Here is a 57,671-nt window from a genome sequence, read left to right as displayed (position 1 = left end):
TCCTAATTGTATTTTATCTACTAGGTCTTGCCCCATACAAGATAGTATACCACTCAATCCATGCTTAGAGCAACTAATCATTCCCATATATTCTAATTTTAAACATAACACACTACCTAAACACAATAGATAGCTTCAAATCAAAAAGAGCAAAAATAAAACAAATAAAACTTTATTTTAACAAAATAAAAAACACATTATTTACGAAATTAACAATTCAAACTCATGTATCTTTCTACTGAATTCGTGTTGCTTTCGTTCTACCTAAGTCCGTAGTGAGTCCGTTATGAGTCCGTAGTGAGTCCGTTTTTGGGGCTAAAATAACGGACTCACTATATACTCAAATAGTTTCTATCATTCACATATACCTAACATACCACTACAAACCTTCGAGCTACTCAAGAGCTGTATTCTAAATAATCACATCCTATTTAGACATCATTCTAACCTTAAGAATTTCTACATTATAAGAAATAATTCTAAATAATAAACAACACATAAAAAGCAATAAACCTAATCTCAAAAAGAAAACAAACACCTAATAAACAGTAAAATAAGTAAACAAAAAACCTATAGTATAACTAAGCTTACCTTGTAAAAAACTCGCTTATTGTAGTTTTTTAATACATAACTAATCTAAATAAAGTCATTATTCATTTTGAAAAGTAAAAAAACTCTTTACTTTTGCACTTTAATTTAGAATTAGTCTTAATTATAACACACCATTATGCTACTTACTCCACTACGAACTATTACTACTCTCGTAATCAGTTTATTTTGTGCAATTGGAGTCTATGCACAAGAGCCTGTATTCACAGGTAAGATTTTAGATCTAGAAACTAAAAAAGGATTAGATACAGCTATAATCACTGTACTAGCCTCAGGAGATACCTTTTTCACTAATGAAAAAGGAGAGTTCCAAATTCCTGAGCTCTATCACTCTTCTGTTATCATCAGCCATGAAGGCTATGAAAATCTAGAAATGAAATTAAAAAAGGGAAGTCAAACAATCTATCTACTACCCACTACAAAACAATTAGATGAACTGATCATCCGAAAATCGACTAATATCAATGATATCGACATTCGTAATAGTACAGGTTCTGTAATCACAGTAGACATGACACAACTGAGTCAACGCTCAGAGTTGAATATAGCTAAGTTATTAGAAGGACAAGTAGCAGGTCTTACTGTTACTTACTCTGGAGAACTGGGCAAAAAACCAGAGATAAGATTACGAGGTAATTCTTCTTTTAACTATCAAGGAAATGCCAATGAACCACTGTTTATAATGGACGGAATTGTGATTTCGACAGAGACTTTTATGACTCTTAATCCTAATGACTTCTCCACTATTAAGGTATTAAAAGATGCCCCTGCTACCGCTCTATATGGTATTAAGGCTGCTAATGGAGTTATCGAATTAACCTCTAAAAGGGGATTTGATGGTAAACCGATTATTAGCTATGCTATGAAACAAGGAGTAACAATGAGAGGGGAAAGAACAGCTAATATGATGAAGACTGATGAAAAACTAGCATTCGAACGCAGAATGCAAAATCCTGCTACTCCTGGATATCTATACTCATCAGAATATATCAATAGTACATATCAGAACAGTCCTCTTCTAAGGCAGAAACTACAAGAAGGAGAACACAAATTAGACTCCTTAAGAAGAATTAATACAGATTGGTTTAAAGAATTAGTAAAGCCTAATTATTTCCAATCTCATAACCTTAGTGTAAGAGGTGGTACCGAAAAAAACTCTTATTTCTACTCGCTGAATTACAGTAAACAAGGTGGTCGTATACCTGGTAATGATATCAATCAAATAACCGCACGTGCTAATTTAGATTATATATTAGCTCCTAATCTAACCTTATCTCTTAACAATAGTTTTGGGCTTTCGACTACCAATACTGAAAATGGAATGGATAATGATCCTACTTCATTAGCCTTTATGCTTAATCCTTATGAAACAAAGCATTCGACAAAACTAACGAGTTATTCAGATCGCTCTTATGCTGACTTAATCAATCAATACAAACAAAAACAGACTAGTAAAAGATTTAGCAGTTCCATGGTAATGCAATGGGATATATTGCCCGAATTAAACATAGCAGGGGTAATAGGTGCAGACTATTCATTAAGCGAAACTTATAAAAGGATCCTTAGTACTGCCTATAGTCAAAAGCAAAAGCCTAACAATGCCAAAGGCTTTATATCTGACTCTGATAGCAAGAACTTCGATTTTACATATAATCTACGTGCTAATTACCAAAAACAATTAGGCGACCATGATATTTTCTTAGGAGTAAATATGGATTACTATACTACGAATACAAAAGTTATTGGGGGTGAAGGTCATGGAATAGATGATGAAATCAGTAGTCTATCGGGTATCAACAACTCTTTAACAGGTGATTATGCTCCTAAAAACTCAGGAAGCAAAATAAAGAATACACAACTTGGTTTTGGAGCTGCGTTGGGATATACTTATAAAGGAACTTATGATGTATATGGAAGTTTCAAAAGAGATGGTTCTTCCCTTTTACCTTCAAGTAAACGATGGAATGATGCATGGTCTACAGGAATAGGATGGTCTCCTATTCACTATGGTTTTTTCAAGAATCAAAATATACTAACTGATTTGAAATTTAAAGCCTCATTAGGATATACAGCAAGTATGACAGGAATCTCAATAAGAGATATAGAGTCTACTTTTAGCAATCCTAATACATTCTATGGAGACTATAGATTATTAGTGCTACAAGGAATACCTAATAAAGATTTAAAACCTCAACAAACTCACTCTATAAACTACTCCGTAGATTTCGGCTTCTTTGAAAGACTAAGTCTATTAGTTAACTTCTATCAAAACACAACAAAAGATGCTATACTATCTATGCCTATAGCTATGAGTAATGGGTTTAATACATTTACTAAAAATATAGGAGAACTAGAAAATAGAGGGATAGAATTTATGTTAAGTGGAGATGCTATCAGGCTAAAAGATTTTAGATGGAATACTTCTCTTTCCTTATCCTATAACGCCAATAAGGTAAAATCACTTTATGGTACAGATAGAATATATCTAACAGAAGAATCTGTAATACCAGAATACGAAGTAGGCAAACCTCTAGGTATCATCTATGGGCTGCAAACTAATGGTATACATCCATTAACAGGAGTACCAGAATACATAGATAATGATGGTCATGTAATAGATCTAAATCAGCCAAAAAATGCAAATCACTTCAGACGTATTGGCTACAGTATAGCTCCTTATAACGGCTTTTTCAACAACTACTTCACTTATAGAAATTGGGCATTAAATATAAATATCAACTATAATTTCGGTGGTAAGAAAATGTATGATCAGTCTTATGTGAGAGACTATAGCAAATCTCATTTAAATGCCATAGAGGGACAGTTACAAGATAGCTGGTTTGAAGTAGGAGATGAAGATAAGGTTTATCCTATCAAAAAACTACCAAGCAATGCAGAAGATTATTCTCAAAGCTTTGCTAATAATAGAACAATATATAAAACAGACTTTATCAAGCTAAATTACATACAACTTAGTTACAACTTAGGCAATAATAACTTTATCAATAAGTATTTTAAATCCCTACAGCTAAGTGTACAAGCAGATAATATCTACACATACCGTTTTCAGACAGATAGAGGTTCTCTAAATGATGTATTACAGCCAATATTAACTTTCTCTCTTAATGCTACTTTCTAATGATTAAAAAAATATTCTACTTATTTGTATTTAGTTCTCTATGGGGATGCAGTCTAGAAAATAAATCTGAGAACGAAATTTCTGGAAATGATATTATCAATTCACCTATCAAAGCTTATGGAGTACTATCACAGGCATATAAAGCTACACCTATACAACCTAAAGATTATACTTTATATACAGAAGATCTACAGCCATCCTATCTAATTAATTATCTAAAAGGAAGTAGCCTCACTTATAAATGGGATGAAACAACCTTATCGATTAATAGTAGTTCGATATGGAATAATCACTATGATGCCATCGTCCACCTAAACGTACTATTAGAATCAGATCACAACTTCAATAGTCAGGACCCTGTTTGGCAGTACATTAAAGGTTCTGCTTTAGTCTTAAAAGCTTATAATTACTTCGATTTATTACAACTATTCTCTGAACGTTATAACCCTACAGCTTTAGGTATTATCGCTAAAGATAAATTAATCGTAGAAGAAAAAGCTAGACTAACTCAAGAAGAGTCTCTTAAACTAATCAAAACATACTTATCTGAAGGTCTAGATTTAATACAGCAATCTGGTAAACATCAAAACTACTTTATCAAAGAGAAAGGGATCAGGATACTACAGGCAAGGGTCGCTATGTATGAGAAAGAGTATGCAAAAGCAGAAGCTATTGCACAAAAACTTGTAAATGATGGAGCTAAACTTCCAACCTCAACAGAGGATTATCGCAATATTTGGGCTTCAGATAATACTAATATCTACTGGTTATACAACAACCTAGATAATCCTAATCACTACTTATATTACGAAGATAACCAAGGGGATCTACTTTACATCAATGAAGATTATAATTTTGACTTGGACGATATTAGATATGCCATATCTCAATATAAACACAGTATGAAAGCGACTGCTGAGGACAAAATAGAGCGTTCTCTTCTAGGTAAATACAAAAGGTCACAACTAGATAAAGACCCTAGAGATGTGGTGATGATACGCAGTACAGAGGCATATTTCATCTTAGCAGAGAGTCTTTTAGAACAAAATAAATTAGCACAAGCAAAAGAAGTTCTCAATACATTCTTATCTGCTATTAATCAGCCTAACATAGAAGATACGCCTAGTCAACAAGAACTACGTCATAAACTTCACTTCGAAAAACAAAAAGAGTTCATTGGAGAAAAGAACAACTTCTTTGATCTAAAACGATGGAATACACCCATAGAACGAAAAAAAGAAGATAGCAATACTATCATTATCAAGATAGAACCTAATGACTATCGCTGGACATGGCCAATACCCATGAATGAATTGAGATATAATAACAATGCTCAACAAAACAAAGGCTGGCCTTCATTCAAATAAACAAAGTAAGATGAAAACAAGTTTTAAACATATAGTAAAGTCATTCACTATACTACTCCTAACTACACTATCTTTAAGTAGCTGTAGTAAAGATGATGGGGTTACTAAAGAATACTTAGGTGAAAATAAAGTTCATCTATCTACCCAAAACACGGTGCTAAAAAACAATGGGGAAGATGAGATCTCCATAGAAGTATTACTAGTTAAAAAAACACATCAGACCATCACTTTAACTTTTGGTCTGGAAGATAATCAAGAGCAAGGCAAAGATATTTTAGAATTAAAGAATCAAACTATAACCTTTGCTCCAGGTGAGAAGAAAGCAGTAATTACACTTAAAAGTAAAACAGCTCGTACTATCACTGAAGCAAAAAGAATAAAACTAAATTTAGTAGAAAACAATACAACTATTCCTTTAGAAAAACCTCTTGTTTTTACAGTATTACCCTTGAGTGTTATAGATGAGCTAACGAAAGAACAGATTGCTTTATTAGACGGTTATAAAGAAAAAGGATTGGATTTATACCCTCTACTAGGAGAAATAAATGTCACTACAGAGGTTAAATATCCTGGAGGGGGCGTACAAGAAGTATTTAACCTACCTTATACTACTATTCTAACAGGTAAGACGATAATAACACTAAGCGAATTAGCCACAACAGATAAACCTGTTCTTAAAATGACCTCTAATGCTATGGGACTGGAGGCTTATTTCTACAAAATGTTTAGAGACTTAACTATTGATGATTTAGAGTTTTGGAATAACCCTGGACCTGATGCTCCTCCACAAAACAAAGAAGTAATGAAATCTGTAGGATTAACACGTACTTCTACAGAGTCATTTGAGGTGACACTTAACCATATCGCCATAGATATTAATACTAAAGAAGTATCTTTTATATCAACACTAAAGAACTTATATAATGATGAATATCTAGCTGTACCTTTTGAGTTTAAATATTCTGCTTGGGATAGGTTTAAAAAACTACTAGATGCAGGAGATTTAATGGCTACTGAAAACTATGAAATGGGAGGTTCTATTAACCCTGCACATCATATCAATGTAGATCAAATAATAGAAGACGATTATGACAATTATACTTGGAAAGAATCAAAAGCTAAACTGACAGATAGTAAGTTTACTTTTGAGTTTATATTCATTCATAACAATGCTGATGGATATATCCAAGTTAAAACAGAATACAAATTAAAATAATGAAACGTACTCAAATACTATATTTCTTTGCTTTAGTACTTTGCCCTCTGCTTGTAGTAGGGCAAGGTACTTTTTCTCCATTGCCTAAAGCAGAAAAAGCAATTTATGGAACATTAGACAATGGGCTAAACTATATCATCCATCCTATACCTCAACAGAAGACAGAATATCGTCTAGTCTTAAATGTAGGATCACTACAAGAACGCGATGATGAGAAAGGATTTGCTCATTTCTTAGAACACATGATCTTTAATGGTAGTGATGACTTCCCAGGTAGACAAGCTATTGATACATTACAGCGTTTAGGCTATCAGTTTGGGAGAGATATCAATGCTTATACTACTTATGAGCGCACCGTATATGATCTGTCTCTCTTAGATATCAAACAACAGGATTTAGCAATAAATATACTAGCTAACTTCTTAGGGAAGTCACATCTCCATAATGAGGGAATAGAAAAAGAACGAAGAATCGTTATCCAAGAGATTAAAGACTTTGGTACAGAGCCTTTATTTAACCGCAAAAAACTAGAAGGTACTCCTCACTTAGATAGATTGCCTATCGCTACTGAAAAAGAGATTCTAAATCTAGATCCTGTAAAGCTTAGAGCATTCTATAAACGATGGTATAATCCTGCTCTAGCTACTATAATCATCGTAGGTAAGGTGAATACTAAAGATGCTATAGAGCAAATAAACAAATACTTCAGTTCTTTTAAAGGGCAGTCGAATCTAGATAGAAAACAAAGCGAAAACACTTTTAGCCCTGTCTATACTAACTTATTAGAAAAGCAGAGCAATGCGACTATAAATTCTAATAAATTAGAAATAGTTCGCTTTACAGAAGCGCCTTTCTTAGCTTCTAAAGAAGATTACAGACAACAACTTATAGAACAAATCTATAAACAATGGATCAATAAGAAACTGTCTATGAGCAAAAGCACTGCTACTGCTCACAGTCTATGGTATCTACCTAATAAAAATGAAAATGCCATAGAAATACAGGCTAAGACAGTAGAAGAATTACAGAACCGCATAAGTTTAGTAGCTAGTACAGTAAACACAATGTCTGTAAAAGGTATTCACAAAAAAGAGCTTGAACATTATAAGCAACATCTACTGAACCATTCTGTTCCTTCTGAAGACGAAGACATTGCTTATATCACCAATGCTTATGTTGATCAGGTCGTAGTGAATAGCCACTACTTATCTTCGATAGATAGACATGCTTTACTAACTGAATTACTTCCTACTATCACCACAAAGGATATAGAAAGCAAACACAGTAACACATGGTCTACTGATCAAGAGAACCTATATCTACTTACATATAATGATAGTTTGTTCTCCATAGACTCTGCTGATGAACTAAACAAGTATTGGAATGAAGGAAGTACAAAAACATTAGTATTCAAATCTACTAAACAAAAGAAGACGCACGAAAGACCACGTGGTTCTTTCCACTGGAGAACAATGCCTCCTATACAAAAAGCAACAACTGATATAGCTGTAAAAGAACAGCTATATGCGGATATCAACCTTACAGAACTAACATTAGCGAATGGGCTACGCATAGGTATTAAACCAACAAAGGCAACAGATGATAATTATATCATGACTTTGTTCACAAGAAATGGGCTAAATCAAATACCTACATCTGAACAAAAATATTATCAAGATGCTGGATATTTTATAGACTCTTCTTGGATACACGGCTTTACTAATGACGGATATATGCAAGCGGGATCTGATAGAGAGATATCTACACTCGTGAGTATAAATAAGGATGCTAGCATTATCAATACTTCTTCGCGAAAAGGAAATAGCAAAGACCTTTTTGAATGGACGTATAGAAAGTTATATGACTATATCACACCTCAACAGGATTTTAAAGAATATATAGAGGAAAGTGTCTCTTCTATAGATACAACTACTAAGTCTTCTTCTTTATTAGATAATCCTGCTATCAAAATAGGACATCAAATAGAAGAATATAAAAAAGAAGGTAGTTTATTCTCTGAAGAGCTCACAACGATAGAAGACTGGAAGAAAGTTAATCTAGATAGTTTCTTTACTTTATACAATCAATCATTTGCTAATCTAGAAGAAGTGTATGTACTTATCGCAGGGAATTTTGATACAGATGATATCAAGAAGAAGGCGATCGCTTACTTCGGTGCTTTAAATAATACTCCAAAGCAAGTAGATAAAAACGGTGCTAATTCATCTAAGGCATTCGTAAAAGAAGAAATAACACGAGCTACACTAACGAGTAGTGATATCGAAAGACCTGATGTCACAATAGTATTCAATGGAACAATTAAACCTACTCTAAAAGAGAGCATGATGGCTCATATCGTGAGAGAGATGTTTAACAACCAGTTCTTAACACTATCGAGAGAAAAAGAAGGATTAGTATATTCTCCTTATTCCGCTCTAGACGTAGAAGTTTACCCTGAGCCTAGAACTTCTGTTAGTTTATTCTTCTCTACCTCTTTAGATGATATAGATAAATTAGAGACCTTAGCTAAAGAAGTTATTCATTCACTTCAAACACAAAGTATTTCTAAAACAGAACTAGAACAAATGAAATTGACCATTCTAAATAATAAACGCTTACATCTAACAGATACGAGTACATTCCAATGGGTAGAAAAACTTAGAGAAACTCTATTAAACTTTGGTTCTCTTGAAGACTTTAATAATTATGATGCAATACTAAATAGCATCACTCCTGAAGACATTAAAGAGATTTCAAAATCTATATTTAACACCTCTACTTACGGAGTATTTATACTCACTCCTCAGTAAAATAACAAGTGGTTATTGCTCCACTTTATTTTCTCTTTACTAATAATAATTGAATAAGGCTACCTGAATCAGGTAGCCTTATTTTTATTTCTTCTCTAAGGTAACTTGTGCTTTTAACTGTTCTAATAATTGAGTATACACATTTCTCACGCTGTCATAGTCTTTTGAATCAATCACTCCTTTAGCTTTAATAAAAATCAAACTACACAGTACTTGATTGTCTTTTACCTCAAACTTAGTTTGTACTTCTAGACCTGTCTGCTCACTTTTTAAAGTAAAGTTTTGAGGTAGAGTACTTACTTTATACCCTTCTGGAATCACTATGCCCATTAGATAATTGTCTAACTCTGGATACCCTATGTAAATAGGATTGTTTCTATATTCGTTTTTAAATGGATTAGAATACAATGGGTAGAACTGAAATGGATTAATAATATACTTATCATTAAGAAACAATACACCATTCTGCTTACTGAACGAGAATACTGCTCTTACATCCTTCTCATTATTATCACCATTATACACACGTGTACTACTTACATTCATCCCTACGTACTGACTCTCGTACCACTTCCCAAATCTCCATTCACTACCATCATACATATTTCTAAACTCTAGAGCACGATAGTTTTTATAGTTCTCTATAATCTGACCTGAAATACTTCCATTCAAATTAGGAGTGATCTGATACTTCACTTCTTTACTAGAAATGAACTGAGGCATTAGATTCACTTTAATAATAGCCCCAGTGTCGTATAGTATAGTACCTGTACCATTTAAATCATCTAATGATAAGATATTAAGAGTCGTATACTTATTCGTAGCATCTACTAAATAAATACTATTATCAGCTTCTATAGCAGTAATAATATGGTTATAATAGTTGCGTTGCCAAGCGGTTTTCACACCATTACTTCTAGTACTCAATAATACTGGATTAGCTTTTATACCAACATATCTTAGCATGGCTGTCAATAGTAAGTTCACATCAGCACTATTTCCAGTCCCTTTATAGAAAGTAGTTTTGATACCATTCTGTGTGAAAAGTCCATATTCTTGATTCCATGTTACTCGACTCTGTACTACATTTAATAGTTTTGAAATCTGAGCTTCTATACTTAGTCCCTTATATTCTTCTAGGTTAATTTCTTTTTTAAGAAACTTATCTTGTTTTAATTCTTTACCAAACCCTCTATTTTTAAGTAAGTCAGCATAAAACTCTTTCTCCGTTTGCATTACTTTTTCCGCAGAATTACCTGGGAACTGTACTTGTTGTAAATCAAAGCGCACTGTTGAAATATAGTTCGCAGGATTATCTAGATAAGGCTCTACAATAAAAGAAGGTACTAATTGTGCTTTATACGTTTTTTCTATAGCATTGATTTCAGACTTAATCATAAAGCCATTCACCCCACGAAAAGAGACTCTTCTATTATACTCTTGTTCTGTTAGTTTTATATCTCCTTTTTTTATGATGCTATATAAAAAGTACTCTGGTACTACTACTTTATAACTGGCGCTTTCTTTAGGCATATCACTCTGTATATACCACTCTGGTAACTCATCTATATAGTTTGTAGATTTAATATACGAATACTCTATAATATCTCCTGCTTTCGCATCATTATAACTCACTCCCTTCTCTCTCCAATTACCTTTATCTTCATCAATTAGATTTTGTTTTGGAGATTTCTGTTTTACCACTTGACCATCTACCAATCGATATATATTAGATACATTAATAGTCATATCCTCTCTTGCGTATCCTTTAGGTGCATAAGGAACCACGAACTTCAACTTTTCCTTAGCTACCTCATCATATAATTTGATTTTACGTGATACAGTCTCATTCACTCTAAAACCATATTCATCAGAATATTCAAAATCTACTCTAACTTCTTCTTGTAGTATGACCGCTTTATCCTTAACGAAAGAGGTATTACTTAGCTCTGCTAATTCAGCTGGCTTTACTTTTCCTAAGAAATCTTGTCCATAAGAAGGTGTCTGTAGACAACATATTAATACAAATAAAAAACAGGCTATTTTATTCATTATCTTATTTTTTGTGGTAGTAATTATAAAGTCAAAATTTACCACAATTATACAACATAGCAAGAGGACTTACACCAAAAAGATTCTTAATTAATCAGACTACTACTTTAAATACATAAAAAAAACCAAGACTACTCGTCTTGGTTTTAATTTACTTCTTTTTAAATATTATTTGGTCTTCTAACTTTTCAAACATCTTTGTGTAGAATGTTTGCACTTTAGAATAGTTCTTTGCTTCTATAAAACTTCCTCTTGTAAATTGTATAATGAAAGTAACGTTATTGTTTTCTTTCTGTATTTTATAATCTAACCCCAACTCTATTTCATCATCTTTTAAATCTAATGCTTCTGGTAAATATTCTATCTCATATCCTTGTGGTATAATTACTGAGAATTTATAGATATAAATTAAAGGATAAATAAAATTAATAGGAAGTTTTCTCTCTTTTGCAGTAAAAGGATTCGTTCTATAATTATAAAATATGCTCGGCTTGACATATAGCTCATTTCCTATTACTGTACATCCATCTTTCTTAGACATACCAAATCTTACAGATAAGGGCATTAATGAATTCTCTTTCTCTTGTACATTTATATTTCCCACCTCAACATTGTCAAAACTTTCTTCAAAAATCTTAGTTATCGCATCATCACCTTTACCTTCCATATCTTTTCGAAGCCATAATGCAGAATAATCTCTATATTGCTCTGTTCCTCTTCCTATAGTTACTCCATTTTCATTAATACTTAATGTATAATTCTCCGAAGTAACAGAATAAAAATTAGGTATCATATCGATTTCCTTAAATTTATCCTTGTCCTGTATCATTAGTCCCTTCCAATTTAGATTATTTACTCTAATCACATTTAAGCTACCGTACTTCTCTGTAGCATCTAATAGAATAACCTGTCCATCTAACATGGCTCCTACAATCACTCTGTTATAAGAAGTTTTCTGTAGTGATATACTAATACCATTCTCTATAGAACTAACTAAGATAGGATATGCTTCTATCCCTACGTAACGCAACATCGTAAGTAGAGTAAAGTTAACATCAGCATAGTTACCCGTCTTTTGTTCTAAAGCTTTCTTTAAATCTTCTGAATAATAACCATTCTTCTTATTCCATGAGATTATGTCTTTAGTTTTTGCTAATACTTTCTCTATTTTCGCTTTATTATCTAGATTCTTATACTCTTCTAAGTTGATTAATTTACTCAGTGGTTTATCCATCTTAAACTGCCCTGAAAAAGAAGAATTCTCATAGATAGACTTCACTAAATCACCTTCATTAAGCGATATATTCTTCGGTTTCTCGTTAGGAAAACGAATAATTGACAAATCGTGTTTAAGACTAGATCGATAATTGTCTATATTAGATACAAAAGGTTCCTCTTTTAATGAACTTACGTTGCTTGTACTATAAATACCTGTAGATTCTGTATACTCAAAATATGGTGCTTGTGGTCCTCTATCATTAGAAAGATAAAGTCTCTTCTTCTCCGATGTTTTCTTTGAATCGATTTTAGCTTCACCCATTATTCTAGAAGTATAAATAAAATATTCAGGTATCTTAATCTCATATACAGTACTATGAATAGGGATACTTCTCTGAAAATCCCATGAGGGAATGTAACTAAAATAGTCACTAGTCACAGTATAACTATACTCTACTATAGAGCCTTCACGTACGTCTGGTACAACGACTTTCTTTGTTTTCCAATTCTCGTCTTGTTTTTCGTCAAAGATAGCGCTTGACTTTATCTTAGTTCGTTGTACTTTTCCATCAACCAAGTTATAAGTATATACATCGTTTATACGCACAGACTCAAGCACTTTATTCCCAATATAATAAGAAACTTGAAAATCTGCCAAAGACAGTCCTTCTTTCTTATATATCTTAAGTTTACGACTTACTTCTCTAACCAACTTAAATCCAACATTAGGAATATAATCAAAATATACACGTCCATACTCATTAAGAACAGCAGCTTCAGCCTCTGGATCAATTTTATCTACTGTCTCTTGTAATTCTTCAACAGTGACTTTTCCTAAAAAGTTCTGCGCCTGTGTAGTATATGTACACACACAAATTAAACAACTGATGGTAAACTGTAATACTTTTCTCATAACCCTTATTGGTTTAATTTCAACACTATTTTTGCTTGGTCATTTTTTTGAATCTCTTCTTTATACTTGCGATATAAATCATAATCTTCTACAGTAAATAATCCTTCATTTGCACTGCTTAAACGAGTGTAATATATCTTCTGGTCTCGCACCTGATAAGTCACTTTATAGTCACCATACTTAGTATTTAGATTGACATTTTCGGGAAGATTGTCCACTACATATCCTTCAGGAATCTCTAGTTCTACTACATCCTCATCCTTCCAAGAAGAACTGATATACAATGGTTGTTTTCTATTCTTACTATTACTTAAATTACTATTACTTACATTCCATCCGTTAATAGAAAACACTAATCTATTTCCTAATTTAGTTGCATACTTAGCACCTGTAAAGGAGAACTTCTCATCAAACGATGTTGTATTATTATCAATACTTAGATTAATCTCCTTAAACTCATTAATATTAAAAGAAGAGAATCTTTGCTTATAATACTTTTCCCTATCTCTGGAATTGGCATAATACATCTCTACTCTATTATCAAACTGCCCTCCTTTAGATGTAATATCTAAAGCAACTTCTATATCTCCATTAACTTTAAGAGAATAAATTCCTTTACTGATCTGTGTGCTTTCGTCTCTAGTATACGCCTTAGTTTTCACGATTTCACTATCGTTCTCCTTCACTACTAATACCTGACGATCATCTGTGAAGCCAGCTATATACCCAAAAGGCAGTTGATTATTAGTACACTCCACCCATTGATAACCGCCTTGCTTAAGAGGAATAGCTATAATCATATGATTGCCTTGAAGGCAAACTGACTCTTCTCTTATATCTATTGAACTAGATGAACCATAGACCACCACTGGATAACTCTCTATTCCTACTACTTTTAATAAGGCACGATAATAGTTACTAAGCCCTTTACAGTCTCCATAATTTAATCTCTTAACATCATTAGCTAACATAGGTTTCCAACCTCCTACTCCTAACTGTACACTGATATAACGTGTATGGCTCTGCATATATTCATAAAGTACCTTAGCTTTAGCCATATCATCTGTGAAATTTGCTGTCAGTTCATTTACCTTCTTAATTGTCTCCGGAGTTAAAGCTTCTGTTCCTTTAATAAAATTGTGATAATACCAATTACCCAATTGTTCCCAATTAGTAAACTCTCCTTTTATTCCCTCTAGTGAGACCTGTCCTAAAGTAACAACTACACTTGGCAAAAGCTTATTAGAACTTGGCATATTACTCTCACTTGTCACTGCCTTAAAATCTTTGAGAGTATAGGTAACTTTATTTCCTTGATCAACTTTAGTAATCTTCGTAAAGTCAGGATTGTATAGCAAGGGAGTACTGACAATACCACTACTGTTCTCTATAGAAAAAGTAGAAAGTAAAATCGACTCAGAAAAATATTGTATAGGTTGCCACTTTGGCAAAAAAGCAGTGTTACGAGATTCTATTTCACTCTCATATATAAATATTACAGGATACTGAACTGGTCTAAACTCAAAAGTAAGAACCCTTATATCAGTAATAGCCATTCCTTGACTAAGTGAATAGTCTTTAAAATCTTTTTGTTTGAATACTTTAACTATTTTACCTTGAGCATCTAGTTGAGTAACTTGAATCTGTTTTATCTTATTACTTCTTCCATAAATCTCACTAAAATCAAGGCTACTAAGACCTTTCTCAGAGAAAACAGTTACGACCTTCCTTGTCTTGATTGTATATTTATCAATAGAAAAAATTTGTAAGTCTACAATATTCTCATTTATGACTGTATATGCATTATCTATAAAATCTTGCTCTATCTTAGATACATTGTAGTTATCTTGTGATAAAGCAGAAAAGTATATGAATAAAAATAGCAATAGATACTTAGTTTTCATTCTCTTTTAGTTATTAAATTATACCACGCAATATACGTTAAAAAAAACTTAATAAAATACAAAATAAAAACAAAAAACCAAGACTATTCGTCTTGGTTCTTTCCATCTTTATATATATCTGTTCGATAATGTTCTTCTTCTCCGTCTAGAATCTGAATATAAGTCTTATACCTAGACCAAGCTAATTCATCTCTATCCAATGCGTCCTTTACAGCACAGTATGGCTCCTCTCTATGCAAGCAATTATTAAACTTACACTGATCCTTTAAAGCAAAAAACTCAGGAAAATAGTCACCTACTTCTTGTGGTTCCATATCTACCACACCAAATCCTCTAACACCTGGAGTATCAATAATCTTAGCATCAAATGATAAGTCAAACATCTCTGCGAATGTCGTAGTATGCTGTCCTTGTTGATGTTGTTCTGAGATTTGAGCCGTCTTTAAGTGTAATCCTGGTTCTATAGCATTGATTAAAGTAGACTTCCCTACTCCAGAATGCCCTGTAAATGTAGATACCTTACCTACCATTCTTTCTTTAATAGCATCTATTCCTTTACCTGTGACAGCAGATACTCTTAAACATTCATAACCAATCTGAGAATAAATATACTGCATGTACAACTGCTCATCTAGAGCATCTTCAGAATAAGTATCTATTTTATTAAATACTAATACTGTCTTAATTCCATAAGCCTCAGCAGTCACCAAGAATCTGTCAATAAAACTTGTAGTCGTAACAGGATTATTTATGGTTACAATTAAGAATAGAGTATCAATGTTAGAAGCAAGAATATGTACTTGCTTAGATAAGTTTACAGACTTACGAACGACATAATTCTTACGAGGTTTTATATCATTAATAACCCCCGTAGTAACATCGTTTGTAGTTTCTAGTTCAAAGCGAACATGGTCACCTACAGCAATTGGATTAGTACTTTTAATACCTTTAATCCTAAACTTACCTTTAATTCGACAGTCATAAAATACGCCGTCTTCACCTTTCACTGAGTACCAACTGCCTGTTGATTTGTAAACTATACCATTCATATGGCAAATATACTTCAAAAAATATGTTCCTTAAACAGGATTAAAGACAATTCTTAGTTAACCTGATTCATTACTATACAATACTTTAAACAAAGAAAGGGCCTTTACATCTGTAAAAGCCCTTCTATAATTCACATTACCAACTACTATTTGTTGATAATTTTATCTTGTCTATGAATACTCTCTTGGTGAATAGCAGTATATATAGCAGTGATAAACTCTTCTGTAAATCCGATATGTTTACCTTCTTCTTGCATCTTTTCAAGAATTTTCAACCAACGATCTTGTTGGAATACAGCTACGTTTTTCTCTTTCTTCAATGTTCCGATAGCATCAGAGATAGCCATACGTTTTCTCAATAGATCAAGTAACTTACTATCCATATCATCGATTTGGATACGATGAGCTTGTATTTGTTGTAAGAACTCTTCAGTTTCATCCGTTACGTTTCTCACTTGTAATTTAGAAATAATATCTCCTAGTTGATCAGGTGTTACTTGTTGAGCAGCATCACTCCATGCATTATCAGGATCACAGTGTGTCTCTATCATTAATCCTTCATAGTTAAGATCTAATGCTTGCTGAGATACACCTAATATTTTATCTCTATTACCTGTAATATGTGATGGATCACAGAAAATAGGAATATTAGGTAAATGTAATTTTAGATCAATTGGGATTTGCCACTCAGGGATATTGCGATACTTCGTTTTCTCATAAGTACTAAACCCTCTGTGAATAACTCCTAATTTAGTAATACCTGCTTCTGCAAGTCTCTCTACTCCACCCATCCATAAAGATAAGTCCGGATTCACTGGATTCTTTAACAAAACAACTTTGTCAGTACCTCTAAGTACATCTGCAATTTCTTGAACAGCAAAAGGATTTACGGCAGTACGTGCCCCAATCCATAAGATGTCAATATCGTGCTCTAAGCACAATTGTACGTGTTCTGCGGTTGCAACCTCAGTAGCTAATAACATTCCTGTCTCAGCTTTAACTTGTTGTAACCATTTCAATCCAATGGCACCTACTCCTTCAAATCCACCTGGACGAGTACGAGGTTTCCAAATCCCAGCGCGATAGACTTTAACCTCTTTTGGCAGTGACTTAGCGATTCTCATGACTTGCTCTGGCGTTTCCGCACTACAAGGACCTGCAATTATTGCAGGATTTTGTCCTTGGAATAAAGACAACCAATCCTTGTTAATGTTTAGTTTTTCCATTGGTTAATTATTAATTTGTATTTACATATAATGACGTTTTTACAACTTTGGTTTTGTACTTACCAAAACTGTCAAAAAAAGACTCTAATATATTATTTTAAATTATAAAGTTGGCCTTTTATTCGATATTTATTTGATAAATAATTACTTTTAACCACTTAAGAACAAAATAATATAAAAAATGACCTTATTAACTTTCACGCTGATCATGTTCTTAGGAGCATTTGCAGCAGGCTTCATAGGCTCTTTATCAGGACTAGGAGGCGGTATAATAATCATTCCTTTGTTATCTGTATTCTTAGGTGTTGATATGCATTATGCTATTGGAACTGCCTTAGTTGCTGTAATAGCGACTTCTTCAGGATCAGCTTCAGCCTATGTCAAAGAAGGAATTACCAATATGAGATTAGGAATGTTTCTAGAAATAGCAACTACTGCAGGTGCAGTTATAGGAGCTATCATCTCTACCAATGCAAATACTTCTGTTCTGGCAGTTATTTTTGGATTAACTCTTACTTTTTCCTCTATCAATTCTCTTCGAAAAAAAGAAGACCATTTAGTCACTCCAGAGAACTCTAGCAAACTTGCCCATAACTTAAAACTAGTAAGTTCATACCCTACCCCTAGTGGTACGACTGTAAAATATGGTATGAAGAATATTATTGGAGGGTTTAGCATGATGGGGATTGCAGGAATGATGTCTGGACTATTAGGAATTGGCTCAGGTGCCTTTAAAGTAATTGCTATGGACTCTATTATGAAGATTCCCTTTAAAGTATCTACTACGACAAGTAACTTTATGATGGGAGTAACAGCTATTGCTAGCTCTGTTATCTATATTCAAAAAGGATATATAGAACCCTCTATCTGCATGCCTGTAATAATAGGTGTATTAGTTGGGGCAATGGTAGGAGCCAAAGTACTTCTAAAAGCCAACCCTAAAAAACTAAAAGTATTCTTTGCTTTTCTAATCTTAGCTTTAGCGATTAATATGATTTATAACGGAGTAACAGGTAATATATAAGATTATGGGAACAACTAAATTTTCAGACACAGACTTACAATCTATAATTGGTAATGTACTGCGATATGGAGTATGGACTGCCCTATCTGTTGCTGGTATAGGAGGCATTATTCTTTTTTCTAATAAAGGAAGTGAACAAGTAAACTTCACTAATTTTATAGAAAAAGATGATAATATAATCAACGTGATAAACAATATTTTTTCAGGAGTAGCCCAGGTAGATGGAGAGTCTATTATCTTCTTGGGGATATTACTTTTATTTTTAACACCTGTGCTTAGAATATTTCTATCACTTTTATCGTTTTTCTTAGAGAAAGATTGGCTATATGTATTTATCACATTGATTGTAATAGGTATTATTGTATTCAGTGTTTCTTTCGGATTTTCACATTAAATATATACTTTTGTTACTATCATATAAATCAAAATAATGTCACTACAGGTTAAAAATATAAGCAAGTTTTATGGCGAACAGAAAGCCTTAGACAGTATTAGTTTCTCTATCCCAAAGGGTCAAATAGCTGGCTTTTTAGGCCCTAATGGGGCAGGTAAGTCTACACTAATGAAGATTCTAACGACATACATTCACAGTGATGAAGGTCAAGCTTATGTCAATGACTTTAACGTAGAGACAGAACAGCGAAATGTACAACGTTCTATAGGTTATTTACCAGAGCACAATCCGCTGTACTTAGAGATGTATGTGAGAGAGTATTTACAGTTCAATGCTGATATTTATAAAGTAGCTAAAAGTAGAATTGACGAAGTAATTAACCTAACAGGTCTAACCCCTGAAGCGCATAAGCGAATAGGTGAATTATCTAAAGGATATAGACAGCGTGTAGGATTAGCCACCGCTCTTCTTCACGATCCAGAGGTACTTATCTTAGATGAACCTACAACAGGATTAGACCCTAATCAATTAGTAGAAATTAGAGAATTAATTAAAAACATTGGTAAGGACAAAACTGTGTTTCTTTCTACACATATTATGCAAGAAGTAGAAGCTATTTGTGACCGTGTGATTATTATCAAAAAAGGACAAATAGTAGCAGATCAAATGCTTTCATCTATGTTAGAGAATCAAAATGAACAGATAATAGCTGTTGAATTTGACTTTAAAATAGAGGTTCAGTTTATAGATAGAATCCCTAACCTTATCCGTGCAAATCATATTCATGACACACAGTGGGAATTAGTGTTCCCTATAGATAATGATTATAGACCTACTGTATATGACTTCGCTCAAGAGAATGGACTTAAAACACTATCCATGCAAGTAAAAAACAAAAATCTAGAAAGTCTCTTTAGAGAGATTACACAATAAGCAAAAACACCTCTTAGTAGAGGTGTTTTTTTTATACCTCAACCCACACAAAAAAAGAGGTTGTCACGAATGACAACCTCTTACGCTAACTAAAAACAACAACCAAATACCATTCTAAAATGGATACTTTTTTTAAAAATAAATATTCAATTAATTACGAGCATCTAACTCTTCTTGAGGAATGACTAACTGGAAGCGTTTATCCTGTGCAGGAAGAGATACTACAGTTCTGTGATTACCTGTACGAGTGATTCCTCTTAATAATCGCTTAGCATCGAACCACTCTACTCCGCATTCTCCATATAATTCTTTTCTTCTCTCTAATAAGATTACATCTAGTAACGCTGTACCAGTAGCACTTGTAGCTTTAGCTTTTGCATCTCTATTTAGACGAATAGCATCTAATATCTCTTTTGACTTTCTTTCATTGCCTAAATGATATTCTGCTTCAGCTTCTATTAATACCAATTCAGGATATCTGATAACTGGTAAATCAGCTTCGAATGTGAATTTAAACTTAGAAGTCACATACTCTTGCCAATCTCCTTTAGGCTTTTCGTAAAAATTACTAAACAAGTTTCGCACATCTGTTGGGCTAAAATATTTCACAAACTCATCATTGATAAACGTACCGTGATAAGCTACCGCTATATGATCCATCATAGCGTGTGGATGTGATTTATAATACACAGACTGATCAGCACTCTGAGGCAATGCCCATAACCACTCTGTCGCACTCATCGTATCAAAGCCTTTGTTGTAATCTTCTGCATTCAATACTTTTAGTATATTTCCTCCATAAGCTTCATTCGCATTCTTCTTAGCTAGATCCCATTTACCCATATATTGATATACTTGAGCTAAAAATGCTTGAGCTACTGATTTATTGATATACGATTTATTTATTCTACCTCCTCTTAGTCTAGACGAAGCTTCTTCTAAGTCAGTTACTATTCTAGTAAAGAACTCTTCCTTAGTAGAAAATGGATTAGGTATAGTAGTCGGCTCTGTATATATCGGCGGAAATGTTACGTTTTGATTAGATAAATAAGCATCTCCAAACTCTATTGCCAATTGAAAGTAATAATATCCTCTAAGAGCTAGAGCCTGACCTATTAACTCATCTTTATCTTCTTTACTAATCTTTGTACTCTCTTCTACTCCTTGAATAAAGTTATTTACTTGATCTATGATTCTATAAGGCAATCGCCATGAGAACTTAGATCTAGTCCCTGTACTTAAATACACCTGGTAGTCATAATCTGAGCCAAACCAAATCTGTTTTTGTATCAAATCTGCTCCTTTTACACTTCGAGCAAATAAAATACTATGTAATCCAGACGCTTCATCATTAATCAAAGTGCTTCTCTGTAATCTCAAAATTCCCGATAAGAATGAGGTCGCCCCCTCTTTACTCCCAAAGACTACTTCTGGAGATATACTATCTTTTGGTTTTGGATCATCTAAGAAATCTGATGAACATCCTGTAACTGTGCTAATAAACAATACAGCTACGATACTTTTTATTATTGATTTTATCACGTATTTACTCTTTTAGAAATTAATATTTAATCCAACAGATAGGGTTGCAGATAGAGGCACACGATAGTTAGTCACCCCGTTAATTGCTTGCTCTGGATCGATACCTTTATGTGACTGGAAAGTCAATAAATTCTCTCCTTGCACATATACCCTTGCTTGTTTTAATTTAAACTTACCTAAACTTTCGATAGGTAAAGTATACCCAAGTGTTAATGCTTTTAATCTTAAATAATCATTCTTATACAGGAATCTAGTAGATGTTGCAGCAAAGTTATTTGTAGAGTTAATAAGTACTGGGATATCCGTAATATCACCCGGCTTTTGCCAACGATTAACTATATCAGGTGAACTTTGATATCCTATAGACATACCATTCATTAATCCCGAATAATCATTATCATAAATATAACCACCTAAACTAAAATTAAAGAATGCACTAAAATCAAAGTTTTTATAAGATAAAGCCGTATTAAATCCTCCTACTAGTTTTGGAAGAGCAGACTTATTATAGTAACGCGTTGCCTCGTTATAGTCCTTTGTAGTTTCTCTTCCTATCACTTGACCATCTGTATCCACTACATCCTTATACCACATTCCATATCCATCATTAGAATCTACACCAGCCCAATCTCTCAAATAGAAATCATAAAGAGAGCGACCTTCTGCCCATCTATTTAACCCACTGATAAAACTGTCTTGCGTCAGTGATTTAATCTTATTTCTATCAATAGAGAAATTAAGTGAAGTATCCCATTTCCAATCGCCAGAACGTATATTATGAGAAGTCAAGCTTACCTCTAGTCCATAGTTTTCTATTGTTCCAGCATTAGATAATATCTCTAAGTTACCAGTAGAAGGAGCTTGTGGAATAGCAAATAATAAATCTATAGAACGCTTTTTATAATAATCAACCGATCCTTCTATTCTATTGTTAAACAAACTAAAATCGATACCAGCATTGAATGAAGCTGTTTTCTCCCATGTCAAATATGGATCAGCTAAATCACCTAATACAACCCCTGGATTATCTAACTGATTATAACCTGTATCAAATAACCTTAAGTAAGGAAAATACTTCCCTGTGATATTATTATTTCCTAGCTCACCATAAGAAACTCTTAATTTTAATAAGTCAATAGTATTATTGTCTACTAAGAAATCTTCTGATGACACTATCCAAGATCCTCCTACTGAGTAGAAGTTTCCTTTTCGAACAGATTTATCAAAACGAGTACTTGCATCACGTCTAAACGATCCTTCTATAAAATACTTATTTGCATAATCATAACTCACCCTTCCTAAATAACTAGTCAATCTATCCTCTACATCATATCCATTGATACCCTCTAATGAGGTACCACTCCCTATCTCTGTATTACCAGGTAAGAATCCTGTAGTAGAAGCATTAAAGAAATCTTTCTTAAATTTATAAGCCTCGTAGATACCATCTACTGCAATATGGTGTTCACCTAATGTCTTATCGTAGTGCAATGCATTAATAAAGTTCAATGTCTCTGACGTATCCTTGAATCTAAGTACACGACCATTCACACTAGATGCCTGACCATACTGAGAGTTGTTGTACTCTTTATTGTCATAGTCATACTTTTCATAAGACAGATTAGTTCTGAAATATAACCCCTCAGCCAAATCTAACTTAGCAAAACCATTCCAACTCGTCGTAGATCGTCTAATTACAGTACTATTGTTTTGTAATATCCCTGCTGCATTCTCACCACTCATGATAGGGCGAACACTATTAATATCTTTACTAGAAGCATTACCATAATCATAGATCAGACTTCCTTGAGCATCATATACTACTTGTCCATTTAAGTCTCTTTTATATACAGGATATACACTAGGCATAGCATAGATCCATCCCATTGGGCTATAAAGGTTAGTACCACTCTGTACAGGGAAGTTTTGATTAGAAGCAGAGTACGCAGTATTAGCTCCTAATTGTAACCAGTCTGTCACTTGACTTTCTATATTAAGACGAACAGTCGTACGTTCAAAGTTAGAAGTTTTGATCATTCCATCTTGGTTTAAGTAGTTACCTGAAAGGAAATAAGTCGTACGATCACCTCCACCTGCTACATTAAAATTGTATTCATTTCTAAACGCTTGGTTTCTCTGCAATTCTTTTTTCCAGTCTGTCTCCCATAACAACGGATTCTTAACTGTCCAATTACCATTATAATCCACAGGTTGATCTGTTCCAAATGGATTATAACCAAAATAACTTACTAACCCATCTGAAGCCGTTCTACGTGCTGTCTCTTCATCTTGGCCTAGCACATACTGATAGTTATTCTTTCTGGCTTCCCACAGATACTGTGTATACCCACGAGTATCTAATACCTTGTGTGTTTTCACAGCATCGAATGCTACTCCAGAACTCAACTTGATATTCACGTCTGGTTGGCTATTTAGCTTACCCATTTTTGTTTTAATCAGGATTACACCATTAGCTCCACGAGAACCGTATAAGGCTGTAGAAGACGCATCTTTCAGCACGTTGATACTTTCTATCTGATCTGCACTTATCGAGCTAATATAGCCTGAATACGGAGCTCCATCTAATATAATTAATGGATCTGCTGATGCATTGATAGAACCGATACCACGAATGCGTATTGTAGGGCTCTCTCCAGGTTGAGAGTTAGAGTTTATGATATTCACTCCAGCTACTGTTCCTTGTAGTGCAGACACTACAGAAGTAGACACTTGCTTATCTAGAGCATCACTCTTGATCTGACTAATTGCACCTACTACAGCTTTTTGCTTTTGAGCCCCATAAGCCACGATTACGATATCATCTAAACCTATCACATCCTCTACTAAGCTAATATTCACTACACGCTGTTTAGTCACAGTAATAGACTGAGGTTTAAAACCTACGTACTCGAATTGAAGCACATCACCTTCATTTACATCGATAGCATACTTACCATCTAAGTCTGTTTGTACTCCTTTAGTTGAATTCTTTACGATAACTGAGACTCCAGGTAGAGAGAATCCCCCCTGTTCACTTACCACACCTGTCACAGTTACTTGTTGTGCTAAAGCCACATTACACAGCAGTAGCAAGCTACTTATTAGTAGCCGAAGTTTAATACTTTTCATTTATACTAAAAATTTTATTATTTTTAGCAGCACACACATTACCTATCGTTTTTTTGCTGCTTAAAAAAACGATACAAAAAAAGGAGGCTCTACCAAAGCCTCCTTTTCTGTTATTAAAACAAAAAATCAATAAAGCTTTTCTTCACATAAGGGTACACACATCTTCTCCATACACATAGAGAAGTTTTTAGCAAGAACAGGTGTACTGCATGATTTCGAAATAGGTTTTACTATTTTTTGTATAATCTTCATTTACTTATTTTTTATCTGATATAACAGTGCAAAGATATACACATAAATATTTTTTCTACAACACAACCACAATTAAGGAAAAAACATCTATAATCAATATCTTTCAAAGAAAAAACCATTACTTTTACATATCCTAAACTTCACTAAACAGAAAAATTAACTATGCAACACATAGACGAAATTGATAAAAGACTACTTATCGAACTTCAATTAGACGGAAAACAATCGACAAAACAGCTAGCAGAGAAAGTAAACTTATCACTTACACCAGTACACGAACGAATAAAGAAGCTTGAAGCAACAGGTATTATTCAAGGATACACTGCCCAACTTAACCCAGATTTACTAGGTAAAAAACTAATCGTCTACTGTCAAGTCATACTGATCAGACATCAAGAAAGTCTATTCGAAGAATTTGAGAAATATGTAAAGGGCTTAGACGAAGTATTAGAAGCTTCTTATATAGCAGGGGACTATGACTTCTTTTTAAAGTTATTAGTTGACGACGTACAAGCTTATCAACAATTCGTAGTACACAAAATCTCTAAACTAGAGATTATATCTAATATCAAAAGTTCTTTTGTAATTCAGACGATCAAAAAGACTTCTAATATACCTTTATAAAAAAGCCCTGAAATCAAATGATATCAGGGCTTTCCTTTATTCTATATTAACTCTAAAATAGACCGTTTATTTCAGCATCTATTTTATTAATTACGTTTCCTAAATCTTCTGGGTTTTCTACGAAATCCAAATTATCTACATCGATAATTAGTAACTTCCCTTTGTCATACCCTTTAATCCACTCTTCATATCGTTCATTTAATTTGTTTAAATACTCGATAGAAATAGAGTTTTCATAATCTCTTCCTCTCTTTTGGATTTGCCCTACTAGATTAGGTACAGAGCTTCTTAAGTAGATTAATAAATCTGGAGCTCCTACCAATTCTTGCATCAATTCGAATAAAGAAGAGTAGTTCTGAAAATCACGATTAGACATTAAGCCCATTGCGTGTAAGTTCGGCGCGAAGATATGTGCATCTTCATATATCGTACGATCCTGGATAATCGTCTTACCACTTTGTCTAATTTGTAAAACTTGACGAAAACGGCTATTTAAAAAATACACTTGTAAGTTAAAAGACCATCTGTCCATCTGGTGGTAGAAGTCATCTAGATAAGGATTATCTACTACATCCTCATAATGAGGTTCCCACCCATAGTGTTTGGCTAATAAATTCGTAAGCGTAGTCTTTCCTGCGCCTATATTTCCAGCAATAGCTATATGCATTACGGTAATTTTATAAAGTAATTATTTATTTTCTGTCCGTCAAAAATACTCAATTTTTGATTGCCATAAAAGAAGCCTGAAATGCTTTTTTCTTTTGTATCTAGAACAGAAGTCTTATTCGCTTTTAAATCAACAAAGTATAATTTATCTTTATAAGAATAAAGTAATTTATCTACCTCTAATATTTGCATTAAATTGTATTCCGTCTCTAGATTATACGTAACAACCTCTTTACCGACTAGGTCATTTCCATGTAATACGTTCTCTTCATCTACCCAAAAGAACAGATGAGGCAATGTCAAATATTGTTTAATCTTAGCTCCTTCTGGAAAAGTAAATACACGGTGTAGCTCATAAGTAACACTGTTATATAAATTCACTGATCTGTTGCGCTCATTTACTAACCAATAATTACGCTTCGTACTCACCCCTGCAAAACTAGTCTCCATAGTCGGAAACTTAACTCCTAATTCGATGACATTGCGTTCTGCTAATTCTCTATTGACTAATACAAAAGCCTTCTTTTCTTTATAGAAAAGCATTAGTTCTAGAGGATTAGTAATATCGATTAAGGTAAGAGAGTCAAAATTCTTACTCTTATAAGAAGTACCACTATATTTTGTGTTCTTTCTAAAAACATCTCCTTCTTTTAGATAAGTACTTTCATAGATATCTTTACCTAAGAACTGCTGATCCTTACCTACATTTTCATTACTTTGAAACTTTAGTCTCAAAGTATCCATAATGACAACAGGTTTATCACTCTCTAAAGCTTCTTTTTTTTCAGATATTGTTTTAGAAGGTTTTTGAGCATATCCTAGAGCGACAACTAAAACAACAATTAAACAAAAAAATATCTTTTTCATAACTTACTTTTTTTAACTTTTGATATACGTCAAAAAGGTAAAAGGATATTGATGTTTTGCATCTTTATCATGAAACTCCTCTCTGACTAATTTCCATTCTTTAGGATCGATAACAGGAAAGAAAGCGTCTGCCTCTAATACCGTATGTACACGAGTTAGTTCTATCTTATCTGCAAAAGGAAGTGCTAGATTATAGATTTCTCCTCCGCCTATAATAAAACTCTCTTCTTGCTCTGTTACTAAATCTAAAGCCTTTTCTAAACTATTCACTACAATACACGATGCTGGAGCCTCGTACTCCTCTTGGCGTGTAATGATGATATGCGTACGATTAGGTAAAGGTTTTGGAAAAGACTCAAAAGTCTTTCTCCCCATAATAATAAAATGGTGAGACGTTAAGTCTTTAAAATGTTTAAAATCATCTGGCAAATGCCATAACAAATCATTGTCTTTACCTAAAGCATTATTCTCTGCAGCTGCAGCGATCAGTGTCAGCATATTTTTATTTTTTATCTATTTCTGGTGAGTTAGTAGCAGTTGATTCTTGTATTTGTCCTAAATCTCTCTGTGTATCTACTAATGGAAAATCCTTCTCCACTTTTGCTCTTAATTCTTTGATGCGTTGTTCTTGTAGTTCTACTAAACGTCTTACTTGCTTATCCTCCCATCGCTTACCCATAAAGCGATCTACGATTAACACATTCACTGCGTGTAGAAATACTAATAATGCCCATACCCCAATAGCATACGGCCACCAAATCGTAACTGTAGTCTGATCCTGAACTAAGCCGTTAAAACAAAACATGGCAATACTTCCTAAAACAAATACGACGAAGTGAAAGAATAACATCTTTCTTTGTTTTAATCGTTTGCGTGCATATTCATACATTTCGTAAGATTCATCTCTTTTCATAAGCTATATTTTTATTATTCTGTTTATACAGACACCTGTCCTTTTATAGCAGGATGAGGATCATATCCCTCAAGTGTAAAATCCTCGTATTTAAAACTAAATATATCTTTCACCTCTTTATTGATTACCATTCGAGGCAACGGCTTTGGTTCTCTACTTAGCTGTAACGTTACCTGTTCGATATGGTTATTATAGATATGCACATCCCCGAATGTATGGATAAAATCACCTACTTCTAGATCACATACCTGAGCGACCATCATCGTTAACAAGGCATAAGAAGCAATATTAAAAGGCACTCCCAAGAATACATCTGCACTGCGCTGATATAACTGACAAGACAGCTTCCCATCTGCTACATAGAACTGAAAGAATGAATGACATGGAGGCAATGCCGCCTTTCCATTCGCTACATTCTCTCCAAAAGAAACAGAAGTATCAGGCATCACACTAGGATTCCACGCAGACACCATTATACGTCTACTATTAGGGTTGTTCTTCAGTGTATCTATCACCTCTTTTATCTGGTCTATCCCTTCTCCATTCCAGTTTCTCCATTGATATCCATACACAGGTCCTAGATCACCGTTCTCATCAGCCCACTCATCCCATATACGCACTCCATGCTCACTAAGATACTTAATATTCGTATCTCCGTTTAAGAACCACAACAACTCATATATGATAGACTTTAAATGTACTTTCTTAGTCGTCACTAAAGGGAAACCTTCTGCTAAGTCAAATCGCATCTGGTGTCCGAATATACTCTTGGTTCCTGTACCTGTTCGATCTCCTTTTTGTGTTCCTTTATCAAGTACTTGTTGTACTAAGTCTAAGTATTGTCTCATTGTTGTGTTGTCTATATATAGGGTTATTATCTTTTATTTAACTCATCTCTTAGCAAAGCTGCCTTTTCATAGTCCTCACTTGCTAAAGCATCATCTAACATTTTCTCTAGATCTGATTTAGTATAACTAGAAAAATCATTTGCCTTCGCCTCTTCTTCTAAAAACTGTTCTACCTGAGAAGCAATGTCCTCTCCTGAATGTGGTACTCTACGCTCTTCTTCTGTTTCTTCCTCTTCTTCCACCTCAGCACTAAGGATGATACCTGCTCTATCAAGAATATCTTTATACGTATAAATAGGGGCATAAAAGCGTATCGCTAATGCTATCGCATCTGATGTACGTGCATCTATCGTCTCTTCTACTCCATCTCTTACACAGACTAGACTAGAGTAAAACACTCCATCTAATAGTCTGTTAATGATAACTTCTTTGACTATGATACTGTATCGATCTGCTAATGTCTTAAACAAGTCATGAGTCAGAGGTCTAGGTGGTTTAATATCATCCTCTATCGCTATCGCAATAGACTGAGCCTCAAAAGCTCCTATTACGATAGGTAATTTTCTACTTCCTACCTCTTCTTCTAGTATAAGTGCATATGCACCATTCTGTGTATGACTATAAGAGATCCCACTTACCGTTAATTTTATTAAACTCATAATTATTTTTTATACAAAAAAAGCAACTAAAACAAAGATATAAATATTCTTCGTCTTAGTTGCCTTATATATTTAAAAGCTTATAAAATGCTTATGCATTCTTTGCTTTAAATTCTTTTAATTTCTCTACTAATTGAGGTACTACTTGGAATGCATCTCCTACGATACCATAGTCAGCTACTTTAAAGAATGGTGCTTCCGCATCTGTATTAATAGCTACTTTTACTTTAGAAGAGTTCACCCCTGCGATATGTTGGATAGCTCCAGAGATACCTACAGCGATATATAAGTTCGCAGCTACAGGCTTACCTGTTTGTCCTACGTGCTCTTCATGCGATCTCCATCCTAAGTCAGATACAGGCTTAGAACAAGCTAATGCTCCACCTAATACTTCTGCTAAGTCTTCGATCATCTTCCAGTTCTCTGGTCCTTTTAATCCACGTCCTCCTGATACTACTACATCGGCATCAGCGATAGTTACTTTTCCAGATACTTTTTCTACTCCTTCTACTTTTAGGCTGAAGTCAGCATCGTTTAACGATGGTGCAAAATCCTCAGCTGCTGCAGCTCCAGAAGCCTCTACTAGTCCGTAAGAGTTCTTAGCTAATGCTAATACTTTTACATCTGTAGTTAATTCTGTATGCGTAAATGCTTTAGTAGAGAAAGAGTTTCTCTTCACTACGAAAGGAGAAGTACTCTCTGGCAAAGCTACCACGTTAGAAGCATATCCAGCGTTTAGAGCTACTGCTACATAAGGAGCAGCGTATAAACTGTCTGTTGTAGAAGATAATACTACTACTTTAGCTCCTTCTTTAGCAGCTGCTTGTTTGATTACATCTGCATAAGCTTTAGCATTAAAGTTAGCTAACTTATCGTTAGATACTTTTAATACTTTATCTACACCGTATTTTCCTAATTCGCTTACGTCTGAAGCATTGATCGTTACAGCCGTCACAGTTGTTCCTAATGACTCTGCTACTTTTTTAGCATAAGAAGCTAACTCTAATGCTACTTTTTTAAATTTTCCTTCTGCTGATTCAGCATATATTAAAACTGACATAATTCTTCTTTTTTAAAGGTTTACAAATAAATGAAATTAGATAACTTTTGCCTCGTTGTGTAACAAGTTGATTAACTCATCTAAGTTATCAGGTGAAATCATTTTACAAGCTGATTTTGGAGCTGGTTTTTCGAATTTCACATCTTTAGTAGTTGCCTCTGCTCCTACTGGTTCTACTACAGCTAAAGCCTTTGTTCTAGCTGACATAATACCACGCATATTAGGAATGCGCAAGTCTTTTTCATCTACGATACCTTTTTGTCCTCCGATTACTAATGGCAATTTTCCAGAGATAGTCTCTTTACCACCGTCTATCTGACGAATCGCTTTCACAGAAGTACCATCTACTTCTAACCCTTCACATGAGTTAACGAAATCATATCCTAAGAATGCTGCTAGCATTCCTGGTACCATTCCACCATTATAATCTAAAGATTCCTTACCAGCTAATACTAAGTCAAAACCTCCATTTTTCACTACTTCTGCTAATTGTTTTGCTACGAACATTCCGTCAGTAGGATTAGCATTCACACGGATAGCCTCATCTGCTCCGATAGCTAATGCTTTACGCAATGTAGCTTCAGTATCAGGTCCACCTACATTCACTACAGTAACTGTAGCTCCTTGTTTTTCTTTGAACCAAATCGCTCTAGTTAAAGAATACTCATCATTAGGATTGATTACAAACTGTACTCCGTTTGTATCAAATGCTGTATCTCCATTCGTGAAGTTGATTTTTGAAGTAGTATCAGGCACATGACTGATGCAAACTAATATTTTCATTTTTATATCGTTTTTTGTGTTTCACATTTACTTACCGAACGAAAATAAGAATTTATTTTTGATATTTTACTATGCATGCATATAAAATTATTAACCTTATTTAAATAGATTCTAATTAACAAACTTTTACACCAACCCTTTTCTAATACCTCAGAACCTCTAATTATATTGAATTACAAACTTTTTCTTTCCTATTTATGGTAGGTGTACTCCTGTCCTTATCCTATTATTTCTCTTTTAATAACAACTTTTTTAATAAAAGAATTAACACGAATTTGGTTAAATAATCTTTTGACTCCTTCACTTCTACTCTTAATACTCGAACAGAATTACGTTATCACCACAGACAAATTCAAGTTTTAATCTATGCCTATAGCACTAATATCACCTTCCTTATAATAGCTATCTAAGCAAAACTCTTTTCTTTTTAAGTAATTTACTAGTTCTCTCTACTTCTTCAACACCGCTACAACACTTCTTCAAGACTTCTTCAACAAACAACGTCTTAACTAGAGCAATCATGGAGAAGTCTTGACGAACTGTTGAAGAAGATAGCACAAAGCCTTATATATACTGGCTTGAAAGCTATTCAATACCCAACTACAAAAAAAGGACAACACACAACAGCACCTTAAAAATCAACCACTTAACCCTTAAAAATCATAAAATGAAAATAAAAAAGCAGACCTACTTTTTTCTTAAAACAACGTTTAAAGAAGGATTAAAGCTCTATTTAGGCTAAAAAACAATGTAAAAAGACAGCTTCTAGCATCATTATTAGTCCCAAAAAAGGACAAGAACAAAAAAAGTGTAGAGAAATTCGAACAACTATATATAGTACATAGCTAGGATAGCTACTGATTATTTAATCACAGATACTAATATTTCACCAACAAAAAAATAGTAAAGCTATCTTCTAAACTGCAGAGGATTTACCCCTGTCTCGCGCTTAAAGAAACGCCCCATATAAGAAGGATCTTGAAAGTTTAACTGCTCAGCTATTTGGCTAATGTTTAAATCCGTATTGCGAAGGTAATCTTTAATCTCTAATACCACTTGACGATTAATAAGCTCTTTAGGGCTATAGTTCAAGAACTGCTGAGTGATCTGTGATAAATAATAAGGTGTAATAAATAAAGTATCTGCATAGAACGCGACATCTCTATGCTGCTTAGCATGATGAGTGATCAGATCCCAGAACTTCCAGCATAGCTCCTCTTGTCTACTGTAATGCTTCTCTATGATTAACTCATCATAATTAACCTGCTCAGATAAACTTAAAAACAAGGTTTGAAATTGGTTACACAATGTCTTTTGAGCATGTATTGATACATTATTCATTAAGTAGATCGTTAAAGACTGCCATAAGTGATAAATACCTATATCCTCCTCTGTAAAAGTCTGTATCGGGAAATAATGTAGATAACTAAACAACTCATTTGGTAGAACATAAGCGATCTCACTAGCAAAATCTCTTTGAATCAAAAAACAATGCATCTTATAGTCTTCTGACGCTTCCTTAAAAGTAATCATATTGTCCTCCCCTACTATGATCAAACTACCTCTAGTCAATACACAATCTTTAAAGTCAAGACTAAGGACAGCTTCTCCATATTCTACAAAAAAAACTGTCAAATAGGCCATAGCCAAAGGATAAGTATTCAACGTATCCTGATCACTAACGCCGTATTCAATCCCAAAACTAAAAGAAATACGTTCTTTTAAATCCATTAAAGCACTTTCCATAAACACATAATAAAACTAGAATACAATACAAATAAACAACTTTAGTTTCTAAAATTACATTTTCATCTAAAATAATCATACAATCAGATTCTAACTATCCATCTACTTTTGCACCAGAATAATAACAAGTACTTCTACTAACAAAAAAAAAGCGGAGTACACAAAATGAAAAGAAGATGAGACTAGAAACAGAAAGATTGATTTTGCGCCCTTGGGAAGAGTCAGATGCAGAGAGTTTATATTTATACGCAAAAGACGAGCAAGTAGGTCCAGCAGCAGGTTGGCCAGCCCATAAAAGTGTAGAAGAAAGTAAAGCAGTAATCAACAACGAATTTGCACACCCAGAGATATACGCCGTAGCTCTAAAAGACACTAATGAAGCGATAGGATGTATTGGTTTATTAATCGGAAAAAACAGCAACTTTGACATTTCTGAAAACGAAGCAGAAGTAGCCTACTGGATAGGTGTACCACACTGGGGCAAAGGCTATATCCCAGAGGCACTTGAGCGATTAATCAAACACGCATTCGTAGACCTTAAGATGGTAGACCTCTGGTGTGGATTCTACGAAGAAAACACAAAATCACTACGTGCACAATCTAAGTGTGGATTTACATTCGCTTATAAATCAAAAAACAGATACGACAAATACTTTAAAGACGACCGTATCGAAGTAATCACTAGATTAAAATACGAAGACTGGTTACAATCTCAGCAATAACACTTCACCCTTCTATCTCTATAGGAGGGTTTCTTTTGATTGGGCATATAGAGATGGCGTAACACCATGAGTTAGGAAATCTCAACGATACAACGATAAACTATAAAAGCTAAAATACTACAACACCTTCAACTAAAGGCGTATAATATTAAAGAATTGTAAATCAGAAATAAAGTAGGTTATAAAAAATATAATAAAAGAGGACGCATAAGATTAAAACCTATAAAACAATAAAACAGATACTCAAGATAAAGATATTTTTTCCTATTTTTGCTTTCGTAAATTAATTACACAAAATAGAAAATTATGAGAACGATTCAATTTAGAGAGGCCGTGTGTGAAGCGATGAGCGAAGAAATGCGTCGCGACGAATCAATATATTTAATAGGTGAAGAAGTAGCTGAATATAACGGTGCTTATAAAGCTTCTAAAGGTATGTTGGACGAATTCGGTCCAAAACGTGTTATCGATGCTCCGATTGCAGAGTTAGGATTTGCTGGTATTGCAGTTGGATCTGCAATGAATGGTAACCGTCCTATCGTTGAGTTTATGACTTTCAACTTCTCTTTAGTAGGAATCGACCAAATTATAAACAATGCTGCTAAGATGCGTCAGATGTCTGGTGGTCAATTTAATATTCCTATCGTATTCCGTGGACCTACTGCATCTGCAGGACAATTAGGTGCAACTCACTCACAAGCTTTTGAAAACTGGTATGCTAATGTACCTGGATTAAAAGTAGTAGTACCATCTAACGTATATGACTGTAAAGGATTATTAAAAGCGGCTATCCGTGATAATGACCCTGTTATCTTCATGGAATCTGAGCAAATGTATGGTGATAAAGGTGAAGTGCCAGAAGGAGAATACACTATCCCATTAGGAGTAGCTGATATTAAGAGAGAAGGTACTGATGTAACTATCGTTTCTTTTGGTAAAATCATCAAAGAAGCTTATAAAGCTGCTGATGAACTAGCTCAAGAAGGTATCTCTTGTGAAATTATTGACTTGCGTACTGTACGTCCATTAGATCAAGAGGCTATTCTTAAATCTGTAAAGAAAACAAATCGTCTAGTAATTCTAGAGGAGGCTTGGCCATTTGGAAGTATTTCTTCTGAAATTACTTATATGGTACAAGAGCAAGCATTCGATCATTTAGACGCTCCTATCCAAAGAATCACGACTGCTGATACACCAGCACCATATTCTCCAGTATTACTACAAGAGTGGCTACCTAACGCTAACGATGTAGTGAAAGCTGTAAAAAAAGTACTTTACAAGTAAAAAAAATAACGTATATTTGATAGACTCCATCTTATGCTAAGATGGAGTCTTTTTTTATGAATACTACTTTACTATGAAAAATAAAGTTAAGTTTCTATTATTATTTCTACTCGTTTCAGCATTTAGTTGGGGACAAACCAAAGTAAGTGGGAAAATAATTGACGAAAACAACTTAGAGGTGCCATTTGCTAGCGTTTACTTTAAAAACTCTACTGACGGAGTTATTGCTAATGAATCTGGTAAGTTCTACTTAGAATCAACCAAAACATATAACACTCTAGTGGTGTCTTTCGTTGGTTATAAAACACTAGAAATTCCGTTAGAGGGAAAAACGAATCTAGATCTAAAAGTCGTTCTACAAGATGACAACACCTTAGATGAAGTTAAAATCTATGCTGGTAAAACTTCTAAGAAGAATAACCCTGCCTTAGATATTCTACGTAAAATATGGGAGCGTAAACGCAAGAATGGTTTATATATGTTCTCTCAATACGAGTATGATAAATACGAAAAAGTAGAGTTTGACTTAAACAGTATAGATAGCGTATACCAGAAGAAAAAACTATTCAGAGGTATGGAGTTCATCTTCGAACAAGTAGACACCAACCGCATTACAGGGAAGACATACTTACCTATTTTTATCAATGAAAATATAGGTCAGGTATATGGTGATAATAGAAACGGTAAGAAAATCGAAAAAACCTTAGGAAACAAAAACTCAGGTTTTGATACGAATCAACATATTATCGAATTCGTTAAAGACCTATACGCTGAGTATAATATCTACAACAATTATATCAAGATATTCGATAAAGACTTCGTCAGTCCACTATCTCGTACAGGTATTAATGTGTATAACTATGTACTAGCAGATAGTGCTTATATAGATGATAAATGGTGTTTTAATATCGTATACTACCCTAGACGTAAAGGAGAACTAACATTCAAAGGAGACTTCTGGGTGAACGACTCTACATTCGCAATCAAGAAAATTAATATGGAAGCGAGTAGAGATGCAAATATTAACTGGGTTAAAGAGATTTATATAGAGCAAGAATTCGATGTTCTAAATGATTCTGTATTCCTATTGACTAAAGATCACTTCATGTCTGACTTTGCCCTTTCTAAAAGAGAGAAGTCTAAAGGGGTCTATGGTAAGCGTACTTCTATCTATAAACATCACAAATTTGATATAGAGCATCCTGATGAATTCTATCAAAAGAATGTGAATGTATATGATGAAGGAATCTATAAAAGAGATGAAGACTTCTGGAAAAGTTATCGCTTTGAATCATTAAGTAAAGACGAACTAGGAATCTATAAAATGCTAGATACATTAAAAACAGTACCTAAGTTTAAGTTCCTATTTGATCTATCATCTACTATAGCGAGTAACTACTACAATATCGATAAGTATAAATTTGACTACGGACCTATCTTTTCTACTTTTGGATATAACGATATTGAAGGGTTGCGTTTGCGTGCTGGTGGAAGAACTTACTTTGGTCCGAATGACAGATGGAGATTAGAAGGATATGGTGCATACGGATTTAAAGATAATCAGTTTAAATATGGCGTAAGTGCTAAAGTACTATTGCACAACGATAGTAGATTAATCTTATTCGGAGGAAATCGTAGAGATATAGAGCAAATAGGTGTGAGTCTTACAGAGACAAATGATGTATTGGGAAGAAGTTTTGCTTCGAACTCTTTATTTGCAAGTGGAGATAATACGAAATTGACTAAAATTAATCTTTCTACAGTAGGTTTAGAAATAGAACCTGTCAAGAACTTAAAGTTTAGTACTTCGTTTAATTATAGAACACTAAGAGCGGCATCAGACTTATTTAACCTAGACTACTACGAGGATAAAGAGAATAATATCATCGCTAACGAAACAAAACAGTCTGAGTTTAACCTAACTGCTGAATATACACCAAAACGAAAAACAATAGGATACGGTGTAGATAGAACAGATGTAGATAAAAAATACCTACGTATGTTCTTAAAGTATACACAAGGGTTCAAGGGTGTGATAGATAGTGACTTCGAGTATAAAAAAGTTCAATTCTATGCTAGAAAACCTTTATTGTTAGGAGGTTTTGGTACATTGACACCTACATTCGAAGCAGGGAAGACATTCGGAGAAGTACCTCTAGGGTTATTAAGTGTTGTACCTGGTAACCAGTCGTGGTTTAATATCGAAAATACGTTTGCGAACTTAAACTACTACGAATTTGTTACTGATCAATATGCATCATTGCATTTAGAGCACAATTTTGGAGGTCGTTTATTCTCACGTATTCCATGGTTAAGAGATTTCAATTTACGTGAGATCGTAGGAGTTAGAGGAATATACGGAAAAGTCTCACAAGAGAACATAGATTTAAATGCATCAGGGCTACAATACAAGGCACCTAGTGATGTGTATTATGAATATTATATAGGTGTAGGTAATATATTTAAAATCTTTAGACTTGATTTAAGTTGGAGAGGAAATTACCTAGATATGCCTGACGCTAGAAAGTTTGCTATTAGAGGATCTTTCGGAATTTATTTCTAATAATTAATCTAAAACTTGTTATAAACAAGTAATTAGAGTACTTTTGCACACGATTTTTAGAAATAAGATTTAAATAAAAAAATATGAATACATTCGAAACTTTTGATGCATTTGTTGAGATTCCAGCAGGCAGCAGAAACAAATATGAGTATGATTTTGATTTAAAAAGATTGCGTTTTGACCGTCTTTTATATTCTAACATGAGATATCCAGCTGATTACGGATTCATTCCAGAAACATTAGCTTTAGATGGAGATCCTCTAGACGTACTTGTAATGTTCACTGAGCCATCTCTTCCAGGAATGGTAGTAGAGGTAAAACCTGTAGGTGTTTTCTATATGGCTGATGATAAAGGACAAGATGAAAAAATCTTATGTGTACCTGTATCTGATCCAATCATGAATAAACTAAACGATATTCAAGATGTAAACGAGCACTTCAAAAAAGAAGTAGAACACTTCTTCAAAGTATACAAAGACTTAGAAAACAAAACAGTTACAACTGATGGTTTTGGAGATAAAGCAGCTGCTGTTCAACTAATCAAAGAATGTACTGAGCGTTTTGAAAAATTAGAAAACAAAGCTGAAGGTTTATTCAGCATCCGTTACTAATAAAATATAGTAAGAGAGCCACTCAAATGAGTGGCTCTCTTCTTTTATATCTACTACTTAATTATTTTTTATCTAAATATCTTTCTAATAAGATATCTATATGGTGTAAAGTATGACCATAGTTAAGCCTACCGATCTCTTCTACAGAGAGTACATAATGAGCCATTTGGTTTTTTAAAGCTAAAGCTTCTGTTGTAAAACCTTTAAACTGATAATACACACTCTTCATCAGTGTGATATATTCTTCTCTTAAATCTTGAGGTTCTTTACATTCCCCTTTTGAATTATCTACATACAGATTCTCATCAAATCCACTTAAGACACTTGTGTCCTGACGTGCGATATGCAAGGCACGATAACTAAATATACGTTCACAGTCTATCAGATGCTGTATCAGTTCCTTTACCGTCCACTTCCCTTCTGCATAAGCATAATCCCATTTATGTTGTAAGGTTACTTTATCCATTACCTCTAAGACAATAGGGATACGAGCTAATAATATCTCTTCTAAAGGCAATCCTTCTGAACGTCGAATGTAATCTGTGTGTGACATAGAGTTTATTTATAAGGTTTAGTCTGGTTATTTGTCTATCCAAAGTTAAAAAATGTCTTCATTAGTTATCGATATTTTTTACAAACAAAAACACAATACTTCACCGAAATAGCTTCATAAATAAAGTAAGATTTAGAAAGAATGATTTTAAATTTAAAAAAAGATAATTTTAACACCTTTCAATACTTAAAATTTTCTTAATTTCCACAAATATAAAACAAGCATATCTCTACTTAATAACAAAGAGATGTACTACAAACACACACAACAAAAAGCACAAACAACACAATGGAAGAAATTATTAAATTACTAAATGACTTAATTTGGTCTAACATTTTTATTGCACTCTGTCTATTAGTAGGACTTTATTTTACGATTACAACAGGATTTATACAGATCAGATACTTTCGCCATATGGTGAAATTACTTTTTACAGAAGGTTCTTCCGATAAAGGGGTAAGCCCATTTCAAGCCTTTAGTATGGCTATCGCTGGACGTGTAGGAGTAGGTAATATCGTAGGAGTAGCTACCGCTATCGCTGCCGGAGGTCCTGGAGCTATCTTCTGGATGTGGGCTATTGCCTTCTTAGGAAGTGCATCTGCTTTTATAGAATCTACATTAGCACAAATTTACAAAGTAGATAAAAATGGTCAATACGTAGGAGGTCCAGCCTTCTACATCGAAAAAGGAATGAAGAGTAAAGCATTTGCCCTATTCTTCTCTATCGTAACTTTAATCAGTTGTGGTCTATTCTTACCGAGTATCCAAAGTAATAGTATCGCCGTAAGTATGCATTCAGCTTTCTCTATCCCTACATGGGTTAGTGGTATTGCTATTTGTTTATTCTTAGGATTTGCAGTATTTGGTGGAGCGAAGAAAATGGGATTAATTGCTCAGATCATTGTACCTTTTATGGCTAGTGCATATATTATCATGGCTGTCATTATTATAGGGTTAAACATACAAGAGGTACCACACATCTTTGCTTTAATATTTAAATCTGCCTTTAACTTAGAGTCTGCTTTTAGTGGAGTCTTCGGTGCTGCAATCGCATGGGGTGTAAAAAGAGGTATATATTCTAATGAGGCTGGGCAAGGTACAGCACCACACGCTTCAGCTGCCTCTGAGACATCTCATCCTGTAAAACAAGGATTAGTACAAGCTTTCTCTGTTTATGTAGATACCTTATTCGTATGTACAGCAACAGCCTTAATGATCTTATTTACAAATTCGTATAACGTGATAGATGAATCAGGGACTTATATAGTAGAAAATATGCCCGGTGTAGAAGCTGGAGCTGCTTATACGGTAAAAGCAGTGGCAACACACTTTCCTGTATTCGCTTCTCAATTCATTGCTATAGCACTAACTTTCTTTGCTATCACTACAGCTATGTCTTATGTGTTCATCGCTGAATCAAACTTCGAATACTTAAGTAAAAAGAAAAACATTATCCTAAGATGGATCATGCGTATCATCATATTAAGCATTGTATTCTTTGCCTCTACTAGTGAACCAAGTATAGCATGGGGAATCGGTGATATCGGTGTAGGAGCTATGGCATGGATTAATATCATCGCTATCTTTATCCTAAGAAAACCAGCATTAAAGGCTTTAAAAGATTATGTAGCACAACGCAAAGAAGGAAAAGATCCTGTGTTCGAACCTAGTAAAATAGGTATAGAGAATGCTTCTGAGGAATGGGATAAAATAAATGAACGAAGAGCACATCAGTAATAATCACGAGTTCTCTTAAACTTTCTTACCTTTGTACTAATTCAAATTAAGAAAAATGCATTATACAATTAGACCTGCAAAAAGAGAAGATTACGACGTAGTTCCAGAATTAATGCTACAAGCAATGGAAGATATTGTCTTCACATTTATCCAAAAAGAAGACATCGAAGAAGCCATTAACTTTCTAACTATTATGTTCCGTAAACCGGGGAACTTATATAGTTATGAAAACACTTTCGTAGCGATAGATGAAGAGGGTGATATCGTAGGTTCTATAACTGGATATAACGGAGATGACTTTATCACGTTAAGAGAGCCTGTACTAGACCTAATGAAGCAACAGTATAATAATGACATGATACCTGAACCAGAAACCACTGGTGGAGAATATTACTTAGACACTGTAGCTGTATCTCCTAAAGTACAAGGTAAAGGAGTAGGTAGCCACTTACTGAAACATGCTGTAGACTATGCTAAGTCACAAGATCATAAACAAGTAGGACTAATTGTAGATTTAGAAAACCCTAGTGCAATGAAGCTTTATTCTCGACTAGGATTTAAACAAGGAAATCAACTAGAGTTTGCAGGTGGTGAATACTACCACATGTATATCTAACCTCATACAGATAAACCTGAGCATGTGTTCAGGTTTTCTTTTTTTTCAGATCCCCCTATTCTTTGTTTTAGACAATAGATCATTGTCTTTATCTACTTCCTTATTTAAAAAGCATTTATTCTTCATTTTGACACAAAACGAAACTTCTCATTTGGCTTTTAATAATTATATTTGTCAAAAATAAAATACAATGTCAAAAAATATTACTCCATACGAAGGATCTGAATTAGGCAAGAAACAACAAGTCGAACAAATGTTTGATACTATTTCTGGCAATTATGATAACTTAAATAGAATGATTTCTCTTGGTACTGATCAAGGATGGAGACGTAAGGTATTAAAGTTAGTATCTGAACAAAAACCAACTACAATATTAGACATTGCTACTGGTACTGGTGATTTAGCTATTCTGCTATCTAAAACAGAAGCTACTAAAATCACTGGACTAGATTTATCCGCTGGAATGCTAGAAGTAGGTAAACAAAAGATCAAAGCGTTAAACTTAGATAATAGAATCGAAATGGTACAAGGAGACTCAGAAAACTTGCCATTTGCAGACAATACTTTTGATGCTATCACAGTAGGTTTTGGTATTAGAAACTTCGAAGACTTAGAAAAAGGATTGTCAGAAATACTTCGCGTATTAAAACCTGGAGGAATATTCGTTATTCTAGAAACTTCTGTTCCTACTAAATTCCCATTTAAACAAGGATATTTCTTCTATACGCAGAATGTAATGCCGTTCATGGGTAAATTGTTCTCTAAAGACCAAAAAGCTTATAAATATTTATCTGACTCTGCAAAAAACTTCCCTTTTGGAGAAGCTTTAAACAATATTTTAAGAAAAGTTGGGTTTAAAGATGTAAAGCATCTTCCACAAACGATGGGAATTGCTACGATATATTCATCTTCAAAATAATATGAAAAGACTAATTGTATTTTTTTTAATCCTATTCGTTAGCTCACAGTCTTATGGGCAATGGATATTTGGTAGAAACCCGATGCTTAACAAAAGAGATTGGGACAAACAGCGTGTCCATTGGGGCTATTACTTAGGAGTCAATTCATACAATTACAAGTTTGATTATAATGCAGACTATTATCACAAGCTACAAGCATTAAAAGAAAAATACCCAAATGACTATACTGAAATACAAGTAAAGTCTTCTATGGGATTTAATGTAGGACTTGTTGGGAACTTGCGTATCATGGAGCATTTAGACTTGCGCTTTGAGCCAGGACTAACATATGCAAAAAGAGAATTGTCTTTCCCTAGAGCGCTTATCTATGATTATTATGCTACACAGCACAATAATCCAGAACCTTCTGAATATGAATTAAACAGTTCTTCGGTCAAGTCAACTAGTGCTACATACCTACACTTCCCTTTATTATTAAAATTCTCTGCTCTGAGAACTGGAAATATACGTCCTTATGTCTTAGGAGGTTTTTCTTTGGACTTAAACTTAGGAAGTAATAATAAAGTAGATAGCGATAACTATGAGGGAGTCTGGCGAGTAGAGAAGCTTACAGCTAACTACGAAATAGGGGTAGGTATCGACTTTTATTTTGAATATTTTAAATTTTCTCCTTCTATTAGAGGGGTATTTGGAATTAATGATGAATTAATCAGAGATAAAAATGCGCAAAGCCCATGGACTGGAAATATAGAATCAATGAAATCTAGAGGGATATTTGTCAACTTTACCTTTCATTAAAAGCAGATATAAAAAAGGGAACTTGATCAAGTTCCCTTTTTTTATATGCTTAAAAATTATGTCTTCTAAATTCGCTTAGTACAATAGAGGCTGCCATAGCTACATTTAAACTTTCTGTCTGCTGTAAATTTCCATAACGAGGAATCGCTATTCTCTCTGTTACTAGATTTTCAATAACATTCGAAATACCATTAGCTTCGTTTCCCATGATGATAATTCCTTTATTCGCCACTGTTTTCTGATAGATATTATCTCCATCCATAAAAGTACCGTAAATAGGGAGCTCCCCTCCTGCTCTAATTAATTCTGGTAACTCTCCATATACAAGATTAACACGAGCAATTGACCCCATTGTAGCTTGTACCACTTTAGGGTTATAGACATCTACTGTCTCACTGGTACAAATAATATGCTTGATCCCAAACCAATCACATAATCGTATAATAGTCCCTAGATTACCTGGATCTCTAATATCATCTAAAGCAACGATAAGATCACTATAATCTACAGACTCTTGTTCCGTGCAATGAAATACAGCCAAACAATTAGAAGTCGTACTCAGCGCAGACATCTTTTTTAAATCTTCTTTACTGACAATAGAAACCTTCGACTGAGGAACATTAAACTTCAGTTCTTCTGTACAATATATGTGCTCTAAAACCAACGAAGACTTCACTAATTCTCCAACCACCTTAACTCCTTCTGCAATAAAAAGTTGGTGTTCTTTTCTATATTTTTTCTGATGTAAACTCTTAATTAATTTGATTTGGTTTTTCGTAACCATAAAAAACTGTATTTTTGACTAAAAATTGACTATACTACTTTGAGCAGATTTTTACCAAAAATACTACTATTTCTATTAATGAGCATAAGTTTTTTTGCATGCTCTATCACGGAGCAGGTTCCAAACGACCGTGCTCTATTAATGGATAATACCATTCTCGAAAATGGTAAAAAAATATCTAAAGAAGAGGTTATGGCGCAGCTATACCAACACCCGAACAGCACTTTTCCCATGACTAATATGAGGTTAAGACTATATCTGTACAATCTGGCAAAGCCAAATGCTGATTCACTATATCAAATATGGTTAAAAGAAAACCCTGGTAAAGAAAAGGTAATGGAGAGTGTTCTTTCTAAGAAACAAGTTGACCGATTAGGAGAGTCTTTTATTATATCTGGGATTAATAACTTCCTATTAAAAACAGGAGAAGCACCTGCTTTATACGATAGCCTGAGAACAAACAAATCTAAGATTCGTCTAAAAAACTACTATTTCAACAAAGGTTTTTTTGATACAAAAATTACAACTCAGTTAGATACCACTGGAGTAAAAAAAGTAAAAAACACATATAGCATTACTACAGGAGAACCGTATGTAATAGATAGTATTAACGCTAATATCAGTACGAAAGCTTTAGAAGATCTATACCTTAAGTCTCTATCAAAATCAAAAATCAAGAGCAATACTGTATTTGATGTTAAAAACTTCGAAGAAGAACGAAAAAGATTAGCTACAGACTTTAGAGATAATGGTGCGTATCATTTTCAAGAATTAAATATTCGCTATGAAGTAGATACTATTATCAATAAAAAAAACAGAGCGAATATAGAATTAATCATTGATCCTAGAACAGTAAAGTCAGGGGATTCATTAAAAGAAGTTCCGTTTAAAATATATACGATTAGTGACGTAAATATCTTCACAGATAATAGTTCTAAAAACAAAGAATACGTCTTAGATAGTGTTCACTATAACAACTTTAATATTTATAGTTCTACAAAACTTCAGTATAAGCCAAAGGCACTTACAGATGCTATATTTATAACAAAAGGAAGTACTTTTAGTGACTTCAGAAGAGTATTAACCTCTCGCTCTATCAGTAATTTACGTACTTTTAACTATCCTGTTATAGAATATGTAGAAGATAAAAGAGATACTACTGGACAATCATTAATCAGTAATATCTACCTAACATCTCGTAAAAAGATGACTTTCAACCCATCATTTGATGTTACTCACTCGAATATTCAAGATTTTGGTATTGGTGGTAGTATGGGGTTACTGTTCAGAAATGTTTTTAGAGGAGCTGAGATATTAGAAATCAACTTAAAAGGATCATTAGGTTCTTCTCGCCAAATGAGTAACCCTAATGATGTGTTCTTCAATGTAACAGAATATGGTGGAGATGTTAAACTAACTTTTCCACGACTATTATTTCCAATAAATACGGATAGATTAATTCCTAAAAGTATGCTACCAACAACTTCTATGAGCTTTGGGCATACTAAACAAAAAAATATTGGGCTAGACAAAAACAGCTTAACTGCTATAGTAAACTATACATGGCTACCATCAAGAAGGAATAGCTTTAGTGTGGATTTAGCTAATATACAATACATTAGAAATACCAACCCTAGTAATTACTTCAGTGTTTATAAATCATCTTATACTAGATTAAATGACCTGTCTAAAAACTATACTACTATCAATCCAGACTATTATGATCAGAATGGAAATCTAACGATAGCTGAAGGAGGAAGTAATCTATTTATAAAAGATGCTCTAGATACAAATAATCCTCTAGGTATCTCTGCTCAAGATCATCAAGAGATAAGAAGTATAGAAGAAAGACGTATACGCCTATCTGAAAACAACTTAATTATAGCGAGTAATATCACTTTTACGAATACGACTAGAACTAATCTATTAGATAACAGCTTCTATACGCTAAAAGCTAAAGTAGAGTCTGCAGGTGGTCTTATGAACTTATTAATGCAAAATACAAGTTCTAAAATAGGACCAACAGGAAAAAAAACAATAATGGATGTAGAGTTTTCTCAATATGTAAAAACAGAGGTAGACTTCGTTAAATACTTTGATCTAGGCAAAAAACGTGTTGTTGCAATGCGTGCTTTCGCTGGTCTAGCAGTACCTTATGGCAACTCCAATTCCATTCCATTCACAAGGAGTTATTATTCAGGAGGATCAAATGACAATAGAGGATGGCAATCTTACCGATTAGGTCCTGGGCAAAGTGGAGGTATCAATGACTTTAACGAAGCGAATATGAAATTGTTCTTCAGTACTGAGTATCGTTTTAACATAGGAGGGAAATGGTATGGAGCACTTTTCGTAGATGCCTCAAATATTTGGAACGTATTTGATGATATTAAAGATAATACCTATACCTTTAACGGCATTTCTTCATTAAAAGATATGGCAGTAGCATCGGGATTAGGATTGAGATATGATTTTAGTTTCTTTGTATTCAGATTAGATATGGGATTCAAAACATATAATCCTGCACAAGATAAAGGACAAAAATGGTTCAAGGAGTTTAGCTTAAAAGAATCAGTCTTAAACGTTGGAATTAATTATCCATTCTAATTCAAATAATAATTAGTATTTTTGTACAAAATTTAAACACACAACTATGGCTCATAATATTAAACCAGGAGTTGCTTTTGGCGACCAAGTTCAAGAGATTTTTAGATATGCAAAAGAAAAAGGTTTTGCACTACCAGCAGTAAATGTAACTAGTTCAAGTACTATCAATGCAGTATTAGAAACTGCTGCTAAATTAAATTCTCCAGTGATTATTCAGTTTTCAAATGGAGGAGCATCTTTTATGGCAGGTAAAGGGTTGTCTAATGAGAATCAAAAATCAGCTATCATAGGAGCTGTTGCAGGAGCAAAACATGTACATGCATTAGCAGAAGCTTATGGAGTAGCTGTTATTCTACATACAGATCACTGTGCAAAAAAACTATTACCTTGGATAGATGGCTTATTAGAAGCTGGTGAAGAACATATGAAACAATATGGTAAACCTCTATTTAGTTCACACATGATTGACTTATCAGAGGAGCCTATTAAAGAAAATATTGAGATTTCTAAACAATACTTAGAGCGCATGGACAAACTAGGTATGACATTAGAAATAGAATTAGGAATCACAGGAGGAGAAGAAGATGGAGTAGATAATACGGATGTAGATTCATCTAGATTATATACTCAACCTGATGAAGTAGATTACGCTTATGAAGAACTATCTAAAGTAAGCCCTAGATTTACAATCGCTGCTTCTTTCGGAAACGTACACGGGGTATATAAACCAGGTAACGTAAAACTGACTCCTATCATTCTTAAAAACTCTCAAGAATACGTAGCGAAGAAACACAACTTAGGACACAATCCTGTAGACTTCGTTTTCCATGGTGGATCAGGTTCTTCTGTAGAAGAAATCAGAGAAGCTATTGGCTATGGTGTTATCAAAATGAATATCGATACAGATACTCAGTTTGCCTACACAGAAGGAATTAGAGACTATATGTCTTCAAAAATAGACTATTTAAAAACTCAAATAGGTAACCCTGACGGTTCAGATATTCCTAACAAGAAATATTATGATCCTAGAGCATGGGTTAGACAAGGAGAATTGACTTTAATCGCTCGCTTAGAGCAAGCTTTTGAAGATTTAAATAACGTAAATACGTTATAATTCCCCCCTTGCTTTCAAATTAGTATAAACAAAAGAAACATTTTATGGCTTGGTTTAAAAGGAAAGAAAAAGGTATTCAGACGCCAACAGAAGACAAAAAAGATATTCCAAAAGGATTATGGTATAAATCTCCGACTGGAAAGATAATTGATCAAGATCAGTTAGAACAAAATTTATGGGTGAGTCCAGAAGATGGATATCACGTTCGTATTGGTAGTAAAGAATATTTTGAAATTCTTTTTGACAACAACGACTACAAAGAAATAGCCAAAAGCCTTTCTTCAAAAGATATTTTGAAATTTGAAGATACTAAAAAGTATGTAGATCGTTTAAAAGAAGCAATGACTAAAACACAATTAAAAGATGCTGTTAAAGTCGCTGTTGGTCAATCAAAAGGAGAAAAATTAGTAGTTGCTGCAATGGACTTTGCTTTTATTGGGGGTTCTATGGGATCTGTAGTAGGAGAAAAAATAGCACGTGGTATAGACTACTCATTAAAAAATAAGATACCGTTCTTAATGATTTCAAAATCAGGAGGAGCTCGTATGATGGAAGCAGGTTTTTCATTAATGCAAATGGCAAAAACATCTGCTAAATTAGCGATGCTAAGCGATGCTAAAATTCCATACATTTCATTATGTACAGATCCTACAACAGGAGGTATATCAGCTTCTTTCGCTATGTTAGGTGATATCAATATAGCTGAACCAGGTGCATTAATTGGTTTCGCAGGTCCACGTATTGTAAAAGATACAACAGGTAAAGACTTACCTGAAGGCTTCCAAACTTCTGAATTTTTATTAGAACACGGATTCCTTGATTTCATTACACACAGAAGAGACCTGAAAAAGAATGTAAATCAATACTTAGATTTGATACTAAATAGACCAATGAGATAATTCTCAGGTTTAATATAAAAAAGGATACTAGTTCTATAATTAGTATCCTTTTTTTTATCTATGTTGGTTTCTATCCTCCCATTCTAATGGCTTCTACAGGATCTAACTTAGCTGCTGATCTCGCAGGTAAATATCCTGACAATACTCCTATAAAACCAGATAAAACTAGTCCTACAAAAATATTAGAAAGACTTAATACAAATGCAAAGTCTAATAAACTAGTCACTAAGAGACCTATGCCCCACACCATGAATATTCCAACTAGTCCTCCAATAAGTGATAATACAACTGCTTCAAATAAAAACTGAAACAATATAAAATGTCTCTTCGCTCCAATCGCTTTTTGAATACCAATAAGATGAGTACGTTCTTTAACAGATACAAACATAATATTAGCTATACCAAAACCTCCCACTAATAAAGAAAAACCACTAATTATCCATCCTACAACATTCATTTGACCTATAATCTTCTCTATCATATCTAACATCCCTCCGAATACATTGATAAAGAAATTATCATCCTCTCCTTCTTTCAATCCCCTATACAATCTTAATTTCGCTGCTATTTCATCTTCAAACTGTTTAATATCTACATCTTTACTAGGTTTAAGAATCACTACGGTAGTAGATGCTAAACTATTATCGCCAAACATTTGTCTCATAATATTCACTGGCATATAAACACTCTCATCTTGACTCCCTCCAACGCTTATAGATCCTTGCTTTTCAATAACACCAATAACTGTAAAACGCTTACCATAGAGTCGAACATACTGTCCTACTGGATCAAAATCCTCAAATAATGTATTAGCTACTTCATGCCCTATCACTACCACAGGAACACCATTTGTTGCCTCTGATTCATTAAAAAAACGCCCGTTAACCACTTTCACATTATCCAAAAACTGCATATCAGAAGAACATGGTCTCATAATAACTTCTGCATAGTTCGCACCAAACTTCATCTGTTCAGACTTAGTAAAATAATTAAACGATGCATACTCTACATTGGCTAGATTTCGTTTAAGATAATCGTATTCGTCATACTTCATCTTTGGATACCGCTCATACTTCCATTTAGGAACTTCGGTTGGCCCAAAAGAACGATCGAAAACATAAATCATATTTCGATCAAAACCACTCAATTCACTTTTAATATTCCTATCCATCGAATCTACTGCTGCTAAAACAGCTATAATCGAAAAAATCCCAATAGTAACACCTAGAAAAGAAAGTGCAGTACGAAGCTTATTAATACGTAACGCATTAATTGCAAAACTAAAACTCGTGGATAAAAGTCTTAAATACACTCTCATAAGGCTAATCGCTTTTCTTTATAGATATAACATAACTCCCCTAATCTTGTCAACAACACAAAAAACAGAGAGATATTTTTCTAAATTAATCAATATTAGAAATAAAATAAAAAGAAAGTTAAAAAACTTCTTCATTAAACTTTATTAATACCTAGACAATAGTTACTTTTGCGCATTGACAAAAAACACAACATGAGCACAACTAAAAAAATTCAATCAGCCCTAATTTCTGTTTTTGATAAAAATGGATTAGAGCCAATCGTAAAAGAGTTACACAAGCACAATGTAACTATCTATTCTACTGGTGGTACAGAAACATTTATCAAAGAGTTAAACATACCTGTAGTACCTGTAGAAGACGTTACTTCTTACCCTTCTATCCTAGGAGGAAGAGTAAAAACATTACATCCTAAGATCTTCGGAGGGATTCTTAATAGACAAGATCACGAAGGAGATATTGCTCAAATGAAAGAATATGAAATCCCACAAATTGATTTAGTAATTGTGGATTTATATCCATTCGAAAACACTGTAGCATCTGGAGCACCTGAAGCTGATATTATTGAAAAAATAGACATTGGAGGTATTTCTTTAATCAGAGCTGCTGCTAAAAACTTTAAAGATACAGTAATCGTACCTTCTGTAAACGAATACGAACTATTCTTACAGATGATTCAAGAGAATAATGGGGCGACTACTTTAGAAAACAGAAGATTATTAGCTACAAAAGCTTTCCATGTTTCTTCTCATTATGACGGAGCTATTTTTAACTATTTCAATACAGACGAAACAGTGCTTAAAATTAGCCAAGCGAATGGAAATGAACTTAGATATGGAGAGAATCCTCACCAAAAAGGTCACTTCTTCGGAAACTTTGATGCCCTTTTTGACAAGTTAAATGGAAAAGAACTATCTTACAACAACCTACTAGATGTAGATGCAGCTGTAAACTTAATGAATGAGTTTAAAGGTGAAGCTCCTACATTCGCTATATTAAAACACAATAATGCATGTGGTGTAGCACAAAGAGGTACAATGAAAGCAGCGTACTTAGATGCTCTAGCTGGTGATCCTACTTCTGCATTTGGTGGAGTTTTAATTGCAAATAACACTATTGATGTAGCAACTGCTGAAGAAATCAACAAATTATTCTGCGAGGTTGTAATCGCTCCTGCATACGACGAAGCTGCTATTGAGATTTTAAAAGAAAAGAAAAACAGAATTATTTTAGTAATAAAAGAAACTGAACTTCCTAAGAAACAAGTACGTACTTGCTTAAACGGAATTTTAGTTCAAGATAAAGACAATATTACAGACAATAAAGAGCTATTAACAAACGTTACAAAATTATCTCCTTCAGACAAGGAAATAGAAGATTTGTTATTTGCTTCTAAAATCTGTAAACACACCAAGTCAAATACAATTGTATTAGTAAAAGATGGTCAACTGTGCTCTTCTGGTACAGGACAAACCTCTCGTGTAGATGCTTTACGTCAAGCAATCGAAAAAGCTAATTCATTTAACATAGAACTAAAAGGTGCTGTTATGGCTAGTGATGCATTCTTCCCTTTCCCTGACTGTGTAGAAATAGCTCACAACGCTGGAATTACAGCTGTAATCCAACCTGGAGGGTCTATAAAAGACGATTTAAGTATCAATTATTGTGATGAAAATAATATCGCTATGGTTTGTACAGGAATTCGTCATTTTAAACATTAATTTACTACTTTTGTAAAGCATTAAAATATTAACTATAAAAGCCTTTTAATTATATGGGATTTTTTGATTTTATGACTGAGGATATCGCTATAGACCTTGGAACAGCGAATACCCTAATCATCCATGGAGGAAAAGTTGTGGTAGACAACCCTTCTATTGTTGCCCGAGATAGGACCACGGGTAAAATTATTGCTGTCGGAAAAGAAGCAAGCTTGATGCAGGGAAAAACGCATGGTAATATCAAAACAATTCGCCCATTAAAAGACGGAGTTATTGCTGATTTCGATGCTTCAGAAAAAATGATAAGCCTCTTTATCAAGAGCATTCCTGCATTAAGAAAAAAAATGTTTACACCGGCATTACGTATGATCGTATGTATTCCTTCTGGAATAACAGAGGTAGAAATGCGTGCTGTAAAAGAATCTTGTGAGCGTGTGAATGGTAAAGAGGTTTACCTTATACATGAGCCTATGTCTGCTGCAATTGGTATTGGAGTAGATATTATGCAACCTAAAGGTAACATGATTGTAGATATCGGAGGTGGTACTACTGAGATTGCTGTTATTGCCTTAGGAGGTATTGTATGTGATAAATCTGTTAAAATTGCAGGTGATGTATTCACTAACGATATCATCTATTATATGCGTACACAACACAACTTATTCGTTGGAGAAAGTACTGCAGAAAAAATCAAAATTCAAATCGGAGCAGCTACTGAAGATTTAGAAACTCCTCCAGAAGATATGCTAGTTCAAGGGCGTGACCTATTAACTGGTAAACCAAAACAAGTAACTGTATCTTACAGAGAGATCGCTAAAGCTTTAGATAAATCTATCCAACGTGTAGAGGATGCTGTAATGGAAACATTATCTCAAACTCCACCAGAACTAGCTGCTGATATCTATAATACTGGTATTTATTTAGCAGGTGGAGGTTCTATGCTTAGAGGTTTAGACAAACGTATTTCTCAAAAAACAGACCTTCCTGTATACATTGCAGAAGATCCGTTAAGAGCAGTTGTAAGAGGTACTGGCCTAGCAATCAAGAACATTGACAAATACAAAAGTGTATTGATCAAATAAAAATAACTTATGCAGCAGATAATCAATTTCTTTATAAAAAACAGTACTAAGCTACTGTTTTTGCTGCTTTTAGTCATATCATTCGGGCTAATAATACAAACGCATACTTTTCATCAAAGTTCGTTTATTAGCTCAGCGAATGGTGTGACTGGTTATGTCTATGAAAATGTAAACAACTTTAAGGAGTATATGCATTTAAAAACAGAGAATGACGCTCTTGTTTTAGAAAATGCACACCTAAAGGCCATCGCTTTCAACAATACTACTGCACAAGATTCTATAGAAATTAGAAACTTAATGCCAGAAGAAAGACAAGAGTACTCTATTATAGTCGCTAAAGTAATCCGTAATACTTTTAATACTAAAGAAAACTATCTTACCATAAAAGGTGGTTCTAAACAAGGTATTGAAAAAGATATGGGGGTGATTAATAGTAATGGAGTGATCGGAGTTATAGAAAAAACATCTAAAAACTACTCTACAGTACAAAGCATCTTAAACGTTAAATCTAAGATCAATGCTAAAATAAAAGGTACGAATCACTTCGGTCCTCTAGAATGGGATGGAAAAAACACTGGATATGTTAATTTATCTGATATACCAAGGCTAGCTGAGATTTACAAAGGAGATACTATTGTTACAGGAGGTATATCTACGATATTCCCTGAAAATATTCCTATTGGAGTAATCGAGAAAGCATATACTAATGAAACTTCAAATTACTTTACAATTTCTGTTCGCTTGTTCAATGACATGACGAACCTTGGTTATATATACGTAATTAAGAACAAAGATATTGAAGAAATTAACCAACTAGAAGCTGAAACAAAAGATGAATAGTGTTGCATTTTCAAATATTGCTCGTTTTATTGCGTTACTAATCGCACAGATTCTTATTTTCAATAATATAGATCTATTTGGTTTTATAAACCCATTTCCATATATATTATTTATTATCCTATATCCTACAGACAACAATAAAGCTGTCTTTTACCTAACTAGCTTTTTTTTAGGTCTTATTGTAGATATGTTTGAGAACTCTGGTGGAATGCACGCAGCTGCTAGTTTAATTCTAGCCTTTGCTAGACCATCTATACTAAAGTTCTCCTTCGGGATCAGCTATCAATATCACAATTTAAATATCATCAAAAAAATCACTAAAGATATTTTTAAATCTCTGGAGGTTTTTGGTTATATTTCAATATCCGTTGTTATACATCACATTATTCTTTTTGGATTAGAATTCTTTAGATTTAATTTTATCTGGGAGATTCTTTTAAGAACTGTACTAACAACTATAACTACACTACTAGCGTGTATTTTGATATTATTTCTGATTAAACCGTCAAAAAAATGAGAAAGCTTTTATTACCCTTAATTATTATAGTAGTTACTATTGTAGTACTAGCTAGATTGTTTTTTTTACAGATAATAGACGATACTTATATTAAAAAGTCAGAGAATAACGCTTTAAAAATTGTTTACGAATATCCTGAAAGAGGATATGTCTTTGACAGAAACAATAAATTACTTATAGCGAACCAACCTTCTTATGATATTATGGTTGTTCCTAGAGAAGTTAAGAATATTGATACTCTAGCTTTATGCAGTTTACTAGATGTTACTTATGACCAGTTTGTTTCTAAATTAGAAAAAGCAAAGGTATATAGTCCTAGACTACCTTCTATTTTCTTACCTCAATTAAGTAAAGCTGAATATGCTGCCTTTCAAGAAAAAATAAGACACTTCAATGGGTTTTATATTCAAAAAAGATCTCTAAGAGACTATCAAGTATCTTCAGGAGCAAACCTTTTTGGGTATATCCGTCAAGTAAATGAACAGAATATAAAGTCTAATTCATATTATAAATCAGGTGACTTGATTGGTATACAAGGTATCGAACAAGAATATGAAGAGACATTAAGAGGTACTAAAGGTGTAAAATATATTCAAAGAGACCGTTTTAATAGAGAAATAGGTTCTTTTAAAAATGGAATATATGACACTTTAGCCGTAAAAGGAGATGACATTATTCTTACAATAGATAGTGAACTACAGGCTTATGGAGAGTTATTAATGCAGAATAAAAGAGGGGGTATCGTTGCAATCGAACCTAAAACAGGAGAAATACTAGCTTTAATTAATGCTCCTAGTTATGATCCTGCTCTACTCGTTGGAAGAGAACGCTCTAAAAACTATACTGCACTATATAATGATTCACTTGCTAAACCATTGTATAATCGTGTATTATCAGGAGAATATTCTCCAGGATCCCCATTCAAAATACTTACTGGTTTAATAGGTTTACAAGAAGGTGTTATTAATGAACATACTACTTTTGCTTGTAATAGAGGTTTCTATTATGGTAAAGGTGCTTGGATGGGATGTCATGATTCTGGTCATTGGAATTTAAACATTGCTATTGCAAAATCTTGTAATACGTACTTCGCTAATACTTATAAAAGAGTAATAGAGAAATATAAATCACCTGCTGAAGGAATCAATAAATGGAGTGAACATTTACATTCATTTGGATTAGGTCAATTCTTAGGATATGATCTACCTGAAGGAAGAAAAGGACATATCCCTGATGCCGACTATTACAACAGATGGTATCCAAATGGAGGATGGAAAAGTACGACTACTATTTCTAACTCTATTGGTCAAGGAGAAGTTATTATGACTCCAATGCAATTAGCCAATGTAATGGCTGCTGTAGCTAATAAAGGTTATTACTATACACCTCATATCATTAAAAACATAGAACATCACGACATAGATAAAAAGTTCACTACTAAAAATATCACATCAATAGACCCACGTCATTTTGAACCTATTATAAAAGGAATGAATGATGTATTTAATATTGGTACTGGTCGTTCTGTGAGAGTAGATGGCTTAGAAATGTGTGGTAAAACAGGTACTGTAGAGAACTTTACTAGAATCAATGGTAAACGTTACCAATTAACCGATCACTCTGTATTCGTAGCATTCGCTCCTAAAGATGATCCTAAAATAGCAATTGCTGTATTTATTGAAAACGGATATTGGGGAGGTAGATGGGCAGCTCCTATTACTAGCTTAATGGTTCAGAAATATCTTCTACCTGAAATAGTAAGAACTGATTTAGAAAAACGAATGTTAGAAGGAAGTTTGAAAAATGAATATGACAAAGTGCTTCATCTTTATGACACGTCAGATAAACCTAAAAAAACACATAGAATTAATATATAGCTTTAGATTAATCAAAAATGAAAAACGTTAGTGTTCAAAAAAACATAGATTGGATATCAATACTTCTGTATATGCTTTTAGTCATAGCAGGGTGGATTAATATCTATTCGGCTTCTCTACCTGCAGAAACCACATCTATTTTTGACTTAAGCCAAATCTATGGTAGACAACTAATGTTTATTATTTTTTGTATTCCACTTATTATATTGATTGTATCCATAGACACTAAGTTCTATGAGAAGTATGCTATGGTTTTCTATATCATTGGGCTACTTTCCATACTTGGTTTATTTGTATTTGGTAAGTCAGTAAAAGGTCAAACGAACTGGTATCAAATAGCTGGTTTTGGTATACAGCCCTCAGAGTTTGTAAAAACTACTACTGCCCTGCTACTCGCTAAATTTTTATCAGATAGTCAATCCCATTTAAGTTCTTTTAAAGAACAAATTATATCTTTAGTTATCATCGGTGTACCTACTCTATTTATATTAAAACACGATACTGGTAGTGCTATGTTATTCGTTTCTCTCGTATTTGTTTTGTACAGAGAAGGACTGCCTAGTTGGTACTTATGGACTGGATTTATAACAATCATTCTATTTGTCGCAGCACTTGTAGTAAAACCAGGTATCATCATAGCTGCTATACTTGCAATAGCGGCATTACACTTCTATTTAAACAAAAAGATTACTCGTAACCCTTTAATATATATTATACTTGTTGTAATCATGTCAGCCTTCGTATTCTCTGTAGACTACGTTTATGATGAAGTACTAGAACCTCACCAAAAAGACAGGATTAATGTATTAATAGGTGAAGACGTTAACTTACAAGCTGAAGGATACAACCTTAATCAATCCAAAATAGCCATTGGATCAGGAGGCTGGACAGGGACAGGGTTCTTAGAAGGAACTCAAACAAAAGGAGGATTCGTACCAGAACAACACACAGACTACATCTTCACTACAGTAGGAGAAGAATGGGGGTTTGCTGGTGCTTCTTTTGTAATCATTCTATTTGTCTGCCTATTTTTCAGATTAATACACTTAGCAGAAAGACAGAAAAAAATATTTAACCGTGTTTATGGTTATTGTGTTATCTGTTTTCTGTTTATACATTTCGCCTTTAATATTACAATGCTTATTGGACTATTCCCTACCATTGGTGTACCCCTACCATTCTTTTCATATGGAGGTTCTAGTTTAATGGCATTTACTGTATTACTTTTCATCTTTCTAAAGCTAGATGCTAATAGAATTAATGAATGGTAAATACATACTCACGAAACAAATATTTAATACAATTCACACAAACAAAACAATGAAAAACAAAATGCTATGTGCTGCTGCAATATTTGTAGCAACAACATCTGTGGTTAAAGCTCAAGAAATTAAAACTACTGATCTAAAAGAGATCCCTACAGAACACACTTCACTTGAGTCATTAATTGATGAAAAGAAACTAGTTGAAGAAAGCTTAAAACTTGAAGAAATTAAACTTCAAAATGAAAAGGATACTGCTAAAAGGTTAGAACAAGAAAGAAAAATAGCTAAAGAGCAACAAAAAGAAGAATTAAGAGCGCAGAAACAACTAGAAAAAGAGCATAAAGCTGAGCTAAAAAAACAAAAAGAAATAATCAAAAGCCAAAAAAGAGTTAGTAAACAAACTTTGAAACTTCAAAAAGCAGAAGATAAGTACAACGCTAGAAATAGCAAATACGTACAAAAAAAGGCTTCTGGTAAACTTACTCCTATTGAAGATTTAAAGTTCAAAAAAAAATTACTTGACTTACAAACGAATATCAAAACCCATGAATTAGAACTAAAAAAACTAACAATGGAGTTTGAGGCAATCAACAAATAATACATAAAGCTCACTTCTATGAAGTGGGCTTTTTATTTTCTTCCTATCCTCTCTTCAATCACCAACACAAAGACACACAAGCCCCCTTAAGAACGTTCTTTATACACTTACACATAATTAATCAATGATTAAATACTTCTCTTAAAACTCTTTATTTTAGCAGTGAGCATTATTTTCAAATGTATTTTACTTTTTAGATTGACCAAACTTTTTGCGTAGTCCCCAACTTTTGTCACTGATCCACTTTTTGGGATCAACGTTAAAAGTTGGGGAGGAAAGTGTAAAATAATATCTTTGTGCTATG

46 protein-coding genes (1 of these 46 running past the window's edge) are annotated in these 57,671 nt (G+C 33.7%); 26 read left to right on the top strand and 20 right to left on the bottom strand.

Annotated elements, in window-relative coordinates; genetic code table 11:
* A protein-coding gene (locus AABL87_RS14575; protein WP_006257224.1) for a hypothetical protein crosses the window boundary here: on the bottom strand, nt 1-87 show its beginning. It extends 267 nt beyond the left edge of the window; 87 of the gene's 354 nt are visible here — the first part of the coding sequence; it begins with the start codon at nt 85-87; its stop codon lies off the left edge, out of view.
* Nucleotides 88-727: 640 nt separating this feature from the next.
* On the opposite strand from AABL87_RS14575, the gene AABL87_RS14570 reads away from it, so the two are divergent.
* From AABL87_RS14570 to AABL87_RS14555, 4 genes are read left to right on the top strand one after another with little or no spacing between them, the layout of a single operon-like run.
* Nucleotides 728-3,748 carry a SusC/RagA family TonB-linked outer membrane protein gene (locus tag AABL87_RS14570; RefSeq protein WP_006262871.1) on the top strand — a complete coding sequence of 1,007 codons (3,021 nt, stop codon included), beginning with the start codon at nt 728-730 and terminating at the stop codon, nt 3,746-3,748.
* Nucleotides 3,748-5,115, top strand: a complete 1,368-nt coding sequence (locus AABL87_RS14565) for a RagB/SusD family nutrient uptake outer membrane protein (RefSeq protein ID WP_341277538.1) — start codon at nt 3,748-3,750, stop codon at nt 5,113-5,115. The genes AABL87_RS14570 and AABL87_RS14565 overlap by 1 nt, the downstream gene beginning before the upstream one ends.
* Before the next feature lie 10 nt (nt 5,116-5,125).
* Nucleotides 5,126-6,331, top strand: a complete 1,206-nt coding sequence (locus tag AABL87_RS14560) for a DUF4929 family protein (RefSeq protein ID WP_006257227.1) — start codon at nt 5,126-5,128, stop codon at nt 6,329-6,331.
* Entirely contained in the window at nt 6,331-9,141 is a 2,811-nt protein-coding gene (locus tag AABL87_RS14555; protein ID WP_006257228.1) for a M16 family metallopeptidase, read from the top strand. Before AABL87_RS14560 ends, AABL87_RS14555 begins: the two co-directional genes overlap by 1 nt.
* A gap of 84 nt (nt 9,142-9,225) precedes the next feature.
* Here the strand turns inward: AABL87_RS14555 and AABL87_RS14550 are convergent, their stop codons facing one another.
* From AABL87_RS14550 to AABL87_RS14530, 5 genes are all read right to left on the bottom strand, one after another.
* Nucleotides 9,226-11,193 carry a hypothetical protein gene (locus AABL87_RS14550; RefSeq protein WP_006257229.1) on the bottom strand — a complete coding sequence of 656 codons (1,968 nt, stop codon included), beginning with the start codon at nt 11,191-11,193 and terminating at the stop codon, nt 9,226-9,228.
* Nucleotides 11,194-11,344: 151 nt separating this feature from the next.
* Nucleotides 11,345-13,324, bottom strand: coding sequence for a DUF3857 domain-containing protein (locus tag AABL87_RS14545; protein ID WP_006257230.1), 1,980 nt, complete (start codon nt 13,322-13,324; stop codon nt 11,345-11,347).
* Between the two features lie 5 nt (nt 13,325-13,329).
* Nucleotides 13,330-15,228, bottom strand: coding sequence for a DUF3858 domain-containing protein (locus tag AABL87_RS14540; RefSeq protein WP_006257231.1), 1,899 nt, complete (start codon nt 15,226-15,228; stop codon nt 13,330-13,332).
* Between the two features lie 83 nt (nt 15,229-15,311).
* Nucleotides 15,312-16,277 (bottom strand): ribosome small subunit-dependent GTPase A, encoded by a 966-nt coding sequence (gene rsgA, locus AABL87_RS14535; RefSeq protein WP_006257232.1) that lies wholly within the window; start codon nt 16,275-16,277, stop codon nt 15,312-15,314.
* 146 nt (nt 16,278-16,423) lie between these two features.
* Nucleotides 16,424-17,503, bottom strand: a complete 1,080-nt coding sequence (locus AABL87_RS14530) for a chorismate mutase (protein WP_006257233.1) — start codon at nt 17,501-17,503, stop codon at nt 16,424-16,426.
* A gap of 181 nt (nt 17,504-17,684) precedes the next feature.
* On the opposite strand from AABL87_RS14530, the gene AABL87_RS14525 reads away from it, so the two are divergent.
* From AABL87_RS14525 to gldA, 3 genes are read left to right on the top strand one after another with little or no spacing between them, the layout of a single operon-like run.
* Nucleotides 17,685-18,527 carry a sulfite exporter TauE/SafE family protein gene (locus AABL87_RS14525; RefSeq protein ID WP_006257234.1) on the top strand — a complete coding sequence of 281 codons (843 nt, stop codon included), beginning with the start codon at nt 17,685-17,687 and terminating at the stop codon, nt 18,525-18,527.
* A 4-nt stretch (nt 18,528-18,531) separates the two neighbouring features.
* Nucleotides 18,532-18,921 carry a DUF1634 domain-containing protein gene (locus AABL87_RS14520; RefSeq protein ID WP_006257235.1) on the top strand — a complete coding sequence of 130 codons (390 nt, stop codon included), beginning with the start codon at nt 18,532-18,534 and terminating at the stop codon, nt 18,919-18,921.
* A 36-nt stretch (nt 18,922-18,957) separates the two neighbouring features.
* Nucleotides 18,958-19,854, top strand: coding sequence for a gliding motility-associated ABC transporter ATP-binding subunit GldA (gldA, locus tag AABL87_RS14515; protein ID WP_006262862.1), 897 nt, complete (start codon nt 18,958-18,960; stop codon nt 19,852-19,854).
* A gap of 150 nt (nt 19,855-20,004) precedes the next feature.
* Here gldA and AABL87_RS14510 read toward each other — a convergent pair whose 3' ends face one another.
* Together AABL87_RS14510 and AABL87_RS14505 are read right to left on the bottom strand one after the other, a co-directional pair.
* Nucleotides 20,005-21,396 carry a RagB/SusD family nutrient uptake outer membrane protein gene (locus tag AABL87_RS14510; RefSeq protein ID WP_073145453.1) on the bottom strand — a complete coding sequence of 464 codons (1,392 nt, stop codon included), beginning with the start codon at nt 21,394-21,396 and terminating at the stop codon, nt 20,005-20,007.
* Nucleotides 21,397-21,408: 12 nt separating this feature from the next.
* On the bottom strand, nt 21,409-24,525 hold the full coding sequence (locus tag AABL87_RS14505) for a SusC/RagA family TonB-linked outer membrane protein (RefSeq protein ID WP_006262860.1): 3,117 nt from the start codon (nt 24,523-24,525) through the stop codon (nt 21,409-21,411).
* A gap of 414 nt (nt 24,526-24,939) precedes the next feature.
* Here AABL87_RS14505 and AABL87_RS14500 point away from each other — a divergent pair, with 414 nt between their 5' ends.
* Nucleotides 24,940-25,401 carry an Lrp/AsnC family transcriptional regulator gene (locus tag AABL87_RS14500; protein WP_006260563.1) on the top strand — a complete coding sequence of 154 codons (462 nt, stop codon included), beginning with the start codon at nt 24,940-24,942 and terminating at the stop codon, nt 25,399-25,401.
* Nucleotides 25,402-25,453: 52 nt separating this feature from the next.
* On the opposite strand, the gene AABL87_RS14495 is transcribed toward AABL87_RS14500, so the two are convergent.
* From AABL87_RS14495 to AABL87_RS14455, 9 genes are all read right to left on the bottom strand, one after another.
* Nucleotides 25,454-26,068, bottom strand: a complete 615-nt coding sequence (locus AABL87_RS14495) for a deoxynucleoside kinase (protein WP_006257240.1) — start codon at nt 26,066-26,068, stop codon at nt 25,454-25,456.
* A complete protein-coding gene (locus AABL87_RS14490; RefSeq protein WP_341277537.1) occupies nt 26,068-26,934 on the bottom strand; it encodes a hypothetical protein in 867 nt (288 codons plus the stop codon). Before AABL87_RS14490 ends, AABL87_RS14495 begins: the two co-directional genes overlap by 1 nt.
* Before the next feature lie 12 nt (nt 26,935-26,946).
* Nucleotides 26,947-27,432 carry a dihydrofolate reductase gene (locus AABL87_RS14485; RefSeq protein WP_006262857.1) on the bottom strand — a complete coding sequence of 162 codons (486 nt, stop codon included), beginning with the start codon at nt 27,430-27,432 and terminating at the stop codon, nt 26,947-26,949.
* Between the two features lie 4 nt (nt 27,433-27,436).
* Complete coding sequence (locus AABL87_RS14480) at nt 27,437-27,847, bottom strand: 2TM domain-containing protein (RefSeq protein ID WP_006262856.1); 411 nt, start codon at nt 27,845-27,847, stop codon at nt 27,437-27,439.
* Nucleotides 27,848-27,870: 23 nt separating this feature from the next.
* Nucleotides 27,871-28,695: a thymidylate synthase gene (locus tag AABL87_RS14475; RefSeq protein ID WP_073145451.1), complete on the bottom strand. Its 825-nt coding sequence runs from the start codon at nt 28,693-28,695 to the stop codon at nt 27,871-27,873.
* Between the two features lie 26 nt (nt 28,696-28,721).
* Nucleotides 28,722-29,354 carry a bifunctional nuclease family protein gene (locus AABL87_RS14470; RefSeq protein WP_073145449.1) on the bottom strand — a complete coding sequence of 211 codons (633 nt, stop codon included), beginning with the start codon at nt 29,352-29,354 and terminating at the stop codon, nt 28,722-28,724.
* Between the two features lie 91 nt (nt 29,355-29,445).
* On the bottom strand, nt 29,446-30,414 hold the full coding sequence (locus AABL87_RS14465) for an electron transfer flavoprotein subunit alpha/FixB family protein (protein ID WP_006257246.1): 969 nt from the start codon (nt 30,412-30,414) through the stop codon (nt 29,446-29,448).
* Nucleotides 30,415-30,450: 36 nt separating this feature from the next.
* Complete coding sequence (locus AABL87_RS14460; protein ID WP_341277536.1) at nt 30,451-31,197, bottom strand: electron transfer flavoprotein subunit beta/FixA family protein; 747 nt, start codon at nt 31,195-31,197, stop codon at nt 30,451-30,453.
* Between the two features lie 909 nt (nt 31,198-32,106).
* Nucleotides 32,107-32,943 carry an AraC family transcriptional regulator gene (locus AABL87_RS14455; RefSeq protein WP_341277535.1) on the bottom strand — a complete coding sequence of 279 codons (837 nt, stop codon included), beginning with the start codon at nt 32,941-32,943 and terminating at the stop codon, nt 32,107-32,109.
* Nucleotides 32,944-33,119: 176 nt separating this feature from the next.
* On the opposite strand from AABL87_RS14455, the gene AABL87_RS14450 reads away from it, so the two are divergent.
* The 4 genes from AABL87_RS14450 to AABL87_RS14435 all read left to right on the top strand — a co-directional run bounded on the left by AABL87_RS14450 (nt 33,120) and on the right by AABL87_RS14435 (nt 38,123).
* Nucleotides 33,120-33,665 (top strand): GNAT family N-acetyltransferase, encoded by a 546-nt coding sequence (locus tag AABL87_RS14450; protein ID WP_006257249.1) that lies wholly within the window; start codon nt 33,120-33,122, stop codon nt 33,663-33,665.
* Nucleotides 33,666-33,971: 306 nt separating this feature from the next.
* Entirely contained in the window at nt 33,972-34,949 is a 978-nt protein-coding gene (locus tag AABL87_RS14445; RefSeq protein WP_006257250.1) for a pyruvate dehydrogenase complex E1 component subunit beta, read from the top strand.
* A gap of 73 nt (nt 34,950-35,022) precedes the next feature.
* Nucleotides 35,023-37,512, top strand: coding sequence for a DUF5686 and carboxypeptidase-like regulatory domain-containing protein (locus AABL87_RS14440; RefSeq protein ID WP_341277534.1), 2,490 nt, complete (start codon nt 35,023-35,025; stop codon nt 37,510-37,512).
* A gap of 83 nt (nt 37,513-37,595) precedes the next feature.
* Nucleotides 37,596-38,123 (top strand): inorganic diphosphatase, encoded by a 528-nt coding sequence (locus AABL87_RS14435; protein ID WP_006257253.1) that lies wholly within the window; start codon nt 37,596-37,598, stop codon nt 38,121-38,123.
* Between the two features lie 61 nt (nt 38,124-38,184).
* Here the strand turns inward: AABL87_RS14435 and AABL87_RS14430 are convergent, their stop codons facing one another.
* A complete protein-coding gene (locus AABL87_RS14430) occupies nt 38,185-38,676 on the bottom strand; it encodes a DinB family protein (protein WP_006257255.1) in 492 nt (163 codons plus the stop codon).
* A 288-nt stretch (nt 38,677-38,964) separates the two neighbouring features.
* On the opposite strand from AABL87_RS14430, the gene AABL87_RS14425 reads away from it, so the two are divergent.
* The 4 genes from AABL87_RS14425 to porT all read left to right on the top strand — a co-directional run bounded on the left by AABL87_RS14425 (nt 38,965) and on the right by porT (nt 42,747).
* Nucleotides 38,965-40,413, top strand: a complete 1,449-nt coding sequence (locus AABL87_RS14425) for an alanine/glycine:cation symporter family protein (RefSeq protein WP_006262853.1) — start codon at nt 38,965-38,967, stop codon at nt 40,411-40,413.
* A gap of 55 nt (nt 40,414-40,468) precedes the next feature.
* Nucleotides 40,469-41,029: a GNAT family N-acetyltransferase gene (locus AABL87_RS14420; protein WP_341277533.1), complete on the top strand. Its 561-nt coding sequence runs from the start codon at nt 40,469-40,471 to the stop codon at nt 41,027-41,029.
* 190 nt (nt 41,030-41,219) lie between these two features.
* Nucleotides 41,220-41,948: a bifunctional demethylmenaquinone methyltransferase/2-methoxy-6-polyprenyl-1,4-benzoquinol methylase UbiE gene (gene ubiE / locus AABL87_RS14415; protein WP_006257258.1), complete on the top strand. Its 729-nt coding sequence runs from the start codon at nt 41,220-41,222 to the stop codon at nt 41,946-41,948.
* A gap of 1 nt (nt 41,949) precedes the next feature.
* The gene (gene porT / locus AABL87_RS14410) at nt 41,950-42,747 is read left to right on the top strand and encodes a type IX secretion/gliding motility protein PorT/SprT (protein ID WP_006257259.1); all 798 of its coding nucleotides are present in this window, start codon (nt 41,950-41,952) and stop codon (nt 42,745-42,747) included.
* Nucleotides 42,748-42,796: 49 nt separating this feature from the next.
* On the opposite strand, the gene AABL87_RS14405 is transcribed toward porT, so the two are convergent.
* The gene (locus AABL87_RS14405) at nt 42,797-43,531 is read right to left on the bottom strand and encodes a TrmH family RNA methyltransferase (protein ID WP_016650200.1); all 735 of its coding nucleotides are present in this window, start codon (nt 43,529-43,531) and stop codon (nt 42,797-42,799) included.
* Nucleotides 43,532-43,609: 78 nt separating this feature from the next.
* Between AABL87_RS14405 and tamL the strand changes: the two genes are divergently transcribed.
* The 3 genes from tamL to accD are packed head-to-tail and all read left to right on the top strand — an operon-like array spanning nt 43,610 to nt 48,151.
* Nucleotides 43,610-46,138 (top strand): translocation and assembly module lipoprotein TamL, encoded by a 2,529-nt coding sequence (tamL, locus tag AABL87_RS14400; RefSeq protein WP_341277532.1) that lies wholly within the window; start codon nt 43,610-43,612, stop codon nt 46,136-46,138.
* 46 nt (nt 46,139-46,184) lie between these two features.
* On the top strand, nt 46,185-47,252 hold the full coding sequence (fbaA, locus tag AABL87_RS14395) for a class II fructose-bisphosphate aldolase (protein ID WP_341277531.1): 1,068 nt from the start codon (nt 46,185-46,187) through the stop codon (nt 47,250-47,252).
* A 44-nt stretch (nt 47,253-47,296) separates the two neighbouring features.
* Complete coding sequence (accD, locus tag AABL87_RS14390; protein WP_006257264.1) at nt 47,297-48,151, top strand: acetyl-CoA carboxylase, carboxyltransferase subunit beta; 855 nt, start codon at nt 47,297-47,299, stop codon at nt 48,149-48,151.
* Nucleotides 48,152-48,221: 70 nt separating this feature from the next.
* Here the strand turns inward: accD and AABL87_RS14385 are convergent, their stop codons facing one another.
* Nucleotides 48,222-49,469, bottom strand: a complete 1,248-nt coding sequence (locus AABL87_RS14385; RefSeq protein ID WP_253114408.1) for an ABC transporter permease — start codon at nt 49,467-49,469, stop codon at nt 48,222-48,224.
* Nucleotides 49,470-49,661: 192 nt separating this feature from the next.
* On the opposite strand from AABL87_RS14385, the gene purH reads away from it, so the two are divergent.
* From purH to AABL87_RS14350, 7 genes are read left to right on the top strand one after another with little or no spacing between them, the layout of a single operon-like run.
* The gene (purH, locus tag AABL87_RS14380) at nt 49,662-51,188 is read left to right on the top strand and encodes a bifunctional phosphoribosylaminoimidazolecarboxamide formyltransferase/IMP cyclohydrolase (protein WP_006257266.1); all 1,527 of its coding nucleotides are present in this window, start codon (nt 49,662-49,664) and stop codon (nt 51,186-51,188) included.
* 53 nt (nt 51,189-51,241) lie between these two features.
* Nucleotides 51,242-52,270: a rod shape-determining protein gene (locus tag AABL87_RS14375; protein ID WP_006257267.1), complete on the top strand. Its 1,029-nt coding sequence runs from the start codon at nt 51,242-51,244 to the stop codon at nt 52,268-52,270.
* A 9-nt stretch (nt 52,271-52,279) separates the two neighbouring features.
* The gene (mreC, locus tag AABL87_RS14370; protein WP_006257268.1) at nt 52,280-53,110 is read left to right on the top strand and encodes a rod shape-determining protein MreC; all 831 of its coding nucleotides are present in this window, start codon (nt 52,280-52,282) and stop codon (nt 53,108-53,110) included.
* Nucleotides 53,103-53,627 carry a hypothetical protein gene (locus AABL87_RS14365; RefSeq protein ID WP_006257269.1) on the top strand — a complete coding sequence of 175 codons (525 nt, stop codon included), beginning with the start codon at nt 53,103-53,105 and terminating at the stop codon, nt 53,625-53,627. Before mreC ends, AABL87_RS14365 begins: the two co-directional genes overlap by 8 nt.
* A complete protein-coding gene (gene mrdA, locus AABL87_RS14360) occupies nt 53,624-55,504 on the top strand; it encodes a penicillin-binding protein 2 (RefSeq protein WP_006257270.1) in 1,881 nt (626 codons plus the stop codon). Before AABL87_RS14365 ends, mrdA begins: the two co-directional genes overlap by 4 nt.
* A 17-nt stretch (nt 55,505-55,521) precedes the next feature.
* Nucleotides 55,522-56,775, top strand: coding sequence for a rod shape-determining protein RodA (gene rodA, locus AABL87_RS14355; protein WP_341277530.1), 1,254 nt, complete (start codon nt 55,522-55,524; stop codon nt 56,773-56,775).
* A 49-nt stretch (nt 56,776-56,824) separates the two neighbouring features.
* The gene (locus AABL87_RS14350) at nt 56,825-57,367 is read left to right on the top strand and encodes a hypothetical protein (protein ID WP_341277529.1); all 543 of its coding nucleotides are present in this window, start codon (nt 56,825-56,827) and stop codon (nt 57,365-57,367) included.
* The last annotated feature ends 304 nt before the right edge of the window (nt 57,368-57,671 follow it).

Origin of the sequence: Myroides sp. C4067 (assembly GCF_038039665.1) — a bacterium.
GTDB lineage: Bacteria > Bacteroidota > Bacteroidia > Flavobacteriales > Flavobacteriaceae > Flavobacterium > Flavobacterium odoratimimum.
The sequence above is the reverse complement of the archived record's forward strand: the minus strand, read 5'-3'. Positions and strand labels throughout refer to the sequence as shown.

Excerpts from the sequence above, each read along its gene's own strand:
- AABL87_RS14570 (WP_006262871.1), top strand. The coding sequence starts at position 728 with ATGCTACTTACTCCACTACGAACTATTACTACTCTCGTAATCAGTTTA.
- AABL87_RS14565 (WP_341277538.1), top strand. The coding sequence starts at position 3,748 with ATGATTAAAAAAATATTCTACTTATTTGTATTTAGTTCTCTATGGGGA.
- AABL87_RS14560 (WP_006257227.1), top strand. The coding sequence starts at position 5,126 with ATGAAAACAAGTTTTAAACATATAGTAAAGTCATTCACTATACTACTC.
- AABL87_RS14555 (WP_006257228.1), top strand. The coding sequence starts at position 6,331 with ATGAAACGTACTCAAATACTATATTTCTTTGCTTTAGTACTTTGCCCT.
- AABL87_RS14550 (WP_006257229.1), bottom strand. The coding sequence starts at position 11,193 with ATGAATAAAATAGCCTGTTTTTTATTTGTATTAATATGTTGTCTACAG.
- AABL87_RS14545 (WP_006257230.1), bottom strand. The coding sequence starts at position 13,324 with ATGAGAAAAGTATTACAGTTTACCATCAGTTGTTTAATTTGTGTGTGT.
- AABL87_RS14540 (WP_006257231.1), bottom strand. The coding sequence starts at position 15,228 with ATGAAAACTAAGTATCTATTGCTATTTTTATTCATATACTTTTCTGCT.
- rsgA (WP_006257232.1), bottom strand. The coding sequence starts at position 16,277 with ATGAATGGTATAGTTTACAAATCAACAGGCAGTTGGTACTCAGTGAAA.
- AABL87_RS14530 (WP_006257233.1), bottom strand. The coding sequence starts at position 17,503 with ATGGAAAAACTAAACATTAACAAGGATTGGTTGTCTTTATTCCAAGGA.
- AABL87_RS14525 (WP_006257234.1), top strand. The coding sequence starts at position 17,685 with ATGACCTTATTAACTTTCACGCTGATCATGTTCTTAGGAGCATTTGCA.
- AABL87_RS14520 (WP_006257235.1), top strand. The coding sequence starts at position 18,532 with ATGGGAACAACTAAATTTTCAGACACAGACTTACAATCTATAATTGGT.
- gldA (WP_006262862.1), top strand. The coding sequence starts at position 18,958 with ATGTCACTACAGGTTAAAAATATAAGCAAGTTTTATGGCGAACAGAAA.
- AABL87_RS14505 (WP_006262860.1), bottom strand. The coding sequence starts at position 24,525 with ATGAAAAGTATTAAACTTCGGCTACTAATAAGTAGCTTGCTACTGCTG.
- AABL87_RS14500 (WP_006260563.1), top strand. The coding sequence starts at position 24,940 with ATGCAACACATAGACGAAATTGATAAAAGACTACTTATCGAACTTCAA.
- AABL87_RS14495 (WP_006257240.1), bottom strand. The coding sequence starts at position 26,068 with ATGCATATAGCTATTGCTGGAAATATAGGCGCAGGAAAGACTACGCTT.
- AABL87_RS14490 (WP_341277537.1), bottom strand. The coding sequence starts at position 26,934 with ATGAAAAAGATATTTTTTTGTTTAATTGTTGTTTTAGTTGTCGCTCTA.
- AABL87_RS14485 (WP_006262857.1), bottom strand. The coding sequence starts at position 27,432 with ATGCTGACACTGATCGCTGCAGCTGCAGAGAATAATGCTTTAGGTAAA.
- AABL87_RS14480 (WP_006262856.1), bottom strand. The coding sequence starts at position 27,847 with ATGAAAAGAGATGAATCTTACGAAATGTATGAATATGCACGCAAACGA.
- AABL87_RS14475 (WP_073145451.1), bottom strand. The coding sequence starts at position 28,695 with ATGAGACAATACTTAGACTTAGTACAACAAGTACTTGATAAAGGAACA.
- AABL87_RS14470 (WP_073145449.1), bottom strand. The coding sequence starts at position 29,354 with ATGAGTTTAATAAAATTAACGGTAAGTGGGATCTCTTATAGTCATACA.
- AABL87_RS14465 (WP_006257246.1), bottom strand. The coding sequence starts at position 30,414 with ATGTCAGTTTTAATATATGCTGAATCAGCAGAAGGAAAATTTAAAAAA.
- AABL87_RS14460 (WP_341277536.1), bottom strand. The coding sequence starts at position 31,197 with ATGAAAATATTAGTTTGCATCAGTCATGTGCCTGATACTACTTCAAAA.
- AABL87_RS14455 (WP_341277535.1), bottom strand. The coding sequence starts at position 32,943 with ATGGAAAGTGCTTTAATGGATTTAAAAGAACGTATTTCTTTTAGTTTT.
- AABL87_RS14450 (WP_006257249.1), top strand. The coding sequence starts at position 33,120 with ATGAGACTAGAAACAGAAAGATTGATTTTGCGCCCTTGGGAAGAGTCA.
- AABL87_RS14445 (WP_006257250.1), top strand. The coding sequence starts at position 33,972 with ATGAGAACGATTCAATTTAGAGAGGCCGTGTGTGAAGCGATGAGCGAA.
- AABL87_RS14440 (WP_341277534.1), top strand. The coding sequence starts at position 35,023 with ATGAAAAATAAAGTTAAGTTTCTATTATTATTTCTACTCGTTTCAGCA.
- AABL87_RS14435 (WP_006257253.1), top strand. The coding sequence starts at position 37,596 with ATGAATACATTCGAAACTTTTGATGCATTTGTTGAGATTCCAGCAGGC.
- AABL87_RS14430 (WP_006257255.1), bottom strand. The coding sequence starts at position 38,676 with ATGTCACACACAGATTACATTCGACGTTCAGAAGGATTGCCTTTAGAA.
- AABL87_RS14425 (WP_006262853.1), top strand. The coding sequence starts at position 38,965 with ATGGAAGAAATTATTAAATTACTAAATGACTTAATTTGGTCTAACATT.
- AABL87_RS14420 (WP_341277533.1), top strand. The coding sequence starts at position 40,469 with ATGCATTATACAATTAGACCTGCAAAAAGAGAAGATTACGACGTAGTT.
- ubiE (WP_006257258.1), top strand. The coding sequence starts at position 41,220 with ATGTCAAAAAATATTACTCCATACGAAGGATCTGAATTAGGCAAGAAA.
- porT (WP_006257259.1), top strand. The coding sequence starts at position 41,950 with ATGAAAAGACTAATTGTATTTTTTTTAATCCTATTCGTTAGCTCACAG.
- AABL87_RS14405 (WP_016650200.1), bottom strand. The coding sequence starts at position 43,531 with ATGGTTACGAAAAACCAAATCAAATTAATTAAGAGTTTACATCAGAAA.
- tamL (WP_341277532.1), top strand. The coding sequence starts at position 43,610 with ATGAGCATAAGTTTTTTTGCATGCTCTATCACGGAGCAGGTTCCAAAC.
- fbaA (WP_341277531.1), top strand. The coding sequence starts at position 46,185 with ATGGCTCATAATATTAAACCAGGAGTTGCTTTTGGCGACCAAGTTCAA.
- accD (WP_006257264.1), top strand. The coding sequence starts at position 47,297 with ATGGCTTGGTTTAAAAGGAAAGAAAAAGGTATTCAGACGCCAACAGAA.
- AABL87_RS14385 (WP_253114408.1), bottom strand. The coding sequence starts at position 49,469 with ATGAGAGTGTATTTAAGACTTTTATCCACGAGTTTTAGTTTTGCAATT.
- purH (WP_006257266.1), top strand. The coding sequence starts at position 49,662 with ATGAGCACAACTAAAAAAATTCAATCAGCCCTAATTTCTGTTTTTGAT.
- AABL87_RS14375 (WP_006257267.1), top strand. The coding sequence starts at position 51,242 with ATGGGATTTTTTGATTTTATGACTGAGGATATCGCTATAGACCTTGGA.
- mreC (WP_006257268.1), top strand. The coding sequence starts at position 52,280 with ATGCAGCAGATAATCAATTTCTTTATAAAAAACAGTACTAAGCTACTG.
- AABL87_RS14365 (WP_006257269.1), top strand. The coding sequence starts at position 53,103 with ATGAATAGTGTTGCATTTTCAAATATTGCTCGTTTTATTGCGTTACTA.
- mrdA (WP_006257270.1), top strand. The coding sequence starts at position 53,624 with ATGAGAAAGCTTTTATTACCCTTAATTATTATAGTAGTTACTATTGTA.
- rodA (WP_341277530.1), top strand. The coding sequence starts at position 55,522 with ATGAAAAACGTTAGTGTTCAAAAAAACATAGATTGGATATCAATACTT.
- AABL87_RS14350 (WP_341277529.1), top strand. The coding sequence starts at position 56,825 with ATGAAAAACAAAATGCTATGTGCTGCTGCAATATTTGTAGCAACAACA.